Raw genomic sequence first — 56,071 nt, 5'->3', positions numbered from 1 at the left:
GTGGCGGCCGCCGCAGTCCCCGGGCGCAGCTTCGGCCGTGACCGCGCCGCCCCCGAGGCCCGCCTGCGCTGGGGCCTCGATACGGCGGGGCAGGACGATGACGCGGCATTCGAGCTCGGCGAGCCGATCATCATCCGGCTGGAGGTCTGGGTCAGCACCTGGTTCCAGGCGCCGGTCGACTTCCCCGCCACGCTGGCGACCGGGTCTGCCATCGTCGAGGAGATCGGCGGTTCGCCCGAAGCAGCCTTCGACGACATCGACGGCCGGCGGTGGACCGGGCTGATCCGCCGCTACCGTGTCCATCCACTGCAACCCGGCGAGCTCATCCTCGGACCGCCCGCAGCGCTCGAGATCCGGCCCGGACGCGGCGATGGCCGGCCCTTGCGCGCATCACCGCCGACGCCCCTCCGTCTGGCAGTACGCCTGCCGAAGGGTGCCGAGGGGCTGAATCCGTTCGTCGCCGCGCGCTCGCTCGCGCTGCAGCAGCAATGGGAGCCCACGCCCGACCCGGACCAGGGCTGGCAGGTCGGCGACATGCTGCGGCGCCGTATCACGCTCGTCACCGACGCCCCTTCCCCGCTGCCGCCGACCGTGCCCGCGCTGGCGAGCGCCGAGGGCACGGAGTTGCAGCGCCATAGCACGCCCGCCCGCACCGCCGAAGCGGACTCCGCCCGGACCGTCCAGGAGCACGTCGCGACGTACGTGCTGAAAGCGCCTGGCGCGCTGCATCTGCCTGCCGTCGAACTGGCCTGGTGGGATCTCGACCAGCGCAAGGTGCGCATCAGCCATCTGCCCGGTCGGACGGTGACGGTCTCGGCGACGTCGATGCCCGCGGACCCGTTCGCCGAACCCGGCAGCGAGCCGGGGGCCGACGCGCCGGACGACTCGCATCGGACCGTCACCGCGCAGGCCTGGCGCTGGATACCGGCCGGCGCACTCACGCTCGCGCTCGGCACCTGGGCCTGGCGACACCGCAGCGCGCTCGCCGCGACGATCCGCCGTCCGCTGCAGCGTCTGCACGCCAGCGAAACGACGGCGCGCTGGCGCCTGCGTCGTGCCTGCCTGCAGAGCAGGCCCGCGCAGGCCGCCGCCGCGTTCCGCGTCTGGTTACGAACCCTGGATCCAGCGTCGAGACGGCGCATTCACGCCGACACTGCCTGCGCCGAGGCCATGGAGGCGCTGGTGCGCCATCTGCACGGCCCACAAGCACCACAGCGCCCGGTGCACTGGAACGGACCTGCGCTGTGGCACGCCGTGCAGCGCGCGCATGCCACCTTGGCGTCCGGGCAGGACCTGGACGCCGCACTCCCCGAGCTCAATCCCCGCATGCAGGGCGACGCAGAGCTTCCCCACCCCGCGTCACGCAGATGACGCAAGCCACGGCGCGGGCAGCCCACGCAAGACCGGGCCCTTCGCCATCCACCCCCCAGAGATTGGAAATCCAGGCCTTCGCATGATGAGTCCCAAGCTTCTCCTGAAACGAGGCGCAATCTTCACCCTCGTCATCCTGATGCTGCTGCTTGCAGGCCTGGGGGTGATCCTCCAGGACCGCCCGGCGGAGCCCGCCGCCGGCGAGCGGGTCGTGATCACCGGCCCGGGCGGCGACTTGGTCTATCACCGCCTCGGACAGGGGGGCGCAGTGGTGCTATTGCCCAGCTTCGCCCGCTCTGCGGCCGACTTCAATCAGCTGGCCCAGGCGCTGGCGGATGCCGGCTATCGCAGCCTGGCCATTCAGCCGCAGGGCATAGAGGGGTCGGCGTTCGGCAGCCTGGATGTGAGCCTGGCCGACTACGCCGCCGACATCGCCGCCGTGCTCGACGCCGAGGGCGTCGCCACTGCGCACGCGGTAGTCGGCCACGCGTACGGCAACCGGGTTGCCCGTGTGTTCGCCGTCAATCATCCGGAGAGAGTGCGCAAGCTCGTCTTGCTGGCCGCTGGGGGCGGCAAGCCGCCGCCGCCCGACATCAACGCCGCGATCCGCAAGGCGGTGTTCGGTTTCGACGGCGCAGCACGGGACGCGGCGATCGCGCTCGCCTTCTTCGCGGGCGAAACCGTGCCCGCGGCCTGGGTCAAGGGCTGGTATCCGCTCGCGGCACTGCACCAGACGCGCGCGACCACCGCACAATCCTATTCGAGCTGGAGCCATGGCGGCTCGGCGCCGATGCTGATCCTGCAGCCGGCCGACGACACTGCTGCTGCGCCCGCAGACTCGGAGAAGCTTGCGACACAGCTCGGCGAGCGGGCGACCCGCCATGTCATCGCCAACGCCGGCCACGCCCTGCTGCCGGAGCAGGCCGAAGCGGTGGCCTTGCACATCCTGCGCTACCTGGATACGCCTGAAGAACGGTGATGTTCGCCGTCCGCTCGATGCTCTAGAATTCAGCACTTAATTCTGTACATGGAGGTTCTGCCATGACGATCACAGCCCAAGACATCGTGTCGCTGACTTCAGCGCGCGCGCAGTTGTCCGAACTGGCCGAGCAGGTCAAAGCCGGTGCAGAGAAGATCATCACCAAGAACGGTGAGAGCTACGTTGCGCTCGTCGATGCTGACCGGCTCGACTACTACCATCGACTGGAGCAAGCCCATCTCCATCTGGTGATGCTGGACGAAGTGCAGCGGGGCCTGCAGGACCTTGCGTCCGGCCGCACGCGTGACGCGAGGGAAGCACTGGCGGAGCGCAAGCAGGTGCGCTCGCCGCCGCAGGCAGCATCCGCGAGTACGTACTGACGAACTACCTGATCCTCTACGCACGACTGCCCGAGACCGTGCATCTGCTCGCGATCCGCCATCACCGCCAGCTCGACTTTGATCTCGGGAAACCCGATCGCCCCTGCTGAAACGGCGCTCAGGGCCGCCGGTGCGTAATCCGGGTGAACATGCACACCGACCCGGCGGTATCGACAGCGTCTGCCAAGGCCGGCGGCAGCCAGTGCCACACCGGCGGGCCGGCGAACGCAGCGGCCACGGCATCGACCGTTTCGTACCAGGCCTCGATGATCGCGTCGTAGTCGTAGCCGGGCGGTCGCTCGCCCGCCACCTCGTTCCATACCAGGCGCGTCGCAGCCGACCACGGCGCGGCGAGGGCGCCGGCGAGGCCACGCGCCTGCAAGCGCTGCCCCCGCCGCGCGCGCAGGAACAGCACCAGACACACGCCGGTCTCCGCGCCGTCGACCAGCACCTGCTCGCTTGCGACCAGGGTGAAGTCGCGCACGTAGGTCGAGAACACCCGCGGCTCGTCGGGCCGCATGATGCGCAGCGTCTCCTCGTCGTTCCAGATGTCGTCGGCAGCCTGGCGGTCGCGCAGCGACAGCAGGTTGACGCCGTCGTAGTCGGCACTGGCGCCGCGCGGCACGCCCGGTCGGTCGAGCACGCGCGAGCACTGGCGCACCGCCTTGACCTTGTCCTGCACGTTGCGGCATTCGCGGCCGAGCGCCGAGTGCTCGCGCCAGGCCTGCGGAAAGTCCTCGGGCGCCAGCGCGGGGTTGCGCCGCGCGAGGTAGATCATCTTCCACTGCATGTTTATGCCCCCGCTCCGGCCGACGCTTCGACCGATATCGCGGCGGATCCGGCAAACACGGCCGGCTGCGCGGCGGCCTCGGTGTATTCGCGCTTCATGCGCGCCACCAGCTCGGCCACCGAGGGCACGTCGTGGATGCTGCCGATGCCCTGTCCGGCCGACCACACCTCCTTCCACGCCTTGGGCTTGGCGTCGAGCCCGGCGAAGAGGTCGTCCTTGCCGCCATCCTGGCGGCCATCGAGCCCGTCGGGGTCGATCCCCGCCGCACGCACGCTGTTCCGCAGGTAGTTGGCCCAGATGCCGCTGAACACCGGGGTGTAGACGATGTCCGCCGCGCCGTCGCGCACGATCATCTCCTTGTGGCCGGCGTCGGCCGCGGCCTCGCGGGTGGCGATGAAGCGCGTGCCCATGTAGCCCAGGTCGGCGCCCATGATCTCGGCGGCGCGCAGCGCGCGTCCGCTGGACAGGGCGCCGGCGAGCACCAGCGGGCCGTCCCAGAACGCGCGCACCTCGGCCACCAGGGCGAAGGGCGACAGCGTGCCGCCGTGGCCGCCCGCCCCTGCGCACACCAGGATCAGTCCGTCGACGCCGCTGGCGGCGGCCTTGCGCGCATGCTCGACGTTGATGACGTCGTGGAAGACCAGGCCGCCGTAGTCGTGCACGCGCTCGACCACCGCATCGGGACGCCCCACCGAGGTGATCACGAAGGGCACGCGGTGCCTGACCACGCACTCGAGGTCGGCTTCGCGCCGCGGGTTGGATTTGTGCAGGATCAGGTTGGCACCGAAGGGCGCCGCCGGCCGTCCGGGATGTTCGACGTCCCACTGCGCCAGCTCGGCGGCGATCCGCGCCAGCCACTGGTCGAGCAGCTCGGGCGTGCGCGCGTTCAGCGTCGGGAAGCTGCCCGCGACGCCCGCCTTGCACTGCGCCAGCACCAGCTCCTGGCCGCTGGCGAGGAACATCGGTGAGCCGATCAGCGGCAGCGCAAGCCGCCCGCGAAACATCTCGGGAATGGGCATCCCCTCACCTCCATGGAAAGGCCGGGCAGCGAGCGCGGCCGCCCGGCGCGGCCGGCTCAGCCGCGCGGCATGCCCAGCCCGCGCTCGGCGATGATGTTGAGCTGGATCTCGTTGGTACCGGCGTAGATGGTGTCGGCGCGCGAGAAGAAGAACACCTGCTGCAGGCGGCGCACCGCGTCGTCGTCCGAGCGCACGTCGCCCGCCACGCCGATCACGTCCATCGCCAGCTGGCCGAGCTCGCGGTGCCAGTTCGACCAGGCGTACTTGTAGATCAGCGCCTCGGGCCGGACCTTGGTCGAGCTCGTGTCCTCCTCCAGCATGCGCAGGCCGTTGTAGCGCAGGCCCTGCAGGCCCACCCAGGCGTCGGCGATGCGCTGGCGGATCGCCGGGTCGCGCGCGGCGCCGTTGGCGCGGGCGACGTCGATCACCAGCTGCAGCTCGTGGATGAAGTGCATCTGCTGGCCGAGCGTGGACACGCCGCGCTCGAAGCCGAGCAGCGCCATCGCCACCTTCCAGCCCTCGCCCGGCTTGCCGACGATGCAGTCGGCCTCGGTCACCGCGCCGTCAAAGAACACCGAGTTGAACTCGGCCTCGCCGGTCAGCTGGCGGATCGGGTGGATCTCGATGCCCGGCTGGTGGAGCGGGACCAGAAGGAAGGACAGGCCCTCGCGCCCCACCGAGCCCGGCGTGCTGCGCGCGACCACGAAGATCCATTCGGATTCGTGCGCGAGCGAGGTCCACACCTTCTGCCCCTGCAGCCGCCAGCGGCCGTCCTCTTCCTGCCAGCAGCGCGTGGTGATGGCGGCGAGATCTGAACCGGCGCCCGGCTCGGAGTAGCCCTGCGCCCAGTACTCACGCCCTTCGCGGATACCGGGCAGGAAGCGGGCCTGCTGTGCAGGCGTGCCGAGCGCAATCAGCGTCGGCGCCATCAGCGTCTCGCCGATGTGGCCGATGCGGCCCGGCCCGCCGGCGCGCACGTATTCCTCGTGGAAGGCGAGCTGCAGCGCCAGCGGCAGGTCGCGCCCGCCATGTTCCTTCGGCCAGCCCAGACCGACCCAGCCGCCGGCGGCCAGCTCCTGCTCCCATTCCTTGCGCAGCGCCGGGAAGGCTTCCTCGTCGCCGGGGCCGCCGCGGTGCTTCAGGCAGGCGAAGCGGCCGACCAGATGGGTCTCCATCCAGTCGGCGACCTCCTGGCGAAATTCCTGTTCGTTCATGCTCATCGGTCCTTGTCGGTCCTGTCAGGCGGCGTCGAGCAGATGGGCGGCGAGCGCCTCGCGCCAGTCGCGCGTGGGGCCGAACCACTGGCTCGCCCACTGCGCGCGCTTGAAGTGCAGCTGCGGGTCGTATTCCCAGGTGAAGCCCACCCCGCCGTGGAGCTGAATGGCCTCCTGCGCGCAGTAGCGATAGGCCTCGGTGGCCTGCACGCGTGCGGCGGCGACTTCCGCCCCGAGCGTGGCGTCATCCAGCCCGCCCTGCGCCACCCGCGCCGCCACGCCGAGCACGGTGGAGCGCGCGGTCTCCATACGCACCATCATCTCGGCCACGCGGTGCTTGATCGCCTGGAAGCTGGCCACCGGCTTGCCGAACTGCACCCGCTCCTTGGTGTAGTCCACCGCGAGCTGCAGGCACTGCGCCGCACCGCCGACCTGTTCGGCCGCCAGCTGCAGCGCCGCCAGCACGCGCGTGCGCGCGAGGCCGGCCAGCACCCGCGTCGGGTCATCGACGCGCGCGTCGGCCGTCAGCCGGACCTCGTCGAAGCACCAGCGCGCCTGCGGCCGGGTGAGGTCCCACACCTCGAGCGGCGTGCGCGACAGGCCGGCGGCATCCACCGCCAGCTCGAACAGCGCCACGCCCGGGGCGTCCTCGATGCGCGCGGCCACGTAGGCGTGGGTGAGCAGCCCGTCGTCGAGCACCTGCGCGGCCTCGCCGGCCAGCACCCAGCCGTCGCCGTCACGACGCGCCTTCACCGTCAGCGCCGCCGGCTGCGCATCCAGGCCCGGACCGAGGATCAGCGTGGCGGTGCGCTCGCCGTAGGCCAGCGCCGCCAGCGCGCGCTGCTGCGCCTCGACTGTGCCAGCCTGCAGCAGCGCGGTTTGCGCCAACACCACATTGCCCAGGAAGGGCGTGCGCGCCAGGCGCCGGCCCATCTCTTCCATCAGCAGCGCAAGTTCCACCTGCCCCAGGCCGAGGCCATCGAGCTCTTCCGGCACCTGCACCGCCGCCCAGCCGAGTTCGACGACGCACGACCACAGCTCGGCGTCGGCATCCGCTTCCTTGCGCGCATTGGTATGGGCGGCGAGAAAGTCGGCCGCCGTCTCCTGCAGCGCACGCTGTTCGTCGGACAGGTTCATCACAGCACCTCGAACAGGCCCGCCGCACCCATGCCGCCGCCGATGCACATCGACACCACCACATAGCGCACGCCACGGCGACGGCCTTCGAGCAGCGCGTGGCCGACCATGCGCGCGCCCGACATGCCGAAGGGGTGACCGATGGCGATGGCACCGCCGTTGACGTTCAGGCGGTCGTTGGGGATGCCGAGCTTGTCGCGGCTGTAGAGCACCTGGCAGGCGAAGGCCTCGTTGATCTCCCACAGGCCGATGTCGCTCACCTTGAGGTTGAAGCGCTCGAGCAGCTTGGGGATGGCGAACACCGGGCCGATGCCCATCTCGTCAGGCGCGCAGCCGGCCACGGCGATGCCGCGGTAGGCACCCAGCGGCGCGATGCCGCGGCGTTCGGCCTCGTCGCGGCTCATCACCAGCGCGGCCGAGGCGCCGTCCGACAGCTGCGAGGCGTTGCCGGCGGTGACGTATTCGCCCTGCTTCACCCACTGGCCATCCTTCACCACCGGATTCAGCTTGGCGAGATCCGCCAGCGTGGTCGAGGCGCGGTTGCACTCGTCGCGGGTGGCGACGACGTCCTCGTGACCCACCGGCTTGCCTTCCTTGTCGAACACCAGCTTGCGCGCCGCCAGCGGCACGATCTCGGCGTCGAACAGGCCGGCGGCCTGCGCGGCGGCGGTGCGCTGCTGGCTCTGCAGCGAGAACTCGTCCTGCGCGGCGCGCGAGATGCCGTAGCGCGCCGACACGATCTCGGCCGTCTCCAGCATCGGGATGTAGGCCGCGGGCACGATGGCCTTCACCGCTTCGGACTGCGCGCGGTAGGTGTTCTTGTGCTTGGTCTGGGTGAGCGACAGCGACTCGACGCCGCCCGCCACCGCAATCTTCATCTCGCCGGCCAGGATGTTCTTGGCGGCGACGCCGATCGTCATCAGACCCGACGCGCACATGCGGTCGAGCGCCATGCCCGGCACGGTGTCGGGCAGGCCGCCGGTGTAGGCGCACAGGCGGCCGATGTTGTAGGCCTGGGTGCCCTGCTGCACGGCAGCGCCCATGATCACGTCCTCGACCGCGCCGGGCTCGATGCCGGCACGCTCGACGACGGCGCGCACCACATGGCCGCCCAGCACCGGCGCCTCGGTGTCGTTGAAGGAGCCGCGGAAGGACTTGGTCAGCGCGGTGCGCGCGGTGGAAACGATGACGGCTTCGGTCATGGCGATGTTCTCTCTCGGGAATTCAATCGTTGAAGGTGTAGCGGCTGATGGTGTCGACCACGCAGCCGGGGCGCTCGCTGCCCTCGATCTCGATGGTCACGCGCACGGTGGATTGCACCGCGTCCTTGATGCGCTCGACCTTGAGGATTTCGCCGCGGCCGCGGATGCGCGAGCCGACCTTGACCGGCGCTGGAAAGCGCACGCGGTCGCAGCCGACGTTGACGCCCATCTTCAGGTTGTCGGCGCGGATCAACTGCGGCAGGAACAGGTTGGCAAGTGCGAGCGTCAGGTAGCCGTGCGCGATGCAGGCGCCGAAGGGGCCGTCCTTGGCGCGCGCGGGATCGACGTGGATCCACTGGTGGTCGTCGGTGGCGTCGGCAAACCGGTCGATGCGGTCCTGGCGGATCTCGACCCAGTCGGTCGTGCCCAGATCCTGACCCTCTGCCGCAACCAGCTGCTCGGCACTGGAGAAAACCATGGTCATCGCCGCGCCCCTCAAGCGTGCTGCGAGCTGACCGACAGCACTTCGCCGGTCATGTAGGACGCGTAGTCGCTGGCGAGGAAGACCATCACATTGGCCACTTCCCACACTTCTGCGGCGCGGCCGAAAGCCTCGCGGCTGGCAAGCTGGGCGAGCAGCTCCTCGCTGGACGCCTTCTTCAGGAATTCGTGCAGCGCGATCGACGGCGACACCGCGTTGATGCGCACGCCGTGCTCGGCCGCCTCGACCGCCGAGCAGCGCGTCAGCGCCATCACGCCGGCCTTGGCCGCGGCGTAGTGGGCCTGGCCCTTCTGCGCACGCCAGCCCAGCACCGAGGCGTTGTTCACAATGGCGCCGCGACCACGCTTCTCCATGTGCGGCAGCATCGCGCGCGTCATGCGGAAGGTGCCGGTGAGCGTGATGTCGAGCACCCGGCTCCACTCGTCGTCGGTCATCTCGGTGACACGCTTCTCGCCGCCCAGGCCGGCGTTGTTGATGAGCACGTCGACGCCGCCGAGCTTGTCCTCGGCCGCGGCGACCAGGGCCTGCACTTCCTCTTCATGGGTGACGTTGCACAGCTGGCCCCAGACGTTCTGCAGGCCGGTGTCGGCCTTCAGCTTCGCGACCGCCTCTTCCAGCCGGCGCGGATGGATGTCGGAGATCATCAAGGCGCGGCAACCTTCTTCGGCGCACTTGCGCGCAGCGGCAAAGCCGATGCCGGCGCCCGCAGCGGCGGTGATCAGGACGGACTTGCCAGCCAGCAACTGGTGACCGGGGACGTAGGCGGGGGCTTCTTTCACGGCACGAACCTCGAAGGGTGGAGATGCCGTCATTTATAGGGGGGGTGCAGGAGGGCAGCATCGTCAAAACGGACGGGGCCGCAAATGCGCGCCACATTCCCGACTGGGAAAAGTTGTTTCCTCGCGCGGCCCTCTGGCCCTGAGTTTCCCGAACGGAAAATATGAAACCAAGCGGTATCCGTGACGAGGCTCGATAGAATAGGCGGCTTCAAGCACAAGCTCGATTCGATGACGGACAGCCGCCCCACCTCAGAGCGCATTCTCGACGTTGCCGAGGAACTCTTCGCCAGCACGGGTTACCACGCAACCTCACTCGGTGACATCGCAGACCGGGTCGGCATCCGTACGCCAAGCCTCTACAACCACTTCAAGAACAAGGAAGCCCTGTACGCTGCCGTGCTGGAGAGACTGATGGCGCACTTTCGCCCCATCATCGCGGCCGCAGCACCGCAGCCAGGGGGCGCGCCTCACGGACGACGAGAGGCGCTGGCCTGGGCGCGACGCATGGTCGAGTGCTACTTCGCGCATCCCAACTTCGCCCGCCTGCTGCAGCATGCCGCGCTGGCCGAAACCCCGATTGCAGGCGCGCAGATCCAGGCACTGTTCGAACCCTTGTTCGCCCCGGTCACCGAGGGCGCACGCATGCCCCAGGCGCTGCAGCCCTGGGCGGTCATGGACTTCAACAACCTGCTGGTGTCCTACATCACGCTTGCACCGCTGTACCGCGACCTGATCGGCATCGATCCGATGGCACCCGAGGGCCGCGCCCGCCACGTCGAGATGGTGCTCGAGCTCGTCGACGCGGCACTCTCGCAACAGGCGCTGCGCCCCGCTCACCCCAGGGGCGCACCGGCAATGCCTCAGGACCCGGGTACCGGCCACAGTGGCGGCAGCACGTAGGCGCCGGTGAGCGCCTCCTGCCGTGGCTGGTAGAGACGCGCGATCACGTAGAACGCGCCGCTCGGCGTGGGCAGCCAGTTGTGCGGCCCCTCGGCGGGCTCGTCGGCCTGCAGATGGAGCGTCAGAGCCCCATCCTCGCCATGCACCAGTCCGGGAGTCCTGTCGCCGATGCTGTAGCGCCGGATCGGGTTCTCGACCAAGGCATGCGTGCGTGCGTCGTAGACCGAGATGGACCAGAACGCATCCACCGGCGGCAAGCCACCTTTTTCGAATCTGAGCGTGTAACGCTGGCCACCATGCAGCAATTTGCCGTCGGCTGAGAACAAATTGGCCGGATAGAGGTTCTCCTCCGCCCGGTTCGCCCCCGTACCCGTGCGCACAACGCCGGCCCGGCGCAGGTAGTTGTAGCCATAGGTCCCCAGATCGCGAAGCACGATCCAGCCTGGCTCGACCTTTTCGCGCGCCGCGAGCTCGATCAAGCGCGCGCCGTCCTTGAGCGCGCGCTGCAAGCCTGCAACGACGGCGGGATTCGCCGTGGCGAGGTCAAAGACCTGGCTTGGGCCGACGCCGATCCGGTCGAACTGGGCCATCAGCGCGGCCTCGTCGGCCCTTGTGGGCGATTCGCGCAGGATACGGTTCAACCAGGTAAAGAACTCGACGCGCTGCAGATCCTCCCGCACCGGAAAGTCACGCGGAGCCGGCTCGTGACTGCCCTCGTGCGCGCTGATCCGAAAGGCGTCGATCAAACGACTGGCCTCTTCCATATCGGCGTCCCCTGCGCTGTACATGCGCCCCAGCAGATACACCACGGTGGTCGAGTTCTCGATCAGCTGCATGCCGGCGGGTAGCGCGCCCTGCCACCCCGGAGGCACGAACAGGAACCGGCCGGCGCCGGTGCCCGTCGTGCGACGACCAATGTGCTCGGTCTCGGCGTAGAGATCGCTGATCGCCACCGTGTAGTAGCGCCCTGCGGTATCGGGCACGTCCAGCACCACAGGGCCGGCGGACAGATCGAGCCATGCACTGAAGTAGATGGTGTCGTTATTGGGCGCACGCAGGTCGCCCTCGGTGCCCGGTGTCGCCAGGGTCCGGTAGTTGAACATCGTGTTGACTGGCGCATAGACGCGCTGCACCCCGTCAGCGCGCCGCGTCTCGCGCCCCATCACGTGCATCAGATCGACAGCGGGATAGCCATATACATAGGCCTGCACGCCGATGTGGTACGCGAGGCTTTCCTCGCGCTCGTCGATGTCGCGCTGCACGTCCGGCAAAGGCCCTGCCCCCTGAACGCTGCCAATGAGTGCAAGCGTCGCCAAGGTGCCGGCAATACGTCTGATCATGGGTGTCTCCTCATTCTTGCTTGGTCTGTTCCAACGGAGCTCAATGGATGAGCAGTTGACACTATAAACTAATAGTTGTTAGTTTTAGATCAGATCAACGCTTCCCATCCACCATTCACGAGCGCCTCGACCATGACCTCGGAACAACAGCATCAACTGCCGGACGACATCGACGTGTTCTCGCCCGAGGCCTACGCCGACGAGGCCGGGCTCTACCGCCAGCTCGCTCACCTTCGTCGCAACTTGCCCGTGTCCTGGGTCGACCGGGCACCGTACCGCCCCTTCTGGCTCGTCACCCGCAACGAGGACATCAAGCTCATAGAGAAGAACCACGGGATCTTCCTGAGCGCTCCACGCCTGACCTTGATTCCCGAGGCCATGGAGGCGGCGACGCTCGCGCGCTACGGCAGTCGCACGGGCGGTTCGCGAACCATTCTCGACATGGACGAACCCGAGCACAGCCAGTACCGGAACATCGCCGCACGCTGGTTCATCGGCAGCGGCCTGCGCGAACTCACGCCCGGGATCGACGCCATCGCCGAAAAATACGTCAGCCGCATGATCGGGATGGGCGGCGAATGTGACTTTGCGAGCGACATCGCCGTGTGGTACCCGCTAGAAGTCATCGCCTCGATCCTCGGCGCCCCGCTTGAAGACGCGCCCTACATCCTGCGCATGACCCAGGCGCTGCTCGCAGCCGGCGACCCCGAGCTTCAGCAGGACGGCGACTACGGCGCGGCCGCATTCGAGGAGTTCGCCGGCTATCTGGGCAAGATGCTGGCCGAACGGCGCGCATGCCCAACCGGCGACCTGACAAGCGCGATCGCCAACGCATCGATCGACGGCAATCCGATCGGGATGATCGAAGCGCTCTCCTACGTGCTGGTCGCGATCACCGCCGGCCATGACACCACGTCGGCCGCACTGGCCGGCGGCATGCTGGGCTTCGCCACCCACCCGGAGGAGATGACCAAGCTCGTCGCCAATCCGGGGCTGCTGCGCAACACCAGCAACGAGATCTGCCGCTGGGTGTCACCGATCCACCATTTCATGCGCACTGCGAGTGAGGATTTCCAGCTCCGCGACGTCACGCTACGCGCGGGCGACGCGGTGGCGCTGATCTACCCCTCAGGCAATCGCGACGAGGCAGTGTTCGAAGAACCAGACCGCTTCCTGATCGACCGCGACACCTCGGGCCACGTCGCATTCGGCTACGGCGTGCACGCCTGCATCGGACGCCAGTTGGCCCTGTTCGAACTGGACGCATTCTTCGGCAAGCTGATCCCGCGCCTGTCGTCCCTCGAACTGACCGCCACGCCAGTACCCATCGCGTCCAACTTCGTGGGTGGCTATCGCCGCCTGCCGATCCGCTATGCCGTACGCTGACGCGACCTCAAGCCACATGTGCCTGACATGTGGCTTCATCTACGACGAAGCGACTGGCCTGCCAGGGCAAGGTATTGCGCCCGGCACCGCATTGTCGGACCTTCCCGTCGACTGGGTGTGTCCGGACTGCGGCCAGCCAAGGGACAGCTTCGAGACGGTGGACTGAGGCCCAATCAAGCGCCGACCGCAGCCAGTATCCGCGACCGCGTCGCCACGATCTTCCACGCGCCGTCGATGCAACGGTACTCGTCGTCATACATCACACCCAGCCGGCGGGTCGCGCCGGTTTCGGCATCCAGATTGAAATAGGACAAGGCCCAGCGCCCGCGCGCGTGGTCGGCGGCGAGCAGTTCGATTTCGGGGTTGGCGCCGTGGTGGCTGTCGCGCACGCGCGGGTGGCAGGCGAGCGACTGGTAGAGGGCGACGAAGCTGTCGCGGTCGTCGAAACGGCCGACGGCTTCATAGTCGATCACGATCGGGCCGCTGGCGAAACAATCGCGGATGGTATCGACGTCCTTGAGGTCGCAGGCGTTGAGGTAGCGGTGCTTGAGCAGGCGGATCGCCTCGAGCGCTTCGAGGCGGGCGATACGTTTGTCGAGATCCATGTAGCGTTCCCTCAGCTCACGCGCGCGGGATGGAAGGCGCAGGGTGCGCCGAGGATGTTGCGCCAGGTCGGCGGTTCACGGCCGTCCTCGTCGCGGACGCCGTAGCGCTGCGCGAGTTCGGCAACGATCTGCGTGCGTCCTGAGCGCGCAGCCAGCTCCGGATCGCGCCACAGTGCGTGGATGACGCGGCCGACGAACTGCGGGCTCTCGCTGCGCGCCATGAAGTCGCCGTAAGCGTCACCACGCAGACGGGCGGCGATGGCAGTGCGTTCGGTGCGCTGAACACCCAGCCACAGCGACACCGCGGCCACGCCGGTGCCCTCGAAATCCACCGCCATGTCGGCCGCCATCTTGTCGCAGCCGGCCTTCTGCGCGCCATAGGCCGGGCCATGCATGTAGCACCCAGCGCCATACGAGGACGTGAACGCCACCAGCCCCCGCCCCGCCTTCAGCAGCAGCGGAGCGGCGTGCCAGGCGGCAACATAGTTCGAACGCAGCCCGACACCAAACATGTCGGCCTGGGCGAGCGGCTTGGTCCAGAACGGGCCTGGCTCGATCAGGCTGTCGTCGATGACCAGGGCGTTGTTCACCAGGATGTCGAGGCGGCCCTGCTCGCGTTCGACGCGCTCGAACAGCGCCTTCACCTGGGCGTCGTCGCCATGGTCGCAATGCACCGCGATGCCCTGCCCGCCCGCGGCGGTCACCGCGGCGGCGGCGTCGTGGATGGTGCCGTGCAGCGGCGTGTCGCCGATGCGCGATGCGCCGTCGGTGGTGCTGCGCCCGGTGACGTAGACGGTCATGCCGGCCGCGCCGAGCGCTTCGGCCACGCCGCGGCCCACGCCACGGCTGGCACCGGTGACGACCGCGACGCCCTGTGAGGCGATTGTATTCATCGGTTTTCCTTGGGAATAAAGTCCGGACATGCACCAGGCGGCTGCGGATCGCCTATCGCCCGGCCACTTGCCCGCCATCGACGCTGTAGAGCTGGCCACTGATCCACGCGCCCTGGGTGCTGCACAGATAGACCACCATGCTGGCGATCTCCGCCGGCGCGCCCGCACGCTTCAGGGGCACGTAGGTGTCGATGATGGCGTCCCACTGCGCCGGCGACAGGTCGTCCAGGCGGGACGTGGACACGATGCCGGGACAGATCGCATTGACGCGAATGCCGTACCGCCCCACCTCGCCCGCCATCGCCGCGGTCAGCGCATGCACCCCGGCCTTGCTGGCGGCGTAGGCGGCCGTGTTGGGCGCCATCAGCTTGCCGCCCACGGACGAGATGTTGATGATGGCGCCGCCCTCGCCCTGCTCGATCAAGCTGCGACCGAACACCTGGCTCATGTAGAAGCTGCCGTTCAGGTTCACGTCGATGACCTTGCGCCAGGCGGCAGGATCGACATCGACCACCGGGGCCCGGTCGCCGGCGCGCGCGGCGCCGGCGTTGTTGATGACGAAATCCACCCGGCCGAACTCGCGCATCACCGTGTCGGCCAGGGCCGCGACGGCGTCCGGGTCGGCCACGTTGCTGACCACCGGCAGCGCGCGTCGGCCCAGCGCGCGGACTTCCTCCGCGACCGAGTCGATGTCGCGCCAGCCGGCCCGCTTCTCGTCATCCGGAAAGGAATCCGGCGAGCGGCCGCTGCCGGTGATGACGACGTCGCAGCCCGCGCGGGCAAGCTCGACCGCGATCGAACGGCCGATGCTGCGCATCCGCCCCGCGCCGGTGACAACGGCGAGCTTGCCTTCCAGGCCCGTCAGTGTGTACGCCAAGACTGCGGTACCCGTCGATCAGCCCAGCCGCGGCGGGCGGCGGTCCGCCCACGGCGCGGCCTTCTCCAGCTGCGCGGCAAGCGCGATCAGGCGTGCCTCGCCGCCGTAGGGCGCGGCGAACTGCACGCCGATCGGCAGGCCTTCGGCGCTCCAGTGCAGCGGCACCGACATCGCCGGCAGGCCGGTCATGTTGAACATGGAGGTGAAAGCCGACGCCAGCACCGCCCTGCGCGCGAAGTCCTCGAAGGGCTGGTCGAGCGAGAGCTCGCCGAGCTTGGGCGGCAGTGCGGCGGTGGTCGGCGACAGGATCAGGTCATAGCGCGCGAACAGCTCGTCCAGCACACGGCCGCCGCGGTCGAACACGCTGCGCGCCTTGAGGATCTGCTCGGCGGTGTAGGACTGGGCCTTCTGCATGCTTTGCCAGTCGATCGGCTCGAACTCGTCCTCGCGCGCCGCGCGGCCGATCGCCTTCTCGCGCTCGCGCACGGTGTAGAGCATGCCGCTGGCGGTGACCACGCCCATGCTGCCAGCCATCTCCAGGAAGGGCAGCGCCGACAGGTCGATCGGCTCGACGTGATGGCCCAGGCCGGCGCATAGGGTGGCAGCCTTGTTCGACGCTTCGATGCACTCCGCATGCACGCCGGCGCCGAACAGATTGGCCTGGAACAAGCCGATCTTCAGCGCGCGCGGCGCCTGCTCCAGCGCCGCGAGCAGGTCGGCGGTCGGCGGCAAGGTGCGCGCGCCCGGCTCCGCGCCCTGGCTGAGCTGCATCAGCAAGGCCGTATCGCGCACGCTGCGGCTGATCACGTTGTGCGCCGACAGGCCGAGCCAGCCTTCGAGCGACTTCGGCCCCATCGGGATCAGTCCGCGGCTGGGCTTGAGGCCGAACAGGCCGCAATGCGAAGCCGGGATGCGGATCGAGCCGCCGCCGTCGCTGGCGTGGGCCACCGGCAGCACACCGGCAGCGACCGCCGCCGAGGCCCCGCCCGAGGAACCGCCCGAACTGCGCTCCAGATCCCAGGGGTTGCGGGTGGCGCCGAACAGGCGCGATTCGGTGGTGCCGGTCTGGCCGAACTCGGGCGAGGCGAGCTTGGCGAAGATGTTGAGGCCCGCCGCCTGGTAGCGCTGCACCAGGGTGGAGTCGTGGTCGGCCACCGCATCCTTGAAGAAGGCGCAGCCGTTGGTGGTGACCGTGCCCTTGAGCGCGATGCCGAGATCCTTCAGCGCGAACGGCACACCGGACAAGGCGGGGCGCGCCTCGCGCTCGGCCTGGCCGGCAGCGTCCAGTGCGCGCGCGGCCTCGCGTGCGAGATCGAAGTGCGGCACGGTGACGGCGTTGATCGCCGCGTAGGCCTCGGCGCGGGCGATCGCCGCCTCGAGCACCTCGCTCGGCTTGACGTCGCCGCGGCGGATGCGCAACGCGATCTCGGTCGCGTCCCACTGCTCGTAGTCGGGCAGCGGCAGGGACACGGGCGTGGCAGCTGCAGCAGCGACGGGGCTGACCCCACCCAGGCCCACAGCCGCCGCGCCGCCGAACACTGCACCCGTCTTCAGGAAATCACGACGCTCCTGCACCACCGCCCGTTCGCTCATCTCAAGTCCCCCATACCTTTTGCGCAGGCACGGCCTGCTTCATCAGTTCATCGACCGTCGCGCCCGCTTCCATCGGCGTCAGGCGCGCGCCCTTGTCCTTCTGCGGACCGGTGCGCCAGCCGTCGCACACCGAGATGCGCCCGCCCTGGCTCTCGAACACCTGGCCAGTGACGTGCGAGGACAGCTCGCTGCCCAGCCAGACGACCAGCGGCGCAACGTTTTCGGCTGCCCAGGCGTCGAAGCCGGTCTCGGGCGCCTTGACCACGTCGGGCATCGCGCTCTCGGTCATCGAGGTGCGCGCGGCCGGGGCCAGCGCGTTGGCGGTGACACCGTAGCGCGCCAGCTCGGCGGCCTGCACCAGGGTCAGCGCGGCAATGCCGCCCTTGGCCGCGGAATAGTTCGACTGCCCGACCGAGCCCTGCAGGCCGGCGCCCGAGCTGGTGTTGATGATGCGTCCGGCGATCTTGTTACCGGCCTTGGCCTGGTCGCGCCAGCGCTTGCCGAGGATGTTGGCGAGGCAGAAGTGGCCCTTCAGGTGCACCCGCATGACCTGCTCCCAGTCGTCTTCCGACAGGCTGATGAACATGCGGTCGCGCAGGATGCCGGCGTTGTTCACCACCACGTGCACCTCGCCGAAGGCCGCCACGGCGGCGTCAACGATCTGCTGTGCGGTGTCGATGCGGGTGATGTCGTCGGCGTTGGCGATCGCCTTGCCACCCGCCGCGGCGATCTCGGCGACGACGGCGTCGGCCGCTTCCTTGCGGATGTCGTTGACCACCACGTTCGCGCCCTCGGCCGCGAAGGCCAGTGCATAGGCGCGGCCCAGGCCGCCACCGGCGCCGGTGATGATGACGGTGCGTCCTTCACAAATTCCCATGTCGATCCCTTCTCTTACAGCTTTTCAATGATGGTGACGTTGGCCTGGCCGCCGCCTTCGCACATGGTCTGCAGACCGAAGCGGCCGCCGCTGCGCTCGAGCTCATGCAGCAGCGCGGTCATCAGGCGGGCGCCGGTGGCGCCGAGCGGGTGGCCCAGGGCGATGGCGCCGCCGTTGGGGTTCATGCGCGCGGGGTCGTAGTCGAGCTCCTTCTGCCAGGCCATGACCACCGAGGCGAAGGCCTCGTTGATCTCGACCACATCGATGTCGCTCATGCGCATGCCGGCCTTCTTGAGCGCGGCACGGGTGGCGGGGATCGGCGCGGTGAGGTGCCAGATCGGGTCGTCGCCCAGCACCGACAGGTGGTGGATGCGCGCGCGCGGGGTCAGGTTGTAGCGTTTGAGCGCGGCCTCCGACACCACCAGCAGCGCGGCCGAGGCGTCGCAGGTCTGGCTCGACACCGCGGCGGTGATCGACGGGTACTCGGGGCCGACCGGTTCCAGTTCGGCCATTTTCTCCAGCGTGGACACCCGCGGCGTCTCGTCCTTCGTCACGCCCTCCAGGCCGACGATCTCGCGCTCGAAGCGGCCTTCGGCGATGGCGGCCAGCGCACGGCGGTGGCTCTCCAGCGCATAGACCTCCATGTCGCGGCGGCTGCACTGCCAGTGGTCGGCGATGCGCTGCGCGGAATAGAACTGATTCACCGGCTGGTCGCCGAAGCGCGCCTTCCAGCCCTTGCTGCCCGAGAACGGGTCGGGAAAGCCGAGCGGCTGGCCGGCGAGCATGGCCGACGAGATCGGAATCTGGGTCATGGTCTGCACCCCGCCGACCGCGACCACGTCCTGCGTGCCGCTCATCACTGCCTGGGCGGCGAAGTGCACCGCCTGCTGCGAGGAGCCGCACTGGCGGTCCACCGTGGTACCGGGCACGTTCAGCGGCAGGCCGGCGGCCAGCCAGGCGGTGCGCGCGATGTCGCCCGCCTGCGAACCGATGGTGTCGACGCAGCCGAAGATCACGTCATCGTATTCGTCGGCGGGAATGGCGTTGCGCTCGACCAGCGCCTTCAGCACATGCGCGCCGAGGTCGATCGCATGGACGTGGGACAGACCGCCCTTGCGCTTGCCCGTAGGGCTGCGCAGGGCATCGACAATGTAGGCTTCAGCCATATTCACTCCTCGAACGTGTGGCCGGGGCCGAGCGCGGCACCGTCGGCCAGGATCGCGTCGGCAACGCGGGCCTTGTGGAAGCCGCGGTCACCCCAGGCGGCATCCAGCGCCCAGGCACGCTTCATGAACATCTGCAGATCGACTTCCCAGGTGTAGCCCATCGCGCCGTGCACCTGGATACCCTGGCGTGCGCCCAGCCAGGCCGCCTCGCCGCAGGCGAGCTTGGCGTGCGAGACGCGCGCATCGGCACCCGCCTCGCCATGGGCGAGCGCATAGGCAGCGCGGTAGAGCACAGGCTTGGCGAACTCGATCCTGGTGGCGACGTCGGCGAGGTGGTGCTTGACCGCCTGGAAGCTGCCGATCGGCTTGCCGAACTGCTTGCGCTGCGCCACGTAGTCGACCGACAGGTCGAGCATGCGCTGCGCCAGGCCGAGCAACTGCCCGGCGGTGGACAAGGCACCGCGGTTGAGCGTCTGCGCCCACAGCGCGCGGCCGGCCTCGCCGCCGGCGATCAGCGTGGACGCGGCGGGCGTCCAGCGCACGCGCGCGAGGCGGCGCGACAGGTCGATGCTGGGGTTGGGCTCGACCTCGACCTGCTCGCGCGGCACGGCATGCACTTCGTCGCCATGCGCAAGGAGCAGCAGGTTGGCCGGGTTGGCGTCGGCCACCAGCGGATTGACCGGGTGCGCAACCGCGATGCGGATGCTGCCCTCGGCAATGCGGCCGAGCCAGTCTTCGCGCGACGCGGTGCCAGCCGGCAGCGCGGCGATGAGACCAGCAGCAACGTAGGCCGCGTCGGCGAGCGAGTCCGGGATGGCGTAGTAGCCCAGCTCCTGCGTCATCAGTGCCCAGGCGATATCGTCCATGCCCAGGCCGCCGCAGTCCTCGGGCACCGACAGCGCGGTCAGGCCCTGCTCGGCGATGTTCTTGCGCAGTTCGGGCGAGCGCCCGGTGTCGGTTTCCCAGATCTCGCGCAGCATCTCGGGCGCGGCTTCGGTCATCAGGAAGCGGCTCACCGCCTCGCGGAAGGTGAGCTGGTCGTCGGTGAAGGTGAAGTCCATGGCGGCCCCTTCCTTATTTCGGCAGGCCGAGCATGCGCTCGGCGATGATGTTGCGCTGGATCTCGTTGGTGCCGGCGTAGATCGGCCCGGCCTGCGCGAACAGGAAGCCATCCAGCCAGCGCGCGGCCTCGACTGCCGCCGGCGCGTCGCCGGTGAGTTCGCCGAGCGGGCCGAGGATGCGCATCGCGGTCTCGTGCATCTTCAGGTCCAGCTCCGACCAGTAGATCTTGTTGGTGCTGGCCTCGGCGCCGATGCGGGCGCCCTTCGCCAGCCGGCCCACGGTGTGGTAGGCGGCGAGCGCGTAGGCCTCGGTGCCGGTCCAGGCCTCGATGACCGCGTCGCGGATGCTGGGGTCGCGGTCGGCGACCTCGCGGTTGGCCTTGTAGAGCTCGACCAGACGGCGCGCGGTGTACTGGAAGCGCGCCGGCGAGCGCAGCAGCAGGCCGCGCTCGAAGCCGGCCGTAGCCATCGCCACATGCCAGCCCTGGCCTTCGTCGCCGATGCGGTTCTCCACCGGGACCTTGACGTCGTCGAAGAAGATCTCGGCGAAGGCCTGCTTGCCGTTGAGCGCCTGGATCGGGCGGATGGTCACGCCCGGCGCATCCAGCGCCACCGCCAGATAGGACAAGCCATGGTGGCGGCTGGAGGCGGGGTCGCTGCGGAACAGGCCGAACAGCAGGTCGGCATAGCTCGCCCGCGTCGACCAGGTCTTCTGGCCGTTCACCACATAGTGGGTACCGTCGGCCGACAGGATGGCCTTGCTGGTGATCGCCGCCATGTCCGAGCCGGCGTTGGGCTCGGACCAGCCCTGCGCCCACATGTCTTCGCTCGAGGCCATGCGCGGCAGGAAGCGCGCCTTCTGCTCCTCGGTGCCGAACTCGATCAGCGTTGGGCCGAGCAGGAGCTGGCCGTTCTGGTTCACACGCATCGGTGCACCGGCGCCGTAGTACTCCTCCTCGAAGATCAGCCATTCGATGAGGTCGCAGCCGCGGCCGCCCAGGGCTTCGGGCCAGATCACCATCGACAGGCGCGCGTCGAACAGCTTGCGCTCCCATTCGCGGTGCTGCTCGAAGCCCTCGCGGGTGTCGTAGCTGGCCAGCGGCTCGCGCGGCAGGTTGGCCGCGAGCCAGGCGCGCACTTCCTCGCGGAAGGCTTTCTGCCGGGGGGTGTAGGCGAGATCCATGGTGTCCTCAGAACTTGGCTTCGCGTTTCTCGACAAAGGCGCGGCGGGTTTCCGCCGAGTCGGGGCTGGTGTAGGCCTGCAGCGTGAAACCCTGCTCCCAGCGGTACTTGTCTTCCAGGTTGCCGTCCTCGATGCCGTTGAGCGCCTCCTTGGCGATGCGGATCATGGCCGGGCTCTTGGCGGCGATCTTGCGGGCGATGTCGAGTGCGGCCTCGCGCAGCTCGGCCTTGGGCACGATGCGCTCGATGAAGCCGTAGCGCTCGGCCTCGCGCGCACCGATCTTCTCGCCGGTGAAGAACAGATAGCGCACCTTCTGCACCGGGAACAGGCGCTGCAGGTGGGCACCGCCACCCATCGCGCCGCGATCGACCTCGGGCAGCGCGAAGGTAGCGCACTCGGCAGCGACGACGATGTCGGCCGCGCCGGTGATGCCGATGCCGCCGCCGAGCACGAAGCCGTGCACCGCGACGATGACCGGCACCGGGTTGCGGTGCACCGCCTTGAAGGTGGCGTAATTGCCGCCATTGACGGCGACGATGCGCTCGGGATGAGCGTCGAGTTCCTTGATGTCCACACCGGCGCAGAAGCCACGGCCCTCGGCGCGGATCACGATCACGCGTACCTCGGGGTCGTGACCAAGTTCGTCGATGCGATGCGCCAGCGCGTACCACTCGCTGCTGTCGAGGGCGTTGACCGGGGGCTTGTTGATGACCAGTTCGGCAATGCCGTCGTCGATCGTTGTCTGGAATGCCTGGCTCACGTTATCGGGCTCCGTGGGGGTCGTGTCTTATGTGGGGTTCGGGCTGTGCGCTCAGGCGACGGCCGCTGTCTGTTTGCAGGCTTCGGTACCGCGTGCGTCGTCGAGGCGGGCGTACAAGGCGGCGAGGCAGGCCTCGGCTTCCGCGGCGATGCCATGGATGACGTCCTCGCAGCTCTCGAGCTTGCCGATCGCCGCCGCCACCTGGCCGCTGGGCAGGATGCCCTCGTCGGGGTAGCCCTCGACCATCGAGCGCTGCAGCAGCACCGGCTGGTTGGCCGACATCACCGTCTGCGACACCGCGCCCGGGTCTTCCTTGAGGGCCTGGCGGAACACGCCGAGCATGTGGCCGAAGCTCATGCCGGTCTGCTGCTTCCACTGCCAGGCGCTCCTGAGCGCGATCAACAGCCGGCCCAACGGGCTGGCGGACTCGAGCTTGTTGATGAAGGGGTTCTCGATCATGCGGTGGCGCATGCCGTCGACCGCGAGCGTGACGCGTACCTTCTGCGGGTCATCGACCTTGACGTAGCGCTCGAGCGTGGCCGGCGGGGTGGGCGAATCGGTGGTCATCAGGAAGCGCGTGCCCATGGCGATGCCGGCCGCGCCTGCGGCCAGCGCCGCCGCCAGGCCGCGGCCGGTGGAGTAACCACCCGCGGCGATCACCGGCACCTTCACCGCCGCCAGCACCTGCGGCAGCAGGATGGTGGTCGGCACGCCACCGGTGTGGCCGCCGCCCTCACCGCCCTGGATGGTGATCATGTCGGCGCCGAGCTCAACGGCCTTGATCGCATGCTTCAGCGCACCCACGGTGGGGATGCACAGCACGCCGGCTTCCTTGAAGCGGGCGATGGTCTTCTTGTCCGGGCCGCGGCCGTAGCTCACGGCGCGCAGCTTGTACTGGATCGCCAGGTCGACGCACTGCGCGGCGTTCTCCTGGAACATGTGGAAGTTGAGGCCGAAGTTGCTGCCGCCGGTGGCAGCGATCACCTTCTTGATCTCGCCTTCGATCTTGTCGGCATCGATGGTGGCGCCAGCGAGAAAACCGAAGCCGCCGGCCTTGGTGGTGGCGATCACCAGATTGGCGTCCGCCACCCAGCCCATCGCGGTCTGGATGACGGGGTAGCGGCAGCCGAGGCGCTCGGTGAGCGGGGTGCGCAGCAGCGCCGAGAAATCGTGCGTGTCGGGGGTATGGCTCATGCCTTGTCCTCGCCTGCGGCCCGCTTGTTGGCGCTGGCCATGGCCTTGGCGTCGTAGCCGCCGAGCTTGTCGCCCGACAGCAGTTCGTTGTGGGTGTGGGCGAAGTGGTGCCAGGCGAACACCGCATCCATCGCCGTGCGCTTGCCCTGCAGGTCCTCGACGTGGTTGATCGCCTGCTTGGTCAGCGCCAGGCCCATGCGCGGCTGCTTGGCGACACGCGCGGCCAGCGCGTAGGTCTCGGCCTCGAGCTGCTCACGCGCGACGACGCGGTTGACCATGCCCATCTGGTAGGCGCGCTCGGCACCCATGCGGTCGCCAGTCATCAGGAATTCCTTGGCGATGCGCGGGTTGAGCTCATAGGGGTGAGCGAAGTACTCCACCCCGGGGATGCCCATGCGCACCACGGGGTCCTGGAAGAAGGCGTCGTCGCTGGCGACGATGAGGTCGCACACCCAGGCCAGCATCAGCCCGCCGGCGACGCAGGCGCCCTGCACCATGGCGATGGTCGGCTTGGGCAGCTCGCGCCAGCGCCGGCACATGTTCAGGTACACCTCCTGCTCGCGCACGTAGAGGTATTCACCGCCTGGCTTGTTGGTGTGGTCCCACCACAGATGCACGCGATCGAAGGGCTTGTTGATGTCGCGCCCCGGCGTACCGATGTCGTGGCCGGCGGAAAAATGCTTGCCGTCGCCGCGCAGCACGATGACCTTCACGGCGTCGTCATCCACCGCACGGCGGAAGGCCGCGTCCAGCGCATAGGTCATCTGCGAGTTCTGCGCGTTGTTGAACTCGGTACGGCTCATCGTCACCGTGGCGATACCGTCGGCCACGGCGTAGTGCACCGGGCTGTCGGTCTCGTACACCGCGTTGTCGGGGCGGGTGACGAAGTTCTGGTCGGGGGCGCTCATGGGCTTCTTCCTTGGCCTGATCAGGCTGCGGCGCGGATGCCGGGCGGATTGCCCTTGACCTGCGCACCGCGCAGGTCGTGCGGATCGAGGCGGCGGATGATCTCAAGCTGCGCCGCGGTCGGGTGCGGGGTCTCGCCCAGCTCCGGCGCCTTCAGCAGCGGGAATCCGGTCTTCTCCTGCACCTCGTCGAAGGACACGCCCGGGTGCAGCGAGCGCACGCGGATGGCGTGGTCCGGGCCTTCGAAGTCCAGCACGCACAGGTCGGTGACGATGCGGCGGATGTCCATGAAGTCCTGGCGCATGCCGGGTTCCCAGCGTGCGGGGTTGAAGCCCACGCCCGACACCATGTCCACCTCGCCTTCGACGAACACGCGCTTGCTGTGGTTGGGCACGAAGAAGGAGTTGATGTGGTTGATGCTGTTGCCCGGCAGGCCGCGCACGCCGAGGATGGCGGCCTTGGGCTTCCTGTAGTCGCCCACCACCGACAGGTTGGTCTGGCCGAAGCGGTCGATCTGGGTCGGGCCGATCATGGCGTGGCGACGGCCGCCCCACACGCACTCGAACACGCGCTCGAAGGACATGTAGCCGGAGTACTTCGGCACGTAGTCGCCGCGCGGGCCGAGCGGAATCGGCTCCTCGACCAGGAAGCATTCGCTGTCGGTCATCAGCAGCTCGGGGGCGTAGGTGAGCTTGGCCAGGCTGGCGCCCAGGCGCGGAATCACGCCGATGCCCGAGGCCAGCACCTCGCCGTCGCCGCGCCAGGCTTCCGAGGCCGCGACGATCATCAGTTCGGCGAGGGTGAATTCAGTGTTGTTGCTCATGCCGCTCGCGCTCCTCAAAACACCGGCAGGGGCAGCTTGCCCATGCGTTCGATACCGCCGTTCTTGTCCTGGTAGGCGGCCTCGCCCGGGGTGACGAACTCGTCCATGTAGGCCTGCCAGCCACCGTCATCGGCCGCGCTCGCGACGTAGCGCTTGAAGTGGGCCATGTCCCAGCCGTACTCGGGCGCGCAAGTGGTCGGGTGGGCACCGCAGGGCGCATGCACCACGCCCTTCACCAGGTAGCGCTCGAAGGTGTTGAAGCGGGCCTGGTCTGGGGTGAGCGCGAGGCGCTCCTCGACGCGTTCGGCCGACACGTAGCAGGCGTCCGCCGCACGCGCGACGAGGTGATCGAAATACGGGTCACCGCCCTGGATCAGGGTGTTGCCGAGTTGGTCGGCAACATTGACGTGCACCAGCGCGACGTCGAGCTTCAAGGCCGGCATCGCCAGCAGCACCTCGCCATCGGCGTAGGGCGACTGGATGGTCTTGAGCTCGGGGTTGAGCTTGGTGACATCGGTCGCCAGACCGCAGCGCGTCGGCAGAAAGGGCACACGCATGCCGGCGGCACGCAGGCCCCATTGCCACATGCCCTCGTCGAGTTCCAGCAGCTCCAGTGCGCCGGATTCACGCACCTTGCGGTACCAGGGCTCGAGCGGGATGGCATCGAGCGTGGCAAAGCCGAAGATCAGCTTCTTCACCTTGCCGGCGGCGCACAGCATGCCGACGTCCGGGCCGCCATAGGCCACCACGGTGAGGTCCTTGACGTCCGAGCGCAGGATCTCGCGCACGATCGCCATCGGCTTGCGCCGCGGGCCCCAGCCGCCGAAACCGATGGTCATGCCATCGCGCAATTGGGCGACGACATCGGTCGTCGTCATCAGTTTGTTCATGGTGCTTTCCTGTTGCCGGCCGCGCTCAGGCGGCCTGTTCCTGCTGGCCGACGCCGAAGTCGTGGCCCCAGATGCTGACGCGGGTGAACTCGAAGGCGTTGTGGCGTTCCCAGTCGCACTGCAGGCCGCCGTAGCCGTACTCGAGATCGAAGCCCGAGGGCGTCTTCATGTAGAAGGAGATCATGCGGTCATTGAGGTGCTGGCCCAGCGTGGCCGACAGCGGCACCTTGTGCGCGATGCGGCGGTCGTGGGCACGGCCGACCTCGGTCATCGAATCGACCTCGACCATCACATGCACGCAGCCGCTCGGCACCGGGTACTCGGCGATCGCCAGGCTGTGGTGGCGGGCGTTGTTGCAGTGCAGGAAGTGGATGCGCACCGGCGGCGCAGCCGGATCGGGACGGAAGTTGAAGATGTCCGACAGGCCGAAACCGAGCACGTCGCGGAAGAAGGCCGCGGTGGCGTCGAAGTTGGGGGCCGGCATCACGGTGTGGCCCAGGCCCATGTCGCCGGTGAGGAAGCGCGGCACGCCCTGCGGCGACACGAAGGGCTGGCAGTCCGACAGGTGGCCCCAGCACAGCTCGTGGCGGTTGCCCGAGGGGTCGGTCACCACGGCGACGGCCTGCATGCCGCGCTGGGCGACGGTGGCGGCATCGGCGAGCTCGTAGCCCACACCCTTGGCGTCGAGTTCGGCGAGCGCGGCCTTGAAGGCGTCTTCACTCGCCAGCTCCCAACCCGATGCCAGGTAGCGACGCTCTGCGCCCTGCACCACCAGGATGCGGAAGGGACGCTCGTCCATCTTGATGTAGAGACCGCCGCCAGGCGCGGTCGAGGTCATCATGCCGAGCACGTTCTCGGCGTAATGCTTCCATTCGGCGAGGTCGTCGATCTGGGCGACGAAGTAGGCCAAACCGCGGATGTCGATCATTGCTGCCCCCAAAGATTGGTCGGATACGTGGGGGCATTGTGCGAACAGGCGGCCGCGCCATCATCGTCCGTTGAGACTACGAAAAACGGGCGTCGGGGGCGCGGCCGGAGCGGGATCAGAAGGTGGCGTTGAAGCCCGCCAGCATGCCGCCGTCGATGGTGAACTCGCCGCCGGTGCAATAGGACGCCTCGTCCGAGGCGAGGAAGGCGACCAGGCGGGCGACCTCCTGCGGCGTGCCGATGCGGGCGATCGGCTGGTGCTGGTAGGCCGCATTGAGCTCACGGTCAGGCGTGTGCACCATCGGCGTGTCGATGCCGCCCGGGTGCACCGAGTTGACGCGGATGCCGTAGCGGCCGAATTCGAGCGCTGCGCACTTGCTCATGCCGCGCACGGCGAACTTGCTGGCCGTATAGGCGCTGGCACCGCCAATCGCCATGATGCCGGCGGCGGAGCTGATGTTGACGATGGCACCGCCACCCGCCGCCTTCAGCGCTGGCAGCACCGCCTTCATCCCCAGCCAGCAGCCGGTCTGGTTGATCTGGATCACCTGCATGTATTCGTCGAGGCACATGTCCTCGATGCGGCCCCAGCGCAGGATGCCGGCGTTGTTCACCAGCACGTCGAGTCGTCCGAAGCGGGCCAGCGCTGCCTCGACCGCCGCCGCCCATTGCTGCGGGTCGGATACGTCGAGATGCACGGCAAGCGCATTGGACCCGAGCTCATCGGCCAGCCGTGCGGCATCGCCATCCAGCACGTCGGCGAGCACCACGCACGCGCCCTCGGCGTGGAACAGCCTCGCCTCCACTTCACCCTGGCCGCGTGCGGCACCTGTGACCAGAACCACCTTGTTCTCGAAACGCTTCATCGACGACATCTCCTCGTGTGGGTTCGCTGCATGGGTCCGGCCCGCAAGAGCCGGCTTGAGTACCGGGTTCGACCGAAGAGCGTCGCCGCCCTCAGGCCAGCGGCGCGACGCCACTGAGCAGGACCCGCAGCAACTCGGCCTGGCGCGTGACGCCGGTCTTGGCGAAGATGGCGCGCACCTGGCAGCGCGCGGTGTTGCGGCTGATGCCGAGAGCCTGCGCGGCCTCGTCGACGGTGCGCCCGGCCATCAGCTCGAGCGCGAGGCTGGCTTCGGCATTGGTGAGGCCGTACAGGCGCTTGAGCTGCTCGTCGGAGGCCAGCAGGCGCACATCCGGGTCGCGGATGATGACCATCGCGGCCGGCCGGCTGGAGGGCTCGGACCACTCGGTGGGGGGCATCGCGCGTACGGCAACGCCAAGCTGCGGGCCGCCCGAAGGCCGGCTGATCGACATGCCATCGACGACGCCGGGCTCGTGACGCGCGCCAGCGACAACGGCCCGTTCGATCAGCCCGCGCAGCGCCCGCCCTTCTCCATTCAAGGCTGCCGACAGGCTGCCTGCGACCACGCTCAGGCCGTCGCGGCGGCCAAGGATCTCGGTCGCCGCCTGGTTGAGGCGGAGAATGCGCGCATTGCGGTCGAGCAGCACCACACCGACCGCCAGGCGATCGAGCATGCCGACGTAGCAATGGCGCTCGACCTCGGCGATGTCGAGGCTCGCGCGCAGTTGGACCGCCGCATGCAGATGAGGCAGCAACAGGTTGCAGATCGCGCGCTCGCGCTCGCCGAAACGTTCGGCCCAGGGTGGCCGCGACACGCGCAGGCGGCAGCTCGGCTCGGCCTCCATGCCGATGTCGGCGCCCATGTGGTAGCGCAGGTTCAACGGCTCGTGAAAGCTGCGGTAGTACACGCCCGCCTGCCAGGCAGCCTCGTCGATGAGCTCATCGAGCATCACCATGCGGTCGCGCGGCAGGTTGACAAAGGGGTCGACCGCGGCAAGCTCGGCCTCGTAGGGCTGCACGATCGCAGGCCGCGCCTCCCCGGCGAACACCACCTGCAGGGATTGGCTCGCCCCATGCGAGCGCAGGATCAGGGTGACGTAGTTCGCACCCAGCAGCGTGCGCAGGCTCTCCAGCAGCTGCATCCACGGCACCGCGTCCTGCGTGCCGCCGTAGGCAAGCGCAACGAGACTGTCGTAGTCGTCGAAATCCAGCCCGCTGCGCCGGAACAGCGTGTTGCGATCACCCGGTTCGAGCGCCCGCAACGGCACTCGCAACCCGGATGTCCCGCGCACGGCCGGATCGCCTGCATTGCTCTTCATCGTTCTCCCTGTCGGCCGCTGGCACGGCCGCGACATGGGCGGCCGGCTCGTTTTCCGTTCGGGCACTGTGTCATGCCTGCTGCACCGCCTCATCACCAGAATGGATGATGTATCCAGGCCGGCGAGACGCCGCCCGGTCCTTAAGCAGTTTGCACGATGACGACAAAGGCGGCGTCCGAATAATGAGCTGATCGCAATCCTGTCCCCGAAGGAGCACACCTTGCCGCTCGACCCCCAGGCCCAGGCCATCGCAGACCAGTTCGCCCGCCTCCCTCGCCCCGATCTCGACACCCTGAACGCTGCCGCCTACCGCGCTGGTCTGGCCGCCTTTGCCGCGCTGGCGCCCGCCCTGGACGCCGGTATCCGCATCGACAACCTCGTGCTGGACGGCCCTGCGGGCCCCCTTGCAGCGCGTGCTTACCGACCCGGCAGCGCCGACCCCCGGCCACTGGTGGTCTACTTCCATGGCGGCGGCTTCGTCAGCTGCGGCCTCGATACCCATGACGCCCTGTGCAGCCGCCTCGCCCTGCTCGCCGACGCGATCGTGGTCTCCATCGACTACCGCCTGGCGCCCGAGCACCCTTACCCGGCCGCCGTCGACGATGCGGTGGCAGCCGTGCAGGCGGTCCACCGCGCGGCCGCAACGCTCGGTGCAGACCCGGCGCGCATCGCGGTTGCCGGCGACAGCGCTGGCGCCACGCTCGCCACCGTCAGCGCAAGACTGATGCGCGACAGCGGGCTTCGCCTGGCGCACCAGTTGCTGATCTACCCGGTGACCGACAGCGCCTGCGACACTGCATCGCACCGCGAGCATGGCGACGCGCCGATCCTGGATAGCGGGCTGATGCGCTGGTTCTGGCGCCAGTACCTGCCCAACCAGGAGGCCGGGCTCGACCCGCGCGCGTCGCCCCTGCGCGCGCCTGAGCTCGCCGCGATGCCACCGGCCACCGTGATCACGGCCGGCATCGACCCGCTGCGCGACGAAGGCGAAGCCTACGCCCTGGCGCTGGTCGCCGCCGGCGTGCCCGTCATGCTGCGGCGCTGGCCCGGCCAGTTCCACGGCTTCGCCAGCCTGCTCGGCCAGCTCGACGCAGCCGATGAAGCCCTCGCCTTCGCCGCGGCGCAGCTGCGCGGCGCACTGGCGCGCTGAGTCGCCCCCCCTCGCACATCCCCCTGAAAAGGAATCGCCATGGACACCTCAGCCTCGACCCTCGCTGCACCGGCGCCTCGCCGCCTGCGCATCGCCATCATCGGCGCCGGCATGGCCGGCATCCTCGCCGCCATTCGTCTCAAGGAAGCCGGCACGCACGAGCTCGTCGTCTTCGAAAAAGCCGACCGCATCGGCGGCACCTGGCGCGAGAACACCTACCCCGGCCTCACCTGCGACGTGCCCGCACACGCCTATACCTATTCCTTCGCGCCCAACCCGGACTGGAGCAGCTTCCTCGCCCCGGGGCCGGAGATCCAGCGCTACTTCGAGGACGTCGTCCGCCGCTACGCGATTGCACCGCTGATCCGCTTTGGTTGTGCCATCCGGTCCTGCCGCTTCGACGACACCCGACGCCTGTGGACGATCACCGACGACCAGGGCCGCGATGACGACTTCGACGTCGTGATCGCCGCCACCGGCGTGCTCCACCACCCGAGCATGCCTGCCCTGCCGGGCCTGGGCGAGTTTGCCGGTGCGTGCTTCCACTCCGCACGCTGGGATCACGGCGTCGCGCTCGACGGCCGTCGCATCGCAGTCGTCGGCAGCGGCTCGACCGGCGTGCAGATCGTCTCCGCGCTGGCGGGCCGCGCCGCCCGGCTGTATCACATCCAGCGCACGCCGCAATGGATCATGCCGATGCCCAACGAGCCCTACAGCGAGGCCCAGCGCGCCGCCTTCCGCGCCGACCCCGGCCTCATCGACGAGATCCGCTACGGCGAACACTACACCGGCCTGGTACGCCGTTTCACGCGCGCCATCATCGACGCCGACGCGCCCGAGATGCACGAGATCGAGACCATCGTCCGCGACAACCTGGAGCGCAGCGTACGTGACCCGCAGCTACGCGAAGCCCTGCGCCCGAACTACCGCGCAGCGTGCAAGCGGCTGATCTACTCATCGGACTACTACGACAAGATCCAGCAGCCGGACGTGGAGGCCGTCGTCGGCGCCATCGAATGCATCGAGCCCGAGGGCGTGCGGATGAAGGACGGCAGCCTCAAGGAGGCCGACGTCCTCGTGCTCGCCACCGGCTTCCAGGCCGACCGTTTCGTACGGCCGATCAAGGTCCGCGGGCGCGGAGCTGCGGATCTCGATGCCCAATGGACGCCCAGCCCCTCGGCCTACCTCGGCATCACCCTGCCCGGCTTCCCGAACTTCTTCATGCTCAACGGCCCCACCGGACCGGTCGGCAACTTCTCGCTGATCGACATCGCCGAGCGCCAATGGGCCTACATCGAACAGTTGCTCGCCCCGCTCGCGCGCGCCGAGTGCGCCCTCGTCGAACTGCGTGCGGACACCCTGCGCGCCTACGACGAACGCCGCGTCACCGCAGCGCGGCGGACGATCTTCGGCTCCGGCTGCTCGAGCTGGTACCTCGACGCCACCGGCGTACCCGCAAGCTGGCCATGGACTTACGAGGCATTCGCCGAGCAGACCGCCAAGCCGCAGGCCGGGGACTATCTTTTCACGGCCTGAGACCGCGCAGGATCAGATGCCGATCGACCCGAAAAAAAAGCCGCCAACCCTTGCGGGAGGCGGCCAGAAGAGAGGAGGAACCATGCTACGAGACGACAACTACAGGTACTGCGAACCACAAAGCTGAAACCACTTCCGGCGTGAATGCCGGGACATCACATGTACAGGATCACTAGGTCGTTGATGACCGACGGCCGCTCGCTGCCGACGACATGGGTGACGATCTCCATCGTCAGCTGCATGCCCTTGGGGAGTTTCTCGACCGACTTGACGCGAGTACGTGCATGAATGCGTGAACCTGCGGGCACCGGCGCCGGGAAGCGCAGGCGGTCGGAGCCGTAATTGACCATGTTGTTGAAACCGACGACCTCGTAGTCGAGCGGGATGCGCAGGCGCGACTGCAGCACCTGCACCAGTGCACCGTGGGCGATGGTGCCGCCGAAGGGGCTCTGCTTGCGCGCGCGCTCGGGATCGGTGTGGATCCAGTAGTCATCGCCCGACAGCTTGGCGAACTCATCGATCAAGGCCTGATCGACCACGATCTGGTTGCTCCAGGCCGAATAGGCCTCGCTCACCAGCGACTTCATCGCCGCCTCGTCGTCGAAGCGCACCTGACGCTTGTCGGCCGCCTCGGTCGTGCTCGCGGCCGCCTCGGCGGCCGCGGCCAGCGCCGCGGGCGTGCTGTCGATGCGTTCGGCCATGTCCTTGTCCGCGGCGGTGAAGCGCAGCAGGGCCGTGCCATTTGCGCTCACGGTGTCGAACACCGGCTTCACCCGCATGCCGACCTTGATCTCGGATTCATCCACGCCGATCAGGGTGGTATTGATGCGCACGCCCTCGTCGAGCTCGACCACCGCCATCTTCTGCGGCATCTCGTCGGCGAAGTCGGGCAGCGTCGGGACGCGGGTCAGCGTATAGGTGTAGAGCGTGCCCGTACCCTTGACCTCCTTCCACGCCAGGTCCTGCGACCAGCACTTGTCGCAATGGCGGCGGGGGAAGAAGACCCAGTGACCGCAGGACTTGCACTGCGGGATCGTGAGGCGGCCTGCCTTGAGGCCGTTCCAGAACGGTGCCGAGATCTCGGTGGCCGTCGGCAGCGGTTTGTTGGTCGACATGCTCGTCATGCTCCCTGGAGAATCAGTGCGCCCTGCTCGCTCATCACGCCGCCAGTGCCGGAAACGAACACGGTGTCGCAGCGCTTGAGCTGGCGCTCGCCGGCACGGCCGGAAATCTGGTGGAAGGCCTCGATCACCTGCGACATGCCGCCGGCGGTACCGCTCTGACCGAAGCTGAGCTGGCCGCCGTGAGTGTTCATCGGGAAGTTGCCCTTGTAGGTCAGGTCATGCTCGCGCACCCAGCGCATGCCCTCGCCCTTGGGGGCGAAACCGGCATCTTCCAGCGTCAGCAGCACGGTGATGGTGTAGCAGTCGTAGATCTGCGCGGCGTGGATGTCGCTGCGCTTGACGCCCGCCATCGCAAAGGCGCGCTCGGCGGCGGGGCCGATCGGGGTGTCGGTCATCTCGGTCGCGTAGGTCGGCGACTTGAAATACAGGTGCTCGCCAAAGCCGGTGATGCAGGCGCCACGGTTCTTCGCGCGCGCTGCCACCTCCTTCGAGGCGACGATCACCGCCGCGCCGCCGGCCACCGGCATCACGATCTCGAGCACGCGCAGCGGCTCGGCCACCATCTTGCTGGCGAGCACGTCCTCGATGGACAGCGGCTTGCCGAAGAAGCTGGCGTCCGGGTTGGCGAGCGCGTTGGTGCGCTGGTCGACCGCGATCTTGGCCATCGCCACCGGGTCGTAACCGTACTTGGCCGCGTAGCGCTGGGCGATCATTGCGTAGCCGGTGTTCTGGCCCATGTGGCCGTAGGGCAGGTCGAACTCGGCCTCCGGTGCGCCGAAGGCGGTGCTGTGGCCACCGAAGCGCATCGCCCGCGCCATCCAGCTCGGATCCTCGTCGGGGCCGAAGGGCGCCATGCGCGCGGGGATCACGCACAGCACGGCCTGGCACAGGCCCATCTCGACGGCCATCGCCGCGCGCCACACCGCTGCCACCGACGAGCAGCCGCCCAGGTCGACGACTTCGGCGAAGTTGAGCGACAGGCCAAGGTACTCAGCCGCCATCGCCGGCACGAAGACCTGCGCTTCGTGGAACTGCGGGCCGTGGATGACCAGGCCGTCGATGTCCGAGGCCTTGAGCCCCGCATCGGCAAGCGCCTGGCCGGCCAGGTCGGCCACCTGCTCGAGATGGAACATCCGCGGCGCGGTCGCGTACTTCTCCGGCCTGTACTGCGCGGCGCCGACGATTGCTGCGTTTCCTTTGAGACCCATGCTCCCTTACCTCGCGTATGCGGGCACTGTCCGGCCCTGTGTTGAGCGCAACGATGCCACAGCGCACACAGGGGGCAATCGTTCAAATCGACTAGGCGGGGCGGAGGATCCCATCCGGACGGACGATTCGCGCGCCCCACCGGCGCCCGATCATGCACGAGTCATCCGCATCCCGCGGCCGCATTCATCCCCAAGGAGTCCCCACATGCGTCGCTCTCCCTTGAAGACAATGCTCACCGTACTGGCGGCGGGCTGCGTCCTCGTCATCCAGGCACCCATCGCTGCGGCAGCGGCAGCGCAGGCCGCGCCTGCCGGCAGCGAATGGTCCCGCCACGGGCTGGACAGTGCCGAGACCCGCTTCAGCCCACTGCGCGCGATCGATACCGCGTCGGTCGCGCAGCTCGGCCTGGCCTGGCATTTCCGCTTCGACCGCCCGCGCGGCGTGGAAGCCACCCCCATCATGGTCGGCGGCACGCTGTATGTGAGCGGCCCTTGGGGCGTGGTGTACGCGATCGACGCCCGCAACGGCCGGCTGAGGTGGCAGCACGACCCGCAGGTACCGGCCGGCAAGGGCATGCACGCCTGCTGCGATGTGGTCAATCGCGGCGTGGCGGTGGAAGACGGCCGCGTCTTCGTCGCCACCATCGACGGCCGCCTGCAGGCCTTGGACAACAGCGACGGGCGCCTGCTGTGGTCCACGCCGACCTTCGACCCCGAGCTGCCCTACACGATCACTGGCGCACCGCGTGTAGCGGACGGACTGGTGATGATCGGCAACGGTGGCGCCGAGTACGGCGTGCGCGGCTTCGTGTCGGCCTACGATGCCGCGACCGGCGCCCTGCGCTGGCGCTTCTACACCGTGCCCGGCAACCCGGCAGCGGGCCCGGACGGGGCGATCTCGGACCTTCCGCTGCAAGCACTTGCGCTGCCCACCTGGCAGGGAGAATGGTGGCGCTATGGCGGAGGCGGCACGGTCTGGGACGCGATGGCCTGGGACCCCGAGCTCGACCTGCTCTATTTCGGCGTCGGCAACGGCTCACCGCACGACCGCGACCTGCGCAGCCCGGGAGGCGGCGACAACCTGTTCCTGTCGTCGATCGTCGCGGTCCGCCGCGCGACCGGCGAGTACGTGTGGCACTACCAGACCACGCCCGGAGACAGCTGGGACTACACCGCCACCCAGCACATGATCCTCGCCGAACTGGAGATCGACGGAGCGCCCCGCAAGGTCCTGATGCAGGCCCCCAAGAACGGCTTCTTCTACGTCCTCGACCGTGCCACCGGCGAGCTGCTGGCCGCGGACAAGTACGTGCCGGTGAACTGGGCCAGCCATATCGACCCGGCCAGCGGACGGCCGGTGGAGGCCGCAGGCGCGCGCTACCCTGCCGGCCAGCCCTTCATGGTCCAGCCCTCGCAGCTGGGTGGCCACAACTGGCAGCCGATGGCGTGGAACCCGCACACAGGCCTGGTCTACATCCCCGCCCAGGAAAACGTCGGCTTCATGATGAAGGAGCCCGACTTCAGGCTCGAGCCCGGACGCTGGAACACCGGCGTGCCGAACCCGCCCGTGCCGCCCGACGCCGCCATCATCGACCAGGCCAGGCAGTCGATGAGCGGCCACCTGCTGGCCTGGGACCCGGTACGACGCAGTGCCGCATGGCGCACACCGCATGCCGGGCCGTGGAATGGCGGCGTGCTCGCCACCGCCGGCGGGCTGGTGTTCCAGGGCGTGGGCGGGGAGGGGCTGGCAGCTTTCGATGCACGCACGGGCGAGCGCCTGTGGCAGTCGGACACCTGGCTCGACATCCTGGGCGGCCCGATCAGCTACGAGCTCGACGGCGAGCAGTACATCGCAGCCGCGGCCGGCTTTGGCAGCTCGATCCACCTCAGCTCGAGCGTGCTACTGCCCCGCCGCGGTGGCAACGCCGCAGGCGGCGTGTTCGTATGGAAGCTGGGCGGGACGGCGCCCATGCCGGAGCCGGAAAGCCTGCCCATGCGTGCGGCGCCGCCGGACACCGGCAGCGCTACCGCAGTGCGCCGTGGCGGCGAGCTGTACGCCCGCTACTGCATGCAGTGCCATGGCGCCGGCGCAGTCGCCGGCGGCGGCATACCCGACCTTCGCCACTCCCCCTACCTGGCCGAGGCCTCGCTGTTCCGCCGCCCCCTTGTCGAAGGCCTGCTGGCCGCGCGCGGCATGCCCAGCTTCGCCGATGCGCTCGCAGCCGACGACGCCGACGCGATCCGCGCCTACGTCGTCCGCATGGCGCATATCACCCGAAACACCGACTGAGGGCCACCCCACCATGGAAAATGCCCTGCTTTCGCATATCGAAAGCAGGGCATCCTTGTCTTTGCCCGGCAGCAGCAAGCGCGCCGGCGATCAGTGCATTGCGAGCATCATGAAGAAACGATCGGTGGAACCGTTGACCGCCGCATTCGCGTTCTGGCACTGCTCCGCAGCACCGGCACAGGCCGGCATCTGCACGAGGGAGTCAAGCGCCCGGGCATGCCCCCGATCCAGCATCGCAGCAAACGCTGCAAGAAACCCCATGACGCAGCCACACAGCAGGGCCTTGGTGATCATGTCCTTCTCCTTCGCGATCCACACTCAGGCGCTCATGCCACACGCCGCCTGCAGGAACCGGGTACGACGCCGCTTTGCCGCGACTGCCGTCCAGGTGTCTCCTCCTGCACGGTGCTGAGATTGTCGCAAGCCGGCAAGGCAAACATCGTCCAAATGGACTAGGTCCAGAAAAAAGGCGCCCGAAGGCGCCATGGCGGTCTCGACCCCGTTGCGGGCGTTCAGGCGAAGGGCGGCAAACCGGCGCGCTGGAGTGCTTCTTCCGAATAGGGCTGGTAGGTACCGGCCCGCTCGTCGCGCACGAACAGGGGGTCGTCGAACGCACTCGGGTCATAGCCCTGGCGCTGCAGATCGACCTTGCGCAGCTTGTAGGTGGTGGTGAGATCGGCCGCGCTCGACACGCGCACGAACTGCGGCGCCGCGTAGCGGGGCAGACGAGCCTCGGTGAGCGCGAAGAAGGCCTCGGGGTCGAACACCCTGCCCGGCTGCATCACGATCGCCGCCATGCCGGCACGACCCTCGTGCCCGGGCACCTTGACGCCGTAGATGTTCACCAGCTCCATGCCCGGATAGTCGGACAGCGCATCCGCCACCTCGGCGGTGGACACGTTCTCGCTCTTCCAGCGATAGGTGTCGCCAATGCGGTCGACGAAGTAGAAGTAGCCCTCGTCGTCATAGCGCAGCAGGTCGCCCGAGCTCCAGAACGCGTCGCCGTCGGCAAACACGTTGCGCAGGATCTTCTTCTCGGTCGCCTCCTGCGACGTGTAGCCCTCGAAGCGACCACCTCCGATCTCCGGGTGGTTGACGATGAAGCCGATGCCCTCGCCGACCTCGCCCGGCTTGCACAGGATGTAGCGGCCGTTGTCGTCGCGCGGATGCGACTCGGTCTCGACGTCGTAGCGCACCAGGCGGAAGTTGGTCTTGTTCCAGTCCGGCACCCGGCCGCAAGAGCCGATGTAGTTATCGACGTTGATGAGCGCCGTGTTGGCCTCGGTCGAACCCCAGCCCTCGAAGACCTGGATGGGGCCGAAGCGCTCGAGCCAGCGCGTCCAGGTCTCGGGCGTGAGCCCCGCGCCCAACATGCAGCGCAGGCTGTGGTCGCGATCGTCCGCCTGCGGCGGCGCATTGAGCAGGTAGCGGCAGATCTCGCCGATGTACTGGAATATGGTGATGCGGTTCGCGCGCACGTCCTTCCAGAACTCGCGGGTGCTGAACTTGCGCCGCACCACGATGCTGCCGCCGGCCTTGAGCGCGGTCGAGGTCACCGAGGTGGCCGCGGCGCCGTGGTAGAGCGGCAGGCAGCAGTAGAAGACATCGTCGGGCGTGACGTCCAGCGTGACCTCCATGACGTCGCCGGACGACATCCAGCGCATGTGGCTGTAGCGCGCAGCCTTGGGCAGGCCGGTGGTGCCGGAGGTGAAGATCAGCAGCATCGAGGATTCGGCACGCACCTCGGCACGGCCCGCGCGCGGGAAGGTGCTGCGCGCCGCCGCGGCCACCTCTGCAGTGATGTCGGCTGCGGCGATGGCGCGCTGCGCCGCGCTGGCGGGCTTCTCTGCATCGGCCACGACATACAGCGGCTGAGCGGGGCGGTCGGCGGTGAGGACGAAGTTCTCCAGGCACTCCTCGCCCACGATCACTGCGCGCGCCTGGGTGGTCTCGAGCGCATGCACGAGCGGACGGCCATTCACCTGGGTGTTGATGACCGCGGTGACGACGCCCAGCTTGGCCAGGCCGAACCAGTAGAAGAAGAACTCGGGCCGGTTCTCCATCGCCAGCGCGCACACGTCGCCACAACGCAGGCCGCGCGCATGCATGGCATGGGCGACCTGATCGGCGCGGGCATCGACCTCGGCATAGCTGTAGCGTTGGTCGCCGTAGATCAGGAAGACGTGGTCGCCTAGACGACGTGCCTGCTCTTCGACGCGGTCGGCGATCGTGTACGTGTCGCCCGGCTTGATCAGGTTCGCAGCACGCGAACGCTGGTCGAGCTTGGCCTGGGTTTGCTCGCGCGGCACCACCTTGCTGGTGGCCGCCTGCGGGTTCAGGACAGCAGCGGAATCGGACATGCGCCCATCTCCATTTCGTGTTGTCGAGCTTGGCTCGCTTGCAGGTCGGTCACGCCCGTGTCAGCGCACGCGGATCCGCGGATCCGGCGCACCGCGGCGCAGGGTTTTGAGGAAGCATTCGAGCGGCGCCGGCTCGGCCACCTCGGGCAGCTGAGCCTTGTCCGGGCGCGCGGCCCAGAACGCATTCCAGGACGGGAACAGGTCGTGAAAGGTGCCCTGGTAGGGCTCGCGCCCCGGCCAGCGCATCTTGCGGTCGCCGATGGGCGGCTTGTTGAGATCGGTGGCGTACCAGTAGCAGGGCAGGCGGCGGCGGAAATACCAGCGCCCATCGATTCTCTCGTAATCATCCCAGTACAACATCTGCATGATTACCCACTCCGGGCCGGTCTCATGCTCGTTCTTCGAGTACACCACGCCGATGGCATGGTCCGGATCGGTAAATTCGATGATGTGCTGGCCGAGATGGTGCGATGTACCGCTGAACTGGTCGCGCAGGGTGTCATCCACCCAGGCCTTGAGGTGGGCCCGGCCCACCTTCTCGCGACCGACGCGGATGTCGGGCGCAAAGAGGTTCACATGCGCATCGAGGTCGCGCATGTCGAGCGACAGCGAGTACTTTCCGGCAAGCTGGCGGATGGCCTCGATCGATTCCAGGCGGTCGATGCGGGCGAGCAGGTCGGCGGGGGCTGCGGCGTTGGTCATGGCACCGCCGCTCAGATGAAGGCCATGCCGCCATTGACGGCAATGTTCTGGCCGGTGATGAAACCGGCATCGTCGCTGGCAAGGAAGCCGGCGACGCGGGCAATCTCCTCCGGCTCGCACATGCGGCCGAGCGGGATGGCCTTGATCATGGCCTGCATCCACTCGTCGGGAATCCCGGCCATCATCGGCGTGTTGGTCGGCCCGGGGACGATGGTATTGACACGGATGCCGCTGGGCGCAAGTTCGCGCGCGATGCTGCGCGTCAGCCCCATGACGCCCGCCTTGGAGGCGCAGTAGTGGCTCGGCCCCTCGCCCGACATCGCGGCGGTGCTCGACACGTTGATGATCGCGCCCTTGGCGCCGCACTTCTGCATCAGGCGGGCGCCCTCGCGGCAGCACAGGAAGCTGCCGGTGAGGTTGACGCCGATCACCCGCATCCAGTTGTCGTCGGGGGTATCGAGGAAGGCGTCGACCGAACCGATGCCGGCGCTGTTGATCACCACGTCGACACGGCCGAAGCGCGCATCGACGGCCGCGAAGGCGGCCTTGACGGAGGCCGGGTCGGACACGTTGCAGGCCAGCGCGAGGCCGCGTTCGCCAAGCGCCGCAACCGCCTCGGCCGCAGCGTCTGCGTTGATGTCGGCAGCCACCACGCTCGCACCTGCTGCTGCGAAATGGGACACGATGGCGCGCCCCATGCCCTGGGCAGCGCCCGTCACGAATACCACCTTGCCTGCAAAGCTCATCGATCGTCTCCACGTATGCGTTCTGGCCAACCCACACCCTGGCCAGGCGTGGGACGCTATGGCGATCAGTGTTCTCCCGACGCACCCCATCGACATCGTCCAATGAGACTACCCACGCCGACAGCGCATACGGTGAAACGCCTGCCTGCAACCGTCGTCTGAATGGACGATGCCACGCTTGCCAGCGCAGCCGAGGATAGGCATGCACAAAGAGAAGAGCCGCCTGCCCGGCTGGCAAACATTAGGAGACATGGCCGTGAGCACGAGCCCCGCTGCCCCGCACCGCGTGACCTGGCATAGCCACTATGCCCTTTTCATGCTCGCGGTGATTTACATCTTCAATTACATCGACCGCCTGGTGATCTCGATCCTGATCGAGCCGATCAAGCTCGAGTTCGGCATCTCGGACACCCAGATCGGCCTGCTGTCGGGCGTCGCGTTCGCGATCTTCTACACCTTGTTCGGCTTCCCCTTCGGGCGCCTCGCAGACCGCATCGGGCGCAAGCCGGTGATCGCACTCGCCTGCATCGCCTGGAGCGCGATGACCATGCTGTGCGGCATCGCCACCAGCTTTGCGATGCTGCTGCTGTTCCGTATCGGCGTGGCCGTAGGCGAGGCCGGCGGCACGGCGCCATCGGTGGCGATGGTGTCCGAGCTCTACCCGCCCGAACAGCGCTCCCGCGCCCTCTCGGTGTTCCTCATGGGCCCCAGCCTCGGTGCAGTGTTCGGCCTGGGCCTGGGCGGCTGGATCGCCGAAACCTACGGCTGGCGCACCGCCTTCCTGGTCATCGGCGCACCGGGCGTGCTCATCGGCCTGATCTTCCTGCTCACCGTGCGCAGCCCGCGCATCGCCGCACCCGCGAGGAGCGCAGCCGGCGCGCAGGACGAGAACTGGCGCAGCACGCTGCGCGCGTTGTTCGAGACCCCCGCCTTCATGCTCGTGGTGGCCGCCGGCACGCTCGCCGCCGTCATGGGCTACGCCATCGGGACGTGGAACCCGAGCTTCCTGATCCGCTCGCACGGCCTGACCATGCAGCAGGCCGGCCTGCTCGTCGGCATCGGCGGCGGCGTCGCCTCCACCATCGCCACGCTGATGTGCGGCGCCATCACCGACCGCATGGTCGCCAAGGACCCGGGCTGGCAGTTGATCATTCCCATCATTGCCTGCGTGATCACCGTCCCCCTCGGGCTGGCCTTCTACCTCTGGCCGGCGGGCGTTGCCTTCCACATCGGCTCGCTCCCCGTCCCCGAGGCCTACCTGTTCTACCTGGGCTTCTGCTTCACGGCGATCTGGTGGTCGGTGCCCTGCTTCGGCGCGATCAGCCACCTCTTCCCGCCGCACCGCCTGGCACAGGCCACGGCCATCTTCGTCATGGCGATGACGCTGCTGGGCGTCGGCCTGGGTCCGATCATCGTCGGCGGCCTGAGCGACCTGATGAACCCCAGCCTCGGCCAGGAGGCGCTGCGCTACGCACTGGCGGCGTCGGTCCTGCTGTACCTGCTCACCGCGGCCTGCCTGCTCGCCGCCCTGCCGCGCTATCGCCGCAAACTCCAGGCCACCACACCGCCGCCGGCCAACGCCGCAGTCGCGCGCGCCTGACCCTCAACAAGACAACCCAGCCCCCGGAGACCCGCGAATGACCTCATCATCCGATCTGCCCATCCCCCTCGACCAGTTCGCCGAGCTCGACAGCGGACTGCGCCTGCACTATCTCGATGTCGGCCAGGGGCCGGTGGTGGTGTGGCTGCACGGCAGCGGCCCGGGTGCGAGCGGCTACAGCAACTTCAAGGGCAACTACCCGGCCTTTGCCGAGGCCGGCTTCCGCAACATCGTGCTCGACCTGCCCGGCTTCGGGCGCTCGGACAAGCCCGCGGACGTGCAGTACAACCTGGCGTTCTTCGTCACCTGCCTGAACGCTTTCCTGGGCAAGATCGGCGTGGCGAAATGCACCCTGCTCGGCAACTCGCTGGGCGGCGCGATCGCGCTCGGCCAGGCGCTGGCCCACCCGGACACGGTCGAGCGCCTGATCCTGATGGCGCCCGGCGGCGTCGAGGAGCGCGAGACCTACTTCAGGATGGAAGGCATCGTGCGCATGGTGGAAACCTTTGCCAAGGGCCCGATGGGCCCGGTCGAGATGCGCCATGTGATGAGCCTGCAGGTGTTCGACCCCAGCCTGCTCGACGACAGCATCATCAACGAGCGCGCGGCCATCGCCCCGTCGCAGCCGGCCAACCTGTTCTCGACCATGATGGTCCCGAACATGACCACGCGCCTGCACGAGATCAAGGCGCCGATCTTCGGCTTCTGGGGCACGGACGACAAGTTCAACCCGCACACCGGCGCGCTGAAGGTGATCGAGAACGCGCCCAACGCGCGCATGATCCTGCTCAACCAGTGCGGCCACTGGGTGCAGGTTGAGCACCGTGAGCTGTTCAACCGCAGCTGCATCGATTTCCTGACCAAGGGGTAAGCCACGCCATGGGAGCCTTCGACAACCTGCTGCAGCCCGGCCGCATCGGCAACATGGAAGTTCGCAACCGCATCGTGATGGCACCGATGGGTTCGAACTTCGCCGAGGCCGATGGCACCTGCGGCGAACGCATCCAGGCCTATTACGAAGCGCGCGCCGCGGGCGGCGCCGGCCTGCTGACCATGGGCGTGGTCGCCATCGCCTACCCGCACGGCACCGCCGAGCCCTACCAGGTGGGCCTCTCGGACGACAAGTTCATCCCCGGGCTCAAGGGCATCGTCGACCGCGTCCACAAGCACGGCGCAAAGATCGCCGCCCAGCTGCAGCACGCCGGCAAGAACTCGGTGCGCGACCTCGCCGAGGGCCGCGAGCTGTGGGTGCCGTCCATGCCGCCGGCGGTCAAGACCGACATGTTCGCCGCGCTGACGCAGGAGGAGCTCGGCGCCTTCATCAGCTCGTCGAAGGGCCGCGAGAAGGCCGGCGTGAAGATCCGCGTGATGGAGCAGGCCGACATCGCGCAGATGATCGAATGGTTCGCCGCCGCGGCCGAACGCGCCCAGCGTGCCGGCTTCGACGGCGTCGAACTGCACGCCGCACACAACTACATCATTGCCGGCTTCCTGTCGGGCTACTACAACAGGCGCGACGACGAATACGGCGGCTCGATCGAGAACCGTGGCCGCTTCCTGCGCGAAGTGATCGCCGGCGTGCGCGCTCGCGTCGGTGCCGACTACCCGGTGTGGCTGCGCCTGGACGCCTATGAGCTGCGCACCGAGGGCGGCATCACGCTGGAAGAAGCGAAGGTCTTCGCGCGCATGGCCGAACAGGCCGGCTGCGACGCAATGAGCGTGTCGGCCTACGCCAACACCAGCACCGGCGTGGCCTTCACCGAAGCGCCGCTGGTGCAGCAGAAGGCCGGCTTCCTGCTGTGGGCAGCCGAGATCAAGGAAGCGGTGAAGGTCCCGGTGATCGCCGTCGGCCGCCTCGAGCCCGAGGTCGCCGACAACGCCATCGCCGCCGGCCAGTGCGACTTCGTCGCCATGGCGCGCAAGATGCTCGCCGACCCCGAACTGCCCAACAAGCTGATCGAGAACCGCCCCGAGGACATCCGGCCCTGCATCTACTGCTACGCCTGTGTCAGCCAGATCTTCGTCAACCAGCGCGTCAAATGCGCGGTCAACCCGATGACCGGCCACGAGGCCGAGATCCGCCTGGTGCCGGCCGTCAAACCGGGCCACGTGCTCGTCGTCGGCGGCGGCCCGGCCGGCATGGAGGCGGCGCGTGCCGCTGCGCTGCGCGGTCACAAGGTCACCCTGGTAGAGCGCAGCGGCCGGCTGGGCGGCACGCTGTTCTTCGCCGCACTGGCCTACGCCGAGAACGGCGCCCTGCTCGACTACCTGACGACGCAGATGAAGAAGCTGCACATCGACGTCCGCCTCGACACCGTCGCCACCCCCGAGCTCGTCCGCCAGCTCGGCGCCACCGCAGTCATCGTCGCCACCGGCGCCGAGCGCAATGCGCCACCGATCCCCGGCGCCGACATGGACCACGTGTGGTCGGGCGACGAGTTGCGCCGGCTGATGACCGATGACCGCGCGGACGAGATCGCCAAACGCAAGCTGTCCTTCACCCAGCGCACGCTGATGAAGGCCGGCAGCCTGGTCGGCGTCACCGACAGCACCGACGCCATCCAGAACCTGTCGCGGGTGTGGATGCCGCTTGGCAAGAAGGTCGCCATCATCGGCGGCGGCCTGGTCGGCGTCGAACTGGCCGAATTCCTGGTCGATCGCGGCCGCGAGGTCGTGGTGCTGGAAGAAGGCCCCAGCCTGGGCCGCGAGCTGTCGATCGTGCGCCGCTGGCGGGTGCTGGACACCCTGCGCCAGCATGGCGTGGCGCTGCACACCAAGGTGAAGGTCGACGCGATCGACAAGAAGGCGCTCCGCTACACCGACGCCGAGGGGCAGCAACACACCCTGGCGGCCGATTCGGTCGTGCTCGCCGTCGGCGCCCGCCCGGACGACAGTCTGGCACGTGCGCTCGAAGCGGCCGGCGTGCCGGTCAGCGCGGTCGGCGACGGCGCGCAGATCGGCTACATCGAGGGTGCCGTCAAGTCCGGCATGCTCGCCGGGCTGTCGGCCTGAGCCTCACCATCGTCCCTGGGCCGGGCGCGCGGTGCACATGCCGCCGCCCGGTTTTTTTCGTTTCCGCCCACCCCACGCAGGGGCGACGCCCCCACGGGAGCACACGATGAGCACCGCCGCCACCGCAATCTGCAACCTCCTCTACCGCTACGCCGAAGCCATCGACGAAGGCCGCCTCGAGGACGCCGCCGCCCTCTTCCGCCACGCCCGCATCGAGACCGGCGCTGCCGGCCCGCTCGACGCCGACGGCCTGCTCGCCCTGTGGCGCAAGATCCTCGTCATCCACCCCTGCGGCACCCCCCGCACCCGCCACCTCGTCACCAACCCCATCCTCGACATCGACGAAGCGGCCGGCACCGCACAGGCCCGCTCCTGCTTCACCGTGATGCAGGCCACCGACGCCTTGCCGCTGCAGATCATCGCCAGCGGCCGCTACCACGACCGCTTCGCCCGTATCGACGGCGAGTGGTGTTTCGTCGAGCGCGACTACCGCCAGCTCGACTTCACCGGCGACCTCAGCCAGCACCTGCGCATCGCGATCAAGCCTCGGCCGCAGCCCTGAACGCCCAAGCGGCGGCGCACTTCCAATAGACTGTGCGCCCCGACACCTCCGCTGCGCAGACCGATGAAGATCGACAAGCTCCCGCCCGGCGCCCGCTTCCACTGGAAAGGCGGCAACTACACCAAGGTCGGCCCGATGACCGCCGCAGCGGACAGCGGCGGGGTGGACTTCATCCCCAAGCACGCAACGCTCCAGCCCATCCCAGGCGAGGCATGGGCCACCGAGGCAGAAGAGGAACCCACCCCGGCACTGGATTCCGTAAAGGTCAGGGCCGCGTTCGAGACCTATCACCGCGCAGCGCTGCGGCTTGTGGACGACGCCGGACGGCTGGAACTGGAAAGCGCGCGCGTGCGCTTCCTGGCCGAGATCGGATGAGGCGCTTGCGCTGCATGGGTGACGCGCAAGGCAGCGGCGATCTGTCGCGCTAGGCGCTAATCTGCTCGGAGACCTCTATGAGATTTCCATCCGGGTCGCGCAGATACACGGAAAGTATGGGCCCGATCGCCCCAGTACGTCTGACGGGGCCTTCGATGATGGGCCTACAGCCTCGCACACTGCGCGGCGCCGGGTCCATGCAATCCACCATCCTCATTCACCCTTATCAACCGAGGACCGTTCTCTCATGACCGATCTGTTCACCCCGCTCCAGGCCGGCGACCTCCTCCTGCCGAACCGCATCCTGATGGCGCCGCTGACACGCTGCCGCGCCGAGGACGGCCACGTACCCGGCGAACTGATGGCCACCCACTACGCCCAGCGCGCCAGCGCCGGCCTGCTGATCGCCGAGGCGACGATGGCGATGGAAGGCAACTCCGCTTTCTGGCGCGAGCCCGGCATCCACTCCGAAGCCCAGGTCGCGGGCTGGAAGAAGGTCACCGACGCGGTGCATGCCGCCGGCGGGCGAATCGTGCTGCAGATCTGGCACGGCGGCCGCGCCTGCCACCCGCTGCTCAACGACGGCCGCCAGCCAGTGGCGCCCAGCGCGCTCGCGATCACCGGCGACGAAGTCCATACGCCCGAGGGCAAGCAGCCCTACGTGGTGCCGCGTGAGCTACGCGACGACGAGCTGCCGGCCATCGTCGCCGGCTTCGCACGTGCCGCCGAGAACGCGCGCGCCGCCGGTTTCGACGGCGTCGAGGTGCACGGCGCCAACGGCTACCTGCTCGACGAATTCCTGCGCGACGGCAGCAACAAGCGCAGCGGCCCCTACGGCGGCCCGCGCGAACACCGCGCCCGCCTGCTGTTCGAGGTCATCGAGGCGGTGTGCACGGTGTGGGGCAGCGGTCGCGTCGGTGTGCGCCTGTCGCCACTCAACAGCTACAACGACATGGTCGACAGCGACCCGCTCGGCCTCATCGAGTGGCTCGCCGGCTGCCTCAACGACTACCGCCTCGCCTACCTGCACCTGATGCGCGGCGACTTCTTCGGCAAGCAGCACGGCGACGTGATGACGCCGGCGCGGGCGATGTTCCGCGGCGTGCTGATCGGCAACATGGGCTACAGCGCCGACGAAGCCGAGGCCGCGATCGCCGCCGGCAAGATCGACGCAGTCGCCTTCGGCACCGCCTTCCTCGCCAACCCCGACCTGCCCGAGCGCATCCGTCGCAAGGCCGCGCTCAACGCACCCGACCCCGCGACCTTCTACACCCCGGGACCGCAGGGCTACACCGACTATCCGACCCTGGCTGCGGGCGCGTAAGGCCCCGCCACACGGCGCCGGCACGCAGTCCTCAGCGTGCCGGCCTCCGCACTCGTCCCCCGCATTGGCGCGTCACCAGGCGGCGGAACATCCCGAAGCGCCATCGGTGTCCCCGTGTATCAACCCGTTCCGGGAGCGGGCGGCCACACGGGTGACCGTACTTCGTGTGCCCGTAATCTGCGCGATATCGTTCAGTGAGCCGAGTGAATCTGCTTAACGTCTAGCTTTTAACTCAGTGAAGGGCCCGAACCTGCGGTTAGCACATTAGCGCAACGACGCGCCCCAAACCGGCCGCTTCGTGCTCGCCGACGCAGTCGATGAGTTCGAAGTCCCGGAGTGCTGCGGCCGTGCCAGTCACGGAGTGGCCTATCAGCGCGATAAGCTGCGGTCTGCCTACCGACCGATGAAGCTTCGTCGCCGCATCGATCTCGAACTGCACCCACCGGCTCTCCAAGGCGCCCGGCGAGAGGGCGACGATGAAGACATCGCACATACCGATGCTGCGCCGCAACTGATCAGCAACGGCCCGATCGCCAATGAGGGAATCGCGACCGAACCAACTGGCGAAGGGCATGAGCCAGTGCGGGATGTTGGCACGCTGAAGGACCCTGGCGACACGTCCTGCGAGTGCATCGTCTGACGAGGCATAGCTGACAAAACACGTTCGCTTGGTCGCAAGGTGGGGCATGAGCCCGAGGCGCTCGTCGTCGTCGGACCATTGCAGGCATTCCAGAAACTGTGCCGCGTCAAGCTGCGCAGCGAAGAAGCTCACGTGCCTGAGACGCGTCATGTACCAGATGGCACCCCGCAGGTCCGCATGGGAAAAACAGCACTGATACAGAGCCGCCTTAGAAAAGTTGGCGTTGATGCAAACCGCACTCGTCAGGTCGACTCCATCCAGCGCTGCATTGTCCAAATACGCATCGCTAAGGTCGGCGTGGGCAAGGTTCACATTGCTCAGTGTTCTGCCGCTCAGGAACGCATGGCGGAGTGAAGCGTGCTCGAAGTAGCGCTCTCCTCTCGCGTAGCGGGCCAGAAGTTCCTGGTGTCCAACAGGCGGTATGTAGCCTTGAGGCTTGCGATACTTGAACAGGGTCATCGGCGACCTCCTGGGCTGACTTCGCCTTAGTTGCGCTCGAAATTCCACGCATTCAACGTTGGAGGTAAGGAGCGCGTATCCGGGCTTCCGGTGGAGGGAGCAAACTAAGCCTCATACGACAGCAAGACCATTTCCGCTGCCTCCTGCCGAAGCGGGATGAGTGACTGATACGCAGCCGACGAAAACCAACTATTCAAAGCGGTGACGGTTGGAAAACGGATGACGACGATATCTGGATGTGGGTTATCGCCAGCAAGGGCAGCCAATTGTTTGCCACGAAAGACAAGTTCGCCTCCCCAAGGAGTTAATGTCCCAGGGACTTTGCTTCGATATTCCGCCCACATTTCGTGGTTCTTCACCGTGATGTGACCAACGACGTATGCGCCATTCATTCTCAAGAGTTCCAAAGGTGATTAAGAGTAGAGACACCCAACGAATAGGGTTTATCCCTCGCGCCGCAAGCGCCGTTCAGTGTGCGGGCGCCTGCCGCGAGGGATAAGCCTTGTCGAACTGAGCCGATCTGGCGGTAATGCTGCCGATTCTACGCTCGGGCCGGCAGCGCCCGGCCAACTCCGGCAATCCGTGATGATCTCGATCGTGTGCCAACGTTCGACCTCACAGCGGCCGGCCTTACGCTCAGTGGCGGTGCGAGCGTGCCGGTTTTTTCAACTGATCAATAGCCATCATATTCAGGAGCGCGAGCATCGGTCAGCCCAATACTTGAGCTGCTCGAACGAGTGAATCCGCTCGAAGCCGACAGGTTCCTCCTTGGCTTCTTCAGCATCCACCTTGCGCTTGAAGACGGGAATCTCCGGTGTGCAGCGGGCCGCAAGGTCACGAATGCAGTATTCATCTTCCTCGGAGATTCTCGGCCCCAGGAACACCCTGGTTATCGCGCTTCGTTCGAATGGAACAATCCGCGCTTCTGTAGCCTGCTCACTATCCGCCAAGAGGAGTAGCCTCCACTCTCCCTCGTCGCGCCAGTGCCAGTGCTTGATGCAGCACAGGGCACCACAAAGCCACTGGTCGAGAGTGAGCGAATCAGTGAGGAATTCCGATGGACACAACTCCAGGCGCCTCTCGACATACAACACTGGCATGAGATAGGAGGAAAACCCGGACCTGTCCGTTGATGTCGAGAACTCTATAACCGCACCTGTGTGATTGGCTCCGTACGTTCCCCACATCCTTTGATTGTTTCGATACTGCGAGAAGCAGGTTACGCCCGAGTGCCGCATGACACTAGAAAGCATTGCGTTAAGCTGCTGAATGAAATACGCGTAAGTCTCTGTCGCCTGACTCTCCAGATCGCCGCTCTTTATTGCCTCGACCGCCTCCTGCACGGAATCGAACCAGCGCTCGTGAACCAGTTGCTTTGCAAGCACGCGGTACTTGCTCTCGGGCACCTCGGTGTAGAGCGAACGGACACGAAACTCGTACAGGTCATTCAACTGCGAAACAGGGGCAAAGTAGAACGCGAGATCACGCACGATCTGCGCGACTCGAGGTGCAGATTGGTACTTGTAGACATAGTCAGGCTTCTCCATAACGCGCCCTGCACCTCCCATATGAGTCCGGCGTCATGTCATGGATTCAACATAGACGAGCACCATGGACTCGCAAGTGGATTGCGGGCTGGGGTGGCACCACGACCTCAGCCCGCAGAGCATCGGCCCCGCCAGCATGTCGTCCGATCGGACGATGCTCCCCGACCATCAACTCTCGTAGCGTGGTTGGCACCGCATGCGCCCGCAGCGCCGGGCGTTGCGCCTACCCCATGGAGACAGTTAGATGGTCATCGACAACACAACAACAATTGGCGTCATCGGCGGCACCGGCAAGCTGGGCGCCGCGCTTGCGCGCCGCTGGGCAAAGGCGGGGCTGCGCGTCGAGATCGGCTCGCGTGACGCCGGCAAGGCGCGCGAAGCGGCGGCTGCGCTGGCTGCGGAGACCGGCGCCGCGGTCGGCTCGGGGCTCAATGCAGACGTCGCCGCCCGCGCCGACCTGATCGTGGTCAGCGTGCCCTTTGCATCGCAGGTCGCCACGCTGGAGGAGATCCGCGCCGCGGCGGCCGGCAAGCTGGTGGTGGATACCACGGTGCCGCTGATGCCGCCCAAGGTGATGCGCGTACAGCTGCCGCCCGAGGGCTGCGCCGCACTGCGCGCCCAGCACACGCTGGGCGAAGCCGCCCGCGTGGTCTCCGCCTTCCACAACGTGGCCGCGCACAAGCTGGCGACCGATGAGGACATCGCCTGCGACGTGCTCGTGTTCGGCGACGACAAGGCCGACCGCGCCCAGGTGGTCGCGCTGGCCGATGCCGCCGGCCTGCGCGGGCTGCACGGCGGCGCCCTGGCCAACTCCGCAGCGGCCGAGGCGATGACCTCGGTGCTGATCTTTCTCAACAAGACCTATCGTGTCGACGGCGCCGGCCTGTGCATCACCGGCGAGCTCGACATGAACACCGACGCCTGAGGAGCCGGCCATGGGACGCCGGCTGTGTTTCGAAGCGCTTGCCGGCATCCCCGAGGTCCGGCCCGGCGACGCGCTGGCACCGATGATCGTGGCCGCGCTGGCGGCGAATGGCAGTGCGCTGGGCCACGACAGCATCGTCGTGGTGGCGCAGAAGATCGTGTCGAAGTCGGAAGGCCGCTTCGCCTGGCTCGATGAGATCGTCCCTTCCGCCAAAGCACAGGAGCTCGCCGACATCACGGGCAAGGATGCACGCCTGGTCGAGCTCACGCTGTCCGAGTCCAACCGCGTGCTGCGCGCGGTACCGGGGGTACTGATCGTGCGTCACCGCCTGGGTTACGTGATGGCCAACGCCGGCATCGACATGTCCAACGTGCCGGACGAGGTGGGCCGCGAACGCGCCCTGCTGCTGCCGCTCGACCCCGACGCCTCGGCCGCCGCGCTGCGCGAGGCCTTGCGCCTGGCTACCGGGCAGGCGGTGGGCGTGATCGTCAGCGACAGCTTCGGTCGCCCGTGGCGCAACGGCGTGGTGAATGTGGCGCTCGGCTCGGCCGGCATTCCGGCGCTGATCGACCGCCGCGGCGATACCGACCGCCACGGCCGCACGCTGCAGATCACCCAGACCGCGTTTGCCGACGCGGTGGCCGCCGGTGCCGCAGTGGTGATGGGCGAAGGCGACGAGGGCATGCCGGTGGTGGTCGCCAGCGGCTTCATGCCGGCCGCGCCCGAGACGGATTGCCGGGCGCTGGTGCGCCCGATCGACACGGACCTGTTCCAATGAGCGCACCCAGCATCCTCGCCCTGAGCGGCGGCGTCGGTGGCGCCAAGCTCGCCGACGGCCTGCTGCACGCGGCCGGCCGCGGCCGGCTCACCGTCGCAGTCAATACGGGCGACGACTTCACCCACCTGGGCCTTCACGTCTCGCCCGACATCGACACCGCGCTATACACGCTCGCCGACCTCGCCAACCCCGAGACCGGCTGGGGCCGGCGCGACGAGACCTGGACCTTCATGGACGCGCTGGCCCGCCTGGGCGGCGAGACCTGGTTCCGCCTCGGCGACGGCGATCTCGCCACCCACGTCGAGCGCACCCGCCGGCTGGCGGCCGGCGAGCCGCTGTCGGCCATCGTTGCCGACTTCGCGCGCCGCCTCGGCATCGACGCCGACATCGTGCCGATGTCCGACCAGGCGCTGCGCACCCGCGTGCAGACGGATGAAGGCACGTTCGACTTCCAGGATTATTTCGTGCGCCAGCAGTGCCGCCCGGTGACACGCGCGATCGAATTCGTGTTCGCACCCGACACGCGGCCCTGCGCCACGCTGGAACGAGCGCTCGCCGACGAGGCACTGGGCGCCATCGTGATCTGCCCTTCCAACCCCTACCTGAGCATCGCCCCCATTCTGGCCGTACCCGGCCTGCGTGCGCTGCTGCGTGCCCGCGGCGTGCCGATCGTTGCGGTTTCGCCCTTGGTCGGCGGCGCTGCGGTGAAGGGGCCGACGGCGAAGATCATGACCGAGCTGGGCGTTCCGGTAAGCGCAGACGAAATCGTCCGCCACTACGGCGACCTGCTCGACGGCTTCGTGCTGGATGCGCGCGATGCCCACCTGCGCGAGCGCATGGCGCTGCCGGTCCATGTCACCGACACACTGATGCTGAGCCCGGCCGACCGCGTCCACGTTGCACGAGAGACGCTGGCCTTCGCGGCCGCGCTGCACCACAAGCCCTGAGCGAATCGCGTTCCATCCCATTGACGCAATCGCTCGCCCGAAAAACCGAGCTTTTTCAGCTTTAGCCTGATTGCATTCAAAAGAAGCCCGCAAGATATTGTTTTGCTTGCGCTTTTTACTTCTCCCTGACAGACCATCAGCACGCCAAAGCGAGTAGCCGTCGTCGTATCTGAGGTGTTTCAATTTTGCCAAGGACAGCACCAAGACCATGCAGACACGACACTCCACCCCCCTCGCAACCCTGGCCACAACGCCTGCCACGCAGCGCGCCGGGTGTGCTGCCGCCTCGGCGGGAGCGCGGCCATGAGCTGCTGGGCCGTGGTGCCGCTCAAGGCACGCCGCCTCGGCAAGATGCGGCTGGCCGGCATGCTCGACGAAGCCGCCCGCGCCGGACTGGTGCAGACGATGCTCGACACCGTGCTGTCGGCCCTTGCGGATGCGCAGGAGATCGACCACGTCGCCATCGTCAGCAGCGAACCCGAGCGTATCCCCGCCGGCGTGCTGGCCCTGCCCGACCTCGGCCAGGGGCTGAACCCGGCCTTGAGCGCGGCCGCCGACAGGCTGCGGGACCACGGTGCGAGCTCGCTGCTCGTCATCCACGCCGACCTGCCTCTGGTGCGAGCGAGCGAGATCGACCGCTTCGTCCGCGCCGGACGGCGACAGGGGCTGGCGCTGGCGTCCGACCGCCACGGCACCGGCACCAACGCGCTGTTCATCGCGGACAGGCTGGACTTCCCCTTCCGCTTTGGCACGAACAGCCTGTCGCACCACCTGGCGGAAGCACGCATCCGTCGCATCACCCCGGCCCTGCCCGCATTGAACGGCCTCGCCATCGACATCGACACGCCCGCCGATCTCGCCTGCCTGCTGCCGGCAGCGGGCGTTTCCCTCAAGCCCTCCCGCTGGAGCCTGACGCCATGCACAACCTCGCCATGCACGACCTCGCTCTGAGCCGACTCGCCCGCGCGCGGGCAGGACACACGCTGTCGCCCGAAGACATCCACCTGCTGGCCGAGCACGCGTCGCACGCCGAGCTGCTGCAGGCCGCCGAGGCCCTGACCGTGGCCGGCCACGGCACCCGCGTAGGCTACTCGCGCAAGGTCTTCATCCCGCTCACCCGGCTGTGTCGCAACACCTGCGGCTACTGCACCTTCGCCACCACGCCGAAGGCGGTGCCGAGTGCCTACCTGAGCGCCGACGAGGTGCTGGCCATCGCCCGCGCCGGCGCGGCGGCAGGCTGCCACGAGGCCTTGTTCACCCTTGGCGAACGCCCCGAGTCGCGCTACCAGGCGGCGCGCGACGCCCTCGCCGCGCTCGGCCACGGCTCGACCATCGAATACCTGGCGGAGATGGCCGCGCTGGTGCATCGCGAGACCGGGCTGCTGCCGCATGTAAACCCCGGCACCATGAGCGCCGAAGAGATCGCCCTGCTGCGCCCGCTGTCGGCCTCGATGGGCATCATGCTGGAGTCGTCCTCCACCCGTCTGTGCGAGCGCGGCGGCCCGCACTGGAAGTGCGTGGACAAGCACCCCGACGTCCGCCTCGAGACCTTGCGCCTCGCCGGCGAGCAGGCGGTGCCGATGACCACCGGCATCCTGATCGGCATCGGCGAGACGCGGCGCGAGCGCGTCGATTCCCTGCTCGCGCTGCGCGACCTTAACGCGGCGCACGGGCACCTGCAGGAGATCATCGTGCAGAACTTCCGCGCCAAGCCGGGGACCGTGATGGCACGGGCGGACGAGCCCGGTCTGGACGATCACACCTGGACGATCGCGATGGCACGCCTGATCTTCGGCGCCCGCATGTCGATCCAGGCGCCGCCCAACCTGCGGCCTGGCGAGCTCGGCCCGCTGCTGCGCGCCGGCGTCAATGACTGGGGCGGCATCTCGCCGGTCACGCTCGATCACGTGAACCCGGAAGCAGCCTGGCCGCAGATCGACGCACTCGCCGCCGAGACCGCAGCCCACGGCCGCCACCTGCGCCCCCGCCTGCCGCTCATCCCCACCTTCGTGCGCGAGGCCGCGCGGTGGACCGACACCGCGATGTGCACCGCCCTGCTGCGCCGCGCCGACGCCAGCGGCTTCGCCCGCGCCGACGACTGGCTCGCCGGCACCGGCCAGGCCCCCTCGCCCGCCGCGCTGCGCGCCTTCGTGCCGCAAGCCGGCGCCACGGCGCCCTCGCAGGCCATCCGCGCGCTGCTCGACAAGGCCCTGGCGGGTCGCGAGCTGGCCGAGGACGAGATCGTGCGCCTGTTCGATGCGCAGGGCGCGGACCTGCACGCCGTGATGGCGGCTGCCGACCGCCTGCGCCGCGACACCGTGGGCGAGGCGGTCACCCACGTGCGCAACTGCAACATCAACTACACCAACATCTGCCAGCACCGCTGCGGCTTCTGCGCCTTTGCCAAGAGCCACGCCGCCTCCACGCTGCGCGGCCCGGCCTACCGCCTCGAAGCCGAGCAGGTCGCCGCCCGTGCGCTCGAAGCCTGGGCGCGCGGCGCCACCGAGGTGTGCATGCAGGGCGGCATTCACCCGCACTACACCGGCGACACCTACCTCGAGCTGCTGGCGGCGGTGAAGCGCGCGACGCCCGACATGCACATCCATGCCTTCTCGCCGCTGGAGATCCGTCACGGCGCCGCCACCCTGGGCCTGTCGCTGCACGACTACCTGCGCCGCCTGCGCGACGCCGGCCTGCGCACCCTGCCGGGCACGGCGGCGGAGATCCTCGACGACGAGGTGCGCGCCATCATCTGCCCGGACAAGCTCGACAGCGCGCAATGGCTCGAGGTGATGGAGGCTGCGCACGCAGTCGGCATGCGCAGCACCGCGACCATCATGTTCGGCCATGTGGATGCCCCGCGGCACTGGGCGCGCCACCTGCTCGCCATCCGCCGCCTGCAGGCGAAGACCGGCGGCTTCACCGAGTTCGTGCCGCTGCCCTTCGTGCATATGGAGTCGCCGCTGTGGCACAAGGGCCGCGCCCGCTCCGGCCCGACGCTGCGCGAATCGGTGCTGATGCACGCGGTCGCCCGCCTGGTGCTGCATCCGCTGATCCCGAACATCCAGACCTCGTGGGTCAAGATGGGCGCCGAAGGCGCGGCGCTGTGCCTGCAGGCTGGCGCCAACGACCTCGGCGGCACGCTGATGTACGAATCGATCACGCGCGCCGCGGGCGGCGCCAACGGCCAGTTGATGGAGACCGCCGACCTGCGCGCGATTGCGGCGCGCTGCGAACGTCCGCTGCGCCAGCGCAGCACGCTCTATGAGGCGGTGCCGCCCGCGGCCGATCGGGCCGCAGTCGGACCACCCCAACACCCGCGGCAGGTGCATAGGCTGCACGCGACCGCCTGAACCCCCACGCTCCACGCAGTACCGAACCGCGCCACCCCGGCGGCGCGGCCGGCCCCCTACGTCCCTAGATCCCGCAACAAGCTGGAGAATCCATGACACTCACCCACCTGCAACGGCTCGAAGCCGAAAGCATCCACATCCTGCGCGAGGTCGTCGCCGAAGCCGACAACCCGGTGATGCTCTACTCCATCGGCAAGGACAGCGCGGTCATGCTGCACCTGGCGATGAAGGCCTTCTACCCGGCCGTGCCGCCCTTCCCGCTGCTGCACGTCGATACGCGCTGGAAATTCCAGGAGATGTACCGCTTCCGCACCCGCATGGCGCAGGAGACGGGCATGGACCTGCTGGTGCACATCAACCCCGAGGGTGTGGAGAAGGACATCAACCCCTTCACCCACGGCTCGGCGATCCACACCGACATCATGAAGACCGAGGGCCTCAAGCAGGCGCTCGACCAGTACGGCTTCGACGTCGCCTTCGGCGGTGCGCGCCGCG

54 protein-coding genes (1 of these 54 cut by a window edge) are annotated in these 56,071 nt (G+C 68.2%); 21 read left to right on the top strand and 33 right to left on the bottom strand.

Annotated features, from left to right (window positions below):
* The 3 genes from P7F68_RS15345 to P7F68_RS15335 all read left to right on the top strand — a co-directional run.
* Positions 1-1,371 carry the 3' portion of a BatD family protein gene (locus P7F68_RS15345; protein ID WP_277834423.1) on the top strand. Its footprint begins 66 nt before the window's first position, so the window shows 1,371 of its 1,437 coding nt (coding positions 67-1,437); the start codon falls outside the window, past its left edge; the stop codon is at positions 1,369-1,371.
* Between the two features lie 82 nt (positions 1,372-1,453).
* On the top strand, positions 1,454-2,350 hold the full coding sequence (locus P7F68_RS15340; RefSeq protein WP_277834421.1) for an alpha/beta fold hydrolase: 897 nt from the start codon (positions 1,454-1,456) through the stop codon (positions 2,348-2,350).
* Between the two features lie 62 nt (positions 2,351-2,412).
* Entirely contained in the window at positions 2,413-2,730 is a 318-nt protein-coding gene (locus P7F68_RS15335; protein ID WP_277834419.1) for a type II toxin-antitoxin system Phd/YefM family antitoxin, read from the top strand.
* 118 nt (positions 2,731-2,848) lie between these two features.
* On the opposite strand, the gene P7F68_RS15330 is transcribed toward P7F68_RS15335, so the two are convergent.
* From P7F68_RS15330 to P7F68_RS15300, 7 genes are read right to left on the bottom strand one after another with little or no spacing between them, the layout of a single operon-like run.
* Complete coding sequence (locus tag P7F68_RS15330) at positions 2,849-3,508, bottom strand: EthD domain-containing protein (RefSeq protein ID WP_277834416.1); 660 nt, start codon at positions 3,506-3,508, stop codon at positions 2,849-2,851.
* Between the two features lie 14 nt (positions 3,509-3,522).
* A complete protein-coding gene (locus P7F68_RS15325) occupies positions 3,523-4,539 on the bottom strand; it encodes an NAD(P)H-dependent flavin oxidoreductase (protein ID WP_277834414.1) in 1,017 nt (338 codons plus the stop codon).
* A 56-nt stretch (positions 4,540-4,595) separates the two neighbouring features.
* Positions 4,596-5,753 (bottom strand): acyl-CoA dehydrogenase family protein, encoded by a 1,158-nt coding sequence (locus tag P7F68_RS15320; RefSeq protein WP_277834412.1) that lies wholly within the window; start codon positions 5,751-5,753, stop codon positions 4,596-4,598.
* A 24-nt stretch (positions 5,754-5,777) separates the two neighbouring features.
* Positions 5,778-6,890 carry an acyl-CoA dehydrogenase family protein gene (locus P7F68_RS15315; RefSeq protein ID WP_277834411.1) on the bottom strand — a complete coding sequence of 371 codons (1,113 nt, stop codon included), beginning with the start codon at positions 6,888-6,890 and terminating at the stop codon, positions 5,778-5,780.
* A complete protein-coding gene (locus P7F68_RS15310) occupies positions 6,890-8,092 on the bottom strand; it encodes an acetyl-CoA C-acyltransferase (RefSeq protein ID WP_002925155.1) in 1,203 nt (400 codons plus the stop codon). Before P7F68_RS15310 ends, P7F68_RS15315 begins: the two co-directional genes overlap by 1 nt.
* 22 nt (positions 8,093-8,114) lie before the next feature.
* Positions 8,115-8,576 carry a MaoC family dehydratase gene (locus P7F68_RS15305; protein ID WP_002925157.1) on the bottom strand — a complete coding sequence of 154 codons (462 nt, stop codon included), beginning with the start codon at positions 8,574-8,576 and terminating at the stop codon, positions 8,115-8,117.
* Between the two features lie 11 nt (positions 8,577-8,587).
* A complete protein-coding gene (locus tag P7F68_RS15300) occupies positions 8,588-9,373 on the bottom strand; it encodes an SDR family oxidoreductase (RefSeq protein ID WP_002925159.1) in 786 nt (261 codons plus the stop codon).
* 180 nt (positions 9,374-9,553) lie between these two features.
* On the opposite strand from P7F68_RS15300, the gene P7F68_RS15295 reads away from it, so the two are divergent.
* Complete coding sequence (locus tag P7F68_RS15295; protein ID WP_277834407.1) at positions 9,554-10,273, top strand: TetR/AcrR family transcriptional regulator; 720 nt, start codon at positions 9,554-9,556, stop codon at positions 10,271-10,273.
* On the opposite strand, the gene P7F68_RS15290 is transcribed toward P7F68_RS15295, so the two are convergent.
* On the bottom strand, positions 10,234-11,613 hold the full coding sequence (locus P7F68_RS15290) for a DUF1254 domain-containing protein (protein WP_002925163.1): 1,380 nt from the start codon (positions 11,611-11,613) through the stop codon (positions 10,234-10,236). The genes P7F68_RS15295 and P7F68_RS15290 overlap by 40 nt on opposite strands.
* A gap of 132 nt (positions 11,614-11,745) precedes the next feature.
* On the opposite strand from P7F68_RS15290, the gene P7F68_RS15285 reads away from it, so the two are divergent.
* Both P7F68_RS15285 and P7F68_RS15280 read left to right on the top strand, forming a co-directional pair.
* A complete protein-coding gene (locus P7F68_RS15285) occupies positions 11,746-12,999 on the top strand; it encodes a cytochrome P450 (RefSeq protein ID WP_277834404.1) in 1,254 nt (417 codons plus the stop codon).
* A complete protein-coding gene (locus tag P7F68_RS15280; protein WP_002939124.1) occupies positions 12,986-13,165 on the top strand; it encodes a rubredoxin in 180 nt (59 codons plus the stop codon). Before P7F68_RS15285 ends, P7F68_RS15280 begins: the two co-directional genes overlap by 14 nt.
* Positions 13,166-13,172: 7 nt before the next feature.
* Here the strand turns inward: P7F68_RS15280 and P7F68_RS15275 are convergent, their stop codons facing one another.
* The 16 genes from P7F68_RS15275 to P7F68_RS15200 form a co-directional block, all read right to left on the bottom strand.
* A complete protein-coding gene (locus P7F68_RS15275) occupies positions 13,173-13,604 on the bottom strand; it encodes a nuclear transport factor 2 family protein (RefSeq protein WP_002925169.1) in 432 nt (143 codons plus the stop codon).
* A gap of 11 nt (positions 13,605-13,615) precedes the next feature.
* Entirely contained in the window at positions 13,616-14,497 is an 882-nt protein-coding gene (locus tag P7F68_RS15270; protein ID WP_277834401.1) for an SDR family NAD(P)-dependent oxidoreductase, read from the bottom strand.
* A 52-nt stretch (positions 14,498-14,549) separates the two neighbouring features.
* Positions 14,550-15,374 (bottom strand): SDR family NAD(P)-dependent oxidoreductase, encoded by an 825-nt coding sequence (locus P7F68_RS15265; RefSeq protein ID WP_277834399.1) that lies wholly within the window; start codon positions 15,372-15,374, stop codon positions 14,550-14,552.
* A gap of 18 nt (positions 15,375-15,392) precedes the next feature.
* A complete protein-coding gene (locus P7F68_RS15260) occupies positions 15,393-16,967 on the bottom strand; it encodes an amidase (protein ID WP_277834397.1) in 1,575 nt (524 codons plus the stop codon).
* Between the two features lies 1 nt (position 16,968).
* Positions 16,969-17,844 carry an SDR family oxidoreductase gene (locus tag P7F68_RS15255; RefSeq protein WP_277834395.1) on the bottom strand — a complete coding sequence of 292 codons (876 nt, stop codon included), beginning with the start codon at positions 17,842-17,844 and terminating at the stop codon, positions 16,969-16,971.
* Positions 17,845-17,858: 14 nt separating this feature from the next.
* The gene (locus P7F68_RS15250) at positions 17,859-19,010 is read right to left on the bottom strand and encodes an acetyl-CoA C-acetyltransferase (protein WP_277834393.1); all 1,152 of its coding nucleotides are present in this window, start codon (positions 19,008-19,010) and stop codon (positions 17,859-17,861) included.
* A gap of 2 nt (positions 19,011-19,012) precedes the next feature.
* The gene (locus P7F68_RS15245) at positions 19,013-20,071 is read right to left on the bottom strand and encodes an acyl-CoA dehydrogenase family protein (protein WP_002939144.1); all 1,059 of its coding nucleotides are present in this window, start codon (positions 20,069-20,071) and stop codon (positions 19,013-19,015) included.
* A 13-nt stretch (positions 20,072-20,084) separates the two neighbouring features.
* Positions 20,085-21,254 (bottom strand): acyl-CoA dehydrogenase family protein, encoded by a 1,170-nt coding sequence (locus P7F68_RS15240; protein WP_002925181.1) that lies wholly within the window; start codon positions 21,252-21,254, stop codon positions 20,085-20,087.
* Between the two features lie 7 nt (positions 21,255-21,261).
* Positions 21,262-22,014: an enoyl-CoA hydratase family protein gene (locus tag P7F68_RS15235; RefSeq protein ID WP_277834388.1), complete on the bottom strand. Its 753-nt coding sequence runs from the start codon at positions 22,012-22,014 to the stop codon at positions 21,262-21,264.
* A gap of 51 nt (positions 22,015-22,065) precedes the next feature.
* The gene (locus P7F68_RS15230) at positions 22,066-23,208 is read right to left on the bottom strand and encodes a nitronate monooxygenase (protein WP_002939145.1); all 1,143 of its coding nucleotides are present in this window, start codon (positions 23,206-23,208) and stop codon (positions 22,066-22,068) included.
* A complete protein-coding gene (locus P7F68_RS15225; RefSeq protein WP_002925187.1) occupies positions 23,205-24,116 on the bottom strand; it encodes an enoyl-CoA hydratase in 912 nt (303 codons plus the stop codon). The genes P7F68_RS15230 and P7F68_RS15225 overlap by 4 nt, the downstream gene beginning before the upstream one ends.
* A 20-nt stretch (positions 24,117-24,136) precedes the next feature.
* Positions 24,137-24,937 (bottom strand): CoA-transferase subunit beta, encoded by an 801-nt coding sequence (locus P7F68_RS15220; protein WP_002939151.1) that lies wholly within the window; start codon positions 24,935-24,937, stop codon positions 24,137-24,139.
* A 14-nt stretch (positions 24,938-24,951) separates the two neighbouring features.
* Positions 24,952-25,827, bottom strand: a complete 876-nt coding sequence (locus P7F68_RS15215) for a CoA transferase subunit A (RefSeq protein ID WP_002925190.1) — start codon at positions 25,825-25,827, stop codon at positions 24,952-24,954.
* A 25-nt stretch (positions 25,828-25,852) separates the two neighbouring features.
* Positions 25,853-26,755: a VOC family protein gene (locus P7F68_RS15210; RefSeq protein WP_277834380.1), complete on the bottom strand. Its 903-nt coding sequence runs from the start codon at positions 26,753-26,755 to the stop codon at positions 25,853-25,855.
* Positions 26,756-26,870: 115 nt separating this feature from the next.
* A complete protein-coding gene (locus P7F68_RS15205) occupies positions 26,871-27,620 on the bottom strand; it encodes a glucose 1-dehydrogenase (protein WP_002939153.1) in 750 nt (249 codons plus the stop codon).
* Positions 27,621-27,711: 91 nt separating this feature from the next.
* Positions 27,712-28,938 (bottom strand): helix-turn-helix transcriptional regulator, encoded by a 1,227-nt coding sequence (locus tag P7F68_RS15200; RefSeq protein ID WP_277834378.1) that lies wholly within the window; start codon positions 28,936-28,938, stop codon positions 27,712-27,714.
* Between the two features lie 220 nt (positions 28,939-29,158).
* Here P7F68_RS15200 and P7F68_RS15195 point away from each other — a divergent pair, with 220 nt between their 5' ends.
* On the top strand, positions 29,159-30,088 hold the full coding sequence (locus tag P7F68_RS15195) for an alpha/beta hydrolase (protein WP_002939156.1): 930 nt from the start codon (positions 29,159-29,161) through the stop codon (positions 30,086-30,088).
* A gap of 39 nt (positions 30,089-30,127) precedes the next feature.
* Positions 30,128-31,624, top strand: coding sequence for a flavin-containing monooxygenase (locus tag P7F68_RS15190; protein WP_277834376.1), 1,497 nt, complete (start codon positions 30,128-30,130; stop codon positions 31,622-31,624).
* A gap of 155 nt (positions 31,625-31,779) precedes the next feature.
* Here P7F68_RS15190 and P7F68_RS15185 read toward each other — a convergent pair whose 3' ends face one another.
* Together P7F68_RS15185 and P7F68_RS15180 are read right to left on the bottom strand one after the other, a co-directional pair.
* Positions 31,780-32,739, bottom strand: a complete 960-nt coding sequence (locus P7F68_RS15185; protein ID WP_002939161.1) for a bifunctional OB-fold nucleic acid binding domain-containing protein/MaoC family dehydratase — start codon at positions 32,737-32,739, stop codon at positions 31,780-31,782.
* Between the two features lie 5 nt (positions 32,740-32,744).
* Positions 32,745-33,956 (bottom strand): thiolase family protein, encoded by a 1,212-nt coding sequence (locus tag P7F68_RS15180; protein WP_002939163.1) that lies wholly within the window; start codon positions 33,954-33,956, stop codon positions 32,745-32,747.
* 205 nt (positions 33,957-34,161) lie between these two features.
* Here P7F68_RS15180 and P7F68_RS15175 point away from each other — a divergent pair, with 205 nt between their 5' ends.
* A complete protein-coding gene (locus tag P7F68_RS15175) occupies positions 34,162-36,246 on the top strand; it encodes a PQQ-dependent dehydrogenase, methanol/ethanol family (RefSeq protein WP_277834372.1) in 2,085 nt (694 codons plus the stop codon).
* Positions 36,247-36,336: 90 nt separating this feature from the next.
* Here P7F68_RS15175 and P7F68_RS15170 read toward each other — a convergent pair whose 3' ends face one another.
* The 4 genes from P7F68_RS15170 to P7F68_RS15155 all read right to left on the bottom strand — a co-directional run bounded on the left by P7F68_RS15170 (position 36,337) and on the right by P7F68_RS15155 (position 40,054).
* A complete protein-coding gene (locus P7F68_RS15170) occupies positions 36,337-36,540 on the bottom strand; it encodes a hypothetical protein (protein ID WP_232431604.1) in 204 nt (67 codons plus the stop codon).
* A 218-nt stretch (positions 36,541-36,758) separates the two neighbouring features.
* Complete coding sequence (locus P7F68_RS15165) at positions 36,759-38,606, bottom strand: long-chain-acyl-CoA synthetase (RefSeq protein ID WP_277834369.1); 1,848 nt, start codon at positions 38,604-38,606, stop codon at positions 36,759-36,761.
* 60 nt (positions 38,607-38,666) lie between these two features.
* Positions 38,667-39,308 (bottom strand): nuclear transport factor 2 family protein, encoded by a 642-nt coding sequence (locus P7F68_RS15160; RefSeq protein ID WP_002939167.1) that lies wholly within the window; start codon positions 39,306-39,308, stop codon positions 38,667-38,669.
* An 11-nt stretch (positions 39,309-39,319) separates the two neighbouring features.
* Entirely contained in the window at positions 39,320-40,054 is a 735-nt protein-coding gene (locus P7F68_RS15155) for an SDR family NAD(P)-dependent oxidoreductase (RefSeq protein ID WP_002939169.1), read from the bottom strand.
* Positions 40,055-40,304: 250 nt separating this feature from the next.
* Between P7F68_RS15155 and P7F68_RS15150 the strand changes: the two genes are divergently transcribed.
* The 6 genes from P7F68_RS15150 to P7F68_RS15125 all read left to right on the top strand — a co-directional run bounded on the left by P7F68_RS15150 (position 40,305) and on the right by P7F68_RS15125 (position 46,927).
* Positions 40,305-41,654 carry a spinster family MFS transporter gene (locus P7F68_RS15150; protein WP_277834474.1) on the top strand — a complete coding sequence of 450 codons (1,350 nt, stop codon included), beginning with the start codon at positions 40,305-40,307 and terminating at the stop codon, positions 41,652-41,654.
* Positions 41,655-41,691: 37 nt separating this feature from the next.
* Positions 41,692-42,525: an alpha/beta fold hydrolase gene (locus P7F68_RS15145; RefSeq protein WP_277834365.1), complete on the top strand. Its 834-nt coding sequence runs from the start codon at positions 41,692-41,694 to the stop codon at positions 42,523-42,525.
* 8 nt (positions 42,526-42,533) lie between these two features.
* Positions 42,534-44,666 carry an oxidoreductase gene (locus tag P7F68_RS15140; RefSeq protein WP_277834363.1) on the top strand — a complete coding sequence of 711 codons (2,133 nt, stop codon included), beginning with the start codon at positions 42,534-42,536 and terminating at the stop codon, positions 44,664-44,666.
* A gap of 106 nt (positions 44,667-44,772) precedes the next feature.
* Entirely contained in the window at positions 44,773-45,228 is a 456-nt protein-coding gene (locus tag P7F68_RS15135) for a nuclear transport factor 2 family protein (RefSeq protein ID WP_002925220.1), read from the top strand.
* 63 nt (positions 45,229-45,291) lie between these two features.
* Positions 45,292-45,603, top strand: a complete 312-nt coding sequence (locus P7F68_RS15130; protein WP_277834361.1) for a hypothetical protein — start codon at positions 45,292-45,294, stop codon at positions 45,601-45,603.
* 247 nt (positions 45,604-45,850) lie between these two features.
* Complete coding sequence (locus P7F68_RS15125; RefSeq protein WP_277834359.1) at positions 45,851-46,927, top strand: alkene reductase; 1,077 nt, start codon at positions 45,851-45,853, stop codon at positions 46,925-46,927.
* Positions 46,928-47,183: 256 nt separating this feature from the next.
* On the opposite strand, the gene P7F68_RS15120 is transcribed toward P7F68_RS15125, so the two are convergent.
* From P7F68_RS15120 to P7F68_RS15110, 3 genes are all read right to left on the bottom strand, one after another.
* Positions 47,184-48,026, bottom strand: coding sequence for a toll/interleukin-1 receptor domain-containing protein (locus P7F68_RS15120; protein ID WP_002939177.1), 843 nt, complete (start codon positions 48,024-48,026; stop codon positions 47,184-47,186).
* A 104-nt stretch (positions 48,027-48,130) separates the two neighbouring features.
* Entirely contained in the window at positions 48,131-48,418 is a 288-nt protein-coding gene (locus P7F68_RS15115) for a DUF1330 domain-containing protein (protein ID WP_002925232.1), read from the bottom strand.
* Positions 48,419-48,715: 297 nt separating this feature from the next.
* The gene (locus P7F68_RS15110; protein ID WP_277834354.1) at positions 48,716-49,573 is read right to left on the bottom strand and encodes a DUF2971 domain-containing protein; all 858 of its coding nucleotides are present in this window, start codon (positions 49,571-49,573) and stop codon (positions 48,716-48,718) included.
* 244 nt (positions 49,574-49,817) lie between these two features.
* Between P7F68_RS15110 and npdG the strand changes: the two genes are divergently transcribed.
* The 6 genes from npdG to cysD all read left to right on the top strand — a co-directional run.
* Positions 49,818-50,498 (top strand): NADPH-dependent F420 reductase, encoded by a 681-nt coding sequence (gene npdG / locus P7F68_RS15105; RefSeq protein ID WP_002939182.1) that lies wholly within the window; start codon positions 49,818-49,820, stop codon positions 50,496-50,498.
* Positions 50,499-50,508: 10 nt separating this feature from the next.
* Positions 50,509-51,276, top strand: a complete 768-nt coding sequence (gene cofE / locus P7F68_RS15100) for a coenzyme F420-0:L-glutamate ligase (protein ID WP_277834352.1) — start codon at positions 50,509-50,511, stop codon at positions 51,274-51,276.
* Positions 51,273-52,223: a 2-phospho-L-lactate transferase gene (gene cofD / locus P7F68_RS15095; RefSeq protein WP_277834350.1), complete on the top strand. Its 951-nt coding sequence runs from the start codon at positions 51,273-51,275 to the stop codon at positions 52,221-52,223. Before cofE ends, cofD begins: the two co-directional genes overlap by 4 nt.
* Before the next feature lie 303 nt (positions 52,224-52,526).
* Positions 52,527-53,174, top strand: coding sequence for a 2-phospho-L-lactate guanylyltransferase (gene cofC, locus P7F68_RS15090; RefSeq protein WP_277834348.1), 648 nt, complete (start codon positions 52,527-52,529; stop codon positions 53,172-53,174).
* Positions 53,141-55,576 (top strand): 5-amino-6-(D-ribitylamino)uracil--L-tyrosine 4-hydroxyphenyl transferase CofH, encoded by a 2,436-nt coding sequence (cofH, locus tag P7F68_RS15085; protein WP_277834347.1) that lies wholly within the window; start codon positions 53,141-53,143, stop codon positions 55,574-55,576. Before cofC ends, cofH begins: the two co-directional genes overlap by 34 nt.
* A gap of 92 nt (positions 55,577-55,668) precedes the next feature.
* Positions 55,669-56,071 (top strand): sulfate adenylyltransferase subunit CysD (gene cysD, locus P7F68_RS15080; RefSeq protein ID WP_277834345.1); only part of this gene is annotated, 403 nt, incomplete at its 3' end.

It is taken from the genome of Thauera mechernichensis (assembly GCF_029588855.1).
In the GTDB taxonomy this organism is placed as follows: Bacteria; Pseudomonadota; Gammaproteobacteria; order Burkholderiales; family Rhodocyclaceae; genus Thauera; species Thauera mechernichensis.
Note: the sequence above shows the minus strand (reverse complement) of the source record. Positions and strands in the feature narration are given on the sequence as shown.

Excerpts from the sequence above, each read along its gene's own strand:
- P7F68_RS15340 (WP_277834421.1), top strand. The coding sequence starts at position 1,454 with ATGATGAGTCCCAAGCTTCTCCTGAAACGAGGCGCAATCTTCACCCTC.
- P7F68_RS15335 (WP_277834419.1), top strand. The coding sequence starts at position 2,413 with ATGACGATCACAGCCCAAGACATCGTGTCGCTGACTTCAGCGCGCGCG.
- P7F68_RS15330 (WP_277834416.1), bottom strand. The coding sequence starts at position 3,508 with ATGATCTACCTCGCGCGGCGCAACCCCGCGCTGGCGCCCGAGGACTTT.
- P7F68_RS15325 (WP_277834414.1), bottom strand. The coding sequence starts at position 4,539 with ATGCCCATTCCCGAGATGTTTCGCGGGCGGCTTGCGCTGCCGCTGATC.
- P7F68_RS15320 (WP_277834412.1), bottom strand. The coding sequence starts at position 5,753 with ATGAACGAACAGGAATTTCGCCAGGAGGTCGCCGACTGGATGGAGACC.
- P7F68_RS15315 (WP_277834411.1), bottom strand. The coding sequence starts at position 6,890 with ATGAACCTGTCCGACGAACAGCGTGCGCTGCAGGAGACGGCGGCCGAC.
- P7F68_RS15310 (WP_002925155.1), bottom strand. The coding sequence starts at position 8,092 with ATGACCGAAGCCGTCATCGTTTCCACCGCGCGCACCGCGCTGACCAAG.
- P7F68_RS15305 (WP_002925157.1), bottom strand. The coding sequence starts at position 8,576 with ATGACCATGGTTTTCTCCAGTGCCGAGCAGCTGGTTGCGGCAGAGGGT.
- P7F68_RS15290 (WP_002925163.1), bottom strand. The coding sequence starts at position 11,613 with ATGATCAGACGTATTGCCGGCACCTTGGCGACGCTTGCACTCATTGGC.
- P7F68_RS15285 (WP_277834404.1), top strand. The coding sequence starts at position 11,746 with ATGACCTCGGAACAACAGCATCAACTGCCGGACGACATCGACGTGTTC.
- P7F68_RS15280 (WP_002939124.1), top strand. The coding sequence starts at position 12,986 with ATGCCGTACGCTGACGCGACCTCAAGCCACATGTGCCTGACATGTGGC.
- P7F68_RS15275 (WP_002925169.1), bottom strand. The coding sequence starts at position 13,604 with ATGGATCTCGACAAACGTATCGCCCGCCTCGAAGCGCTCGAGGCGATC.
- P7F68_RS15270 (WP_277834401.1), bottom strand. The coding sequence starts at position 14,497 with ATGAATACAATCGCCTCACAGGGCGTCGCGGTCGTCACCGGTGCCAGC.
- P7F68_RS15260 (WP_277834397.1), bottom strand. The coding sequence starts at position 16,967 with ATGAGCGAACGGGCGGTGGTGCAGGAGCGTCGTGATTTCCTGAAGACG.
- P7F68_RS15255 (WP_277834395.1), bottom strand. The coding sequence starts at position 17,844 with ATGGGAATTTGTGAAGGACGCACCGTCATCATCACCGGCGCCGGTGGC.
- P7F68_RS15250 (WP_277834393.1), bottom strand. The coding sequence starts at position 19,010 with ATGGCTGAAGCCTACATTGTCGATGCCCTGCGCAGCCCTACGGGCAAG.
- P7F68_RS15245 (WP_002939144.1), bottom strand. The coding sequence starts at position 20,071 with ATGGACTTCACCTTCACCGACGACCAGCTCACCTTCCGCGAGGCGGTG.
- P7F68_RS15240 (WP_002925181.1), bottom strand. The coding sequence starts at position 21,254 with ATGGATCTCGCCTACACCCCCCGGCAGAAAGCCTTCCGCGAGGAAGTG.
- P7F68_RS15230 (WP_002939145.1), bottom strand. The coding sequence starts at position 23,208 with ATGAGCCATACCCCCGACACGCACGATTTCTCGGCGCTGCTGCGCACC.
- P7F68_RS15225 (WP_002925187.1), bottom strand. The coding sequence starts at position 24,116 with ATGAGCGCCCCCGACCAGAACTTCGTCACCCGCCCCGACAACGCGGTG.
- P7F68_RS15220 (WP_002939151.1), bottom strand. The coding sequence starts at position 24,937 with ATGAGCAACAACACTGAATTCACCCTCGCCGAACTGATGATCGTCGCG.
- P7F68_RS15215 (WP_002925190.1), bottom strand. The coding sequence starts at position 25,827 with ATGAACAAACTGATGACGACGACCGATGTCGTCGCCCAATTGCGCGAT.
- P7F68_RS15210 (WP_277834380.1), bottom strand. The coding sequence starts at position 26,755 with ATGATCGACATCCGCGGTTTGGCCTACTTCGTCGCCCAGATCGACGAC.
- P7F68_RS15205 (WP_002939153.1), bottom strand. The coding sequence starts at position 27,620 with ATGAAGCGTTTCGAGAACAAGGTGGTTCTGGTCACAGGTGCCGCACGC.
- P7F68_RS15200 (WP_277834378.1), bottom strand. The coding sequence starts at position 28,938 with ATGAAGAGCAATGCAGGCGATCCGGCCGTGCGCGGGACATCCGGGTTG.
- P7F68_RS15190 (WP_277834376.1), top strand. The coding sequence starts at position 30,128 with ATGGACACCTCAGCCTCGACCCTCGCTGCACCGGCGCCTCGCCGCCTG.
- P7F68_RS15185 (WP_002939161.1), bottom strand. The coding sequence starts at position 32,739 with ATGTCGACCAACAAACCGCTGCCGACGGCCACCGAGATCTCGGCACCG.
- P7F68_RS15180 (WP_002939163.1), bottom strand. The coding sequence starts at position 33,956 with ATGGGTCTCAAAGGAAACGCAGCAATCGTCGGCGCCGCGCAGTACAGG.
- P7F68_RS15175 (WP_277834372.1), top strand. The coding sequence starts at position 34,162 with ATGCGTCGCTCTCCCTTGAAGACAATGCTCACCGTACTGGCGGCGGGC.
- P7F68_RS15170 (WP_232431604.1), bottom strand. The coding sequence starts at position 36,540 with ATGATCACCAAGGCCCTGCTGTGTGGCTGCGTCATGGGGTTTCTTGCA.
- P7F68_RS15165 (WP_277834369.1), bottom strand. The coding sequence starts at position 38,606 with ATGTCCGATTCCGCTGCTGTCCTGAACCCGCAGGCGGCCACCAGCAAG.
- P7F68_RS15160 (WP_002939167.1), bottom strand. The coding sequence starts at position 39,308 with ATGACCAACGCCGCAGCCCCCGCCGACCTGCTCGCCCGCATCGACCGC.
- P7F68_RS15155 (WP_002939169.1), bottom strand. The coding sequence starts at position 40,054 with ATGAGCTTTGCAGGCAAGGTGGTATTCGTGACGGGCGCTGCCCAGGGC.
- P7F68_RS15150 (WP_277834474.1), top strand. The coding sequence starts at position 40,305 with ATGGCCGTGAGCACGAGCCCCGCTGCCCCGCACCGCGTGACCTGGCAT.
- P7F68_RS15145 (WP_277834365.1), top strand. The coding sequence starts at position 41,692 with ATGACCTCATCATCCGATCTGCCCATCCCCCTCGACCAGTTCGCCGAG.
- P7F68_RS15140 (WP_277834363.1), top strand. The coding sequence starts at position 42,534 with ATGGGAGCCTTCGACAACCTGCTGCAGCCCGGCCGCATCGGCAACATG.
- P7F68_RS15135 (WP_002925220.1), top strand. The coding sequence starts at position 44,773 with ATGAGCACCGCCGCCACCGCAATCTGCAACCTCCTCTACCGCTACGCC.
- P7F68_RS15130 (WP_277834361.1), top strand. The coding sequence starts at position 45,292 with ATGAAGATCGACAAGCTCCCGCCCGGCGCCCGCTTCCACTGGAAAGGC.
- P7F68_RS15125 (WP_277834359.1), top strand. The coding sequence starts at position 45,851 with ATGACCGATCTGTTCACCCCGCTCCAGGCCGGCGACCTCCTCCTGCCG.
- P7F68_RS15120 (WP_002939177.1), bottom strand. The coding sequence starts at position 48,026 with ATGACCCTGTTCAAGTATCGCAAGCCTCAAGGCTACATACCGCCTGTT.
- P7F68_RS15115 (WP_002925232.1), bottom strand. The coding sequence starts at position 48,418 with ATGAATGGCGCATACGTCGTTGGTCACATCACGGTGAAGAACCACGAA.
- P7F68_RS15110 (WP_277834354.1), bottom strand. The coding sequence starts at position 49,573 with ATGGAGAAGCCTGACTATGTCTACAAGTACCAATCTGCACCTCGAGTC.
- npdG (WP_002939182.1), top strand. The coding sequence starts at position 49,818 with ATGGTCATCGACAACACAACAACAATTGGCGTCATCGGCGGCACCGGC.
- cofE (WP_277834352.1), top strand. The coding sequence starts at position 50,509 with ATGGGACGCCGGCTGTGTTTCGAAGCGCTTGCCGGCATCCCCGAGGTC.
- cofD (WP_277834350.1), top strand. The coding sequence starts at position 51,273 with ATGAGCGCACCCAGCATCCTCGCCCTGAGCGGCGGCGTCGGTGGCGCC.
- cofC (WP_277834348.1), top strand. The coding sequence starts at position 52,527 with ATGAGCTGCTGGGCCGTGGTGCCGCTCAAGGCACGCCGCCTCGGCAAG.
- cofH (WP_277834347.1), top strand. The coding sequence starts at position 53,141 with ATGCACAACCTCGCCATGCACGACCTCGCTCTGAGCCGACTCGCCCGC.